General features: G+C 67.0%; 50 protein-coding genes, 3 tRNA genes and 1 pseudogene (1 of these 54 running past the window's edge). 23 read left to right on the forward strand and 31 right to left on the reverse strand.

Going from position 1 to position 57,479, the window contains the following annotated elements; genetic code table 11:
- Window positions 1-540: 540 nt before the first annotated feature.
- From G8760_RS20380 to tadA, 3 genes are all read right to left on the reverse strand, one after another.
- On the reverse strand, window positions 541-2,034 hold the full coding sequence (locus tag G8760_RS20380) for a potassium/proton antiporter (RefSeq protein WP_166354635.1): 1,494 nt from the start codon (window positions 2,032-2,034) through the stop codon (window positions 541-543).
- Between the two features lie 113 nt (window positions 2,035-2,147).
- Window positions 2,148-2,237: transfer RNA gene (locus tag G8760_RS20385), tRNA-Ser, on the reverse strand.
- Window positions 2,238-2,298: 61 nt separating this feature from the next.
- Window positions 2,299-2,739 (reverse strand): tRNA adenosine(34) deaminase TadA, encoded by a 441-nt coding sequence (tadA, locus tag G8760_RS20390; RefSeq protein WP_166354827.1) that lies wholly within the window; start codon window positions 2,737-2,739, stop codon window positions 2,299-2,301.
- A gap of 187 nt (window positions 2,740-2,926) precedes the next feature.
- Here tadA and upp point away from each other — a divergent pair, with 187 nt between their 5' ends.
- Window positions 2,927-3,568 carry a uracil phosphoribosyltransferase gene (gene upp / locus G8760_RS20395; RefSeq protein ID WP_166354637.1) on the forward strand — a complete coding sequence of 214 codons (642 nt, stop codon included), beginning with the start codon at window positions 2,927-2,929 and terminating at the stop codon, window positions 3,566-3,568.
- A gap of 135 nt (window positions 3,569-3,703) precedes the next feature.
- Here the strand turns inward: upp and G8760_RS20400 are convergent, their stop codons facing one another.
- From G8760_RS20400 to G8760_RS20410, 3 genes are read right to left on the reverse strand one after another with little or no spacing between them, the layout of a single operon-like run.
- A complete protein-coding gene (locus tag G8760_RS20400) occupies window positions 3,704-5,074 on the reverse strand; it encodes an NAD(P)(+) transhydrogenase (Re/Si-specific) subunit beta (RefSeq protein ID WP_166354639.1) in 1,371 nt (456 codons plus the stop codon).
- Entirely contained in the window at window positions 5,071-5,388 is a 318-nt protein-coding gene (locus G8760_RS20405; protein ID WP_166354641.1) for an NAD(P) transhydrogenase subunit alpha part 2, read from the reverse strand. Before G8760_RS20405 ends, G8760_RS20400 begins: the two co-directional genes overlap by 4 nt.
- Window positions 5,388-6,515 (reverse strand): Re/Si-specific NAD(P)(+) transhydrogenase subunit alpha, encoded by a 1,128-nt coding sequence (locus G8760_RS20410; protein ID WP_166354643.1) that lies wholly within the window; start codon window positions 6,513-6,515, stop codon window positions 5,388-5,390. Before G8760_RS20410 ends, G8760_RS20405 begins: the two co-directional genes overlap by 1 nt.
- A gap of 325 nt (window positions 6,516-6,840) precedes the next feature.
- Here G8760_RS20410 and G8760_RS20415 point away from each other — a divergent pair, with 325 nt between their 5' ends.
- On the forward strand, window positions 6,841-7,029 hold the full coding sequence (locus tag G8760_RS20415) for a hypothetical protein (protein ID WP_166354645.1): 189 nt from the start codon (window positions 6,841-6,843) through the stop codon (window positions 7,027-7,029).
- A 41-nt stretch (window positions 7,030-7,070) separates the two neighbouring features.
- Here G8760_RS20415 and G8760_RS20420 read toward each other — a convergent pair whose 3' ends face one another.
- Window positions 7,071-7,367: a hypothetical protein gene (locus tag G8760_RS20420; protein WP_166354647.1), complete on the reverse strand. Its 297-nt coding sequence runs from the start codon at window positions 7,365-7,367 to the stop codon at window positions 7,071-7,073.
- Between the two features lie 470 nt (window positions 7,368-7,837).
- On the opposite strand from G8760_RS20420, the gene G8760_RS20430 reads away from it, so the two are divergent.
- Complete coding sequence (locus G8760_RS20430) at window positions 7,838-8,317, forward strand: hypothetical protein (protein ID WP_166354651.1); 480 nt, start codon at window positions 7,838-7,840, stop codon at window positions 8,315-8,317.
- A gap of 45 nt (window positions 8,318-8,362) precedes the next feature.
- On the opposite strand, the gene G8760_RS20435 is transcribed toward G8760_RS20430, so the two are convergent.
- The 3 genes from G8760_RS20435 to G8760_RS20445 form a co-directional block, all read right to left on the reverse strand.
- Entirely contained in the window at window positions 8,363-9,985 is a 1,623-nt protein-coding gene (locus G8760_RS20435) for an LCP family protein (protein ID WP_166354653.1), read from the reverse strand.
- A 15-nt stretch (window positions 9,986-10,000) separates the two neighbouring features.
- Window positions 10,001-11,656: an LCP family protein gene (locus G8760_RS20440; protein ID WP_166354655.1), complete on the reverse strand. Its 1,656-nt coding sequence runs from the start codon at window positions 11,654-11,656 to the stop codon at window positions 10,001-10,003.
- Window positions 11,657-11,814: 158 nt separating this feature from the next.
- Window positions 11,815-12,501, reverse strand: coding sequence for a phosphoribosyltransferase (locus G8760_RS20445; protein ID WP_166354657.1), 687 nt, complete (start codon window positions 12,499-12,501; stop codon window positions 11,815-11,817).
- A gap of 66 nt (window positions 12,502-12,567) precedes the next feature.
- Between G8760_RS20445 and G8760_RS20450 the strand changes: the two genes are divergently transcribed.
- Window positions 12,568-12,659 (forward strand) — tRNA-Ser (locus G8760_RS20450).
- Window positions 12,660-12,781: 122 nt separating this feature from the next.
- Here G8760_RS20450 and G8760_RS20455 read toward each other — a convergent pair.
- Genes G8760_RS20455 through G8760_RS20465 form a run of 3 tightly spaced genes read right to left on the reverse strand, consistent with a single transcriptional unit; the run spans window position 12,782 to window position 16,388 of the window.
- Window positions 12,782-13,813, reverse strand: coding sequence for an N-acetylglucosamine kinase (locus tag G8760_RS20455; RefSeq protein WP_207782542.1), 1,032 nt, complete (start codon window positions 13,811-13,813; stop codon window positions 12,782-12,784).
- Window positions 13,810-15,069 carry a 6-phospho-beta-glucosidase gene (locus tag G8760_RS20460; RefSeq protein WP_166354659.1) on the reverse strand — a complete coding sequence of 420 codons (1,260 nt, stop codon included), beginning with the start codon at window positions 15,067-15,069 and terminating at the stop codon, window positions 13,810-13,812. The genes G8760_RS20455 and G8760_RS20460 overlap by 4 nt, the downstream gene beginning before the upstream one ends.
- Window positions 15,066-16,388 (reverse strand): ROK family transcriptional regulator, encoded by a 1,323-nt coding sequence (locus G8760_RS20465; RefSeq protein ID WP_166354661.1) that lies wholly within the window; start codon window positions 16,386-16,388, stop codon window positions 15,066-15,068. The genes G8760_RS20460 and G8760_RS20465 overlap by 4 nt, the downstream gene beginning before the upstream one ends.
- Before the next feature lie 198 nt (window positions 16,389-16,586).
- On the opposite strand from G8760_RS20465, the gene G8760_RS20470 reads away from it, so the two are divergent.
- The 5 genes from G8760_RS20470 (at window position 16,587) to G8760_RS20490 (ending at window position 22,220) form a co-directional block, all read left to right on the forward strand.
- Entirely contained in the window at window positions 16,587-18,371 is a 1,785-nt protein-coding gene (locus G8760_RS20470) for an ABC transporter substrate-binding protein (protein WP_166354663.1), read from the forward strand.
- A gap of 67 nt (window positions 18,372-18,438) precedes the next feature.
- Window positions 18,439-19,437, forward strand: a complete 999-nt coding sequence (locus G8760_RS20475; RefSeq protein ID WP_166354665.1) for an ABC transporter permease — start codon at window positions 18,439-18,441, stop codon at window positions 19,435-19,437.
- Entirely contained in the window at window positions 19,434-20,318 is an 885-nt protein-coding gene (locus G8760_RS20480) for an ABC transporter permease (RefSeq protein ID WP_166354667.1), read from the forward strand. The genes G8760_RS20475 and G8760_RS20480 overlap by 4 nt, the downstream gene beginning before the upstream one ends.
- On the forward strand, window positions 20,318-21,268 hold the full coding sequence (locus G8760_RS20485) for an ABC transporter ATP-binding protein (RefSeq protein WP_166354669.1): 951 nt from the start codon (window positions 20,318-20,320) through the stop codon (window positions 21,266-21,268). Before G8760_RS20480 ends, G8760_RS20485 begins: the two co-directional genes overlap by 1 nt.
- A 1-nt stretch (window position 21,269) precedes the next feature.
- Window positions 21,270-22,220, forward strand: a complete 951-nt coding sequence (locus G8760_RS20490; RefSeq protein ID WP_166354671.1) for an ABC transporter ATP-binding protein — start codon at window positions 21,270-21,272, stop codon at window positions 22,218-22,220.
- Between the two features lie 45 nt (window positions 22,221-22,265).
- On the opposite strand, the gene G8760_RS20495 is transcribed toward G8760_RS20490, so the two are convergent.
- Window positions 22,266-23,972: an FAD-dependent oxidoreductase gene (locus G8760_RS20495; protein WP_207782543.1), complete on the reverse strand. Its 1,707-nt coding sequence runs from the start codon at window positions 23,970-23,972 to the stop codon at window positions 22,266-22,268.
- A gap of 101 nt (window positions 23,973-24,073) precedes the next feature.
- On the opposite strand from G8760_RS20495, the gene G8760_RS20500 reads away from it, so the two are divergent.
- Complete coding sequence (locus tag G8760_RS20500) at window positions 24,074-24,673, forward strand: helix-turn-helix domain-containing protein (RefSeq protein WP_166354673.1); 600 nt, start codon at window positions 24,074-24,076, stop codon at window positions 24,671-24,673.
- 44 nt (window positions 24,674-24,717) lie between these two features.
- On the opposite strand, the gene G8760_RS20505 is transcribed toward G8760_RS20500, so the two are convergent.
- Window positions 24,718-25,443, reverse strand: coding sequence for an LmeA family phospholipid-binding protein (locus G8760_RS20505; RefSeq protein WP_166354675.1), 726 nt, complete (start codon window positions 25,441-25,443; stop codon window positions 24,718-24,720).
- Between the two features lie 83 nt (window positions 25,444-25,526).
- Entirely contained in the window at window positions 25,527-26,600 is a 1,074-nt protein-coding gene (locus G8760_RS20510) for an MDR family NADP-dependent oxidoreductase (protein WP_166354677.1), read from the reverse strand.
- 173 nt (window positions 26,601-26,773) lie between these two features.
- On the opposite strand from G8760_RS20510, the gene G8760_RS20515 reads away from it, so the two are divergent.
- Entirely contained in the window at window positions 26,774-29,542 is a 2,769-nt protein-coding gene (locus tag G8760_RS20515) for a winged helix-turn-helix domain-containing protein (RefSeq protein WP_166354679.1), read from the forward strand.
- Between the two features lie 128 nt (window positions 29,543-29,670).
- On the opposite strand, the gene G8760_RS20520 is transcribed toward G8760_RS20515, so the two are convergent.
- Complete coding sequence (locus G8760_RS20520; protein ID WP_166354681.1) at window positions 29,671-31,512, reverse strand: phosphoenolpyruvate carboxykinase (GTP); 1,842 nt, start codon at window positions 31,510-31,512, stop codon at window positions 29,671-29,673.
- 500 nt (window positions 31,513-32,012) lie between these two features.
- Here G8760_RS20520 and G8760_RS20525 point away from each other — a divergent pair.
- Together G8760_RS20525 and G8760_RS20530 are read left to right on the forward strand one after the other, a co-directional pair.
- Window positions 32,013-32,088, forward strand: a tRNA-Arg gene (locus G8760_RS20525).
- 349 nt (window positions 32,089-32,437) lie between these two features.
- Complete coding sequence (locus G8760_RS20530; protein WP_166354683.1) at window positions 32,438-33,043, forward strand: dihydrofolate reductase family protein; 606 nt, start codon at window positions 32,438-32,440, stop codon at window positions 33,041-33,043.
- A gap of 27 nt (window positions 33,044-33,070) precedes the next feature.
- On the opposite strand, the gene G8760_RS20535 is transcribed toward G8760_RS20530, so the two are convergent.
- Window positions 33,071-35,197, reverse strand: a complete 2,127-nt coding sequence (locus tag G8760_RS20535; protein ID WP_166354685.1) for a DEAD/DEAH box helicase — start codon at window positions 35,195-35,197, stop codon at window positions 33,071-33,073.
- A gap of 302 nt (window positions 35,198-35,499) precedes the next feature.
- Here G8760_RS20535 and G8760_RS20540 point away from each other — a divergent pair, with 302 nt between their 5' ends.
- Together G8760_RS20540 and G8760_RS20545 are read left to right on the forward strand one after the other, a co-directional pair.
- The gene (locus tag G8760_RS20540; RefSeq protein WP_211198987.1) at window positions 35,500-35,721 is read left to right on the forward strand and encodes a hypothetical protein; all 222 of its coding nucleotides are present in this window, start codon (window positions 35,500-35,502) and stop codon (window positions 35,719-35,721) included.
- A gap of 202 nt (window positions 35,722-35,923) precedes the next feature.
- Complete coding sequence (locus tag G8760_RS20545; RefSeq protein ID WP_166354689.1) at window positions 35,924-36,085, forward strand: hypothetical protein; 162 nt, start codon at window positions 35,924-35,926, stop codon at window positions 36,083-36,085.
- Between the two features lie 17 nt (window positions 36,086-36,102).
- On the opposite strand, the gene G8760_RS20550 is transcribed toward G8760_RS20545, so the two are convergent.
- The 5 genes and pseudogenes from G8760_RS20550 to G8760_RS30935 all read right to left on the reverse strand — a co-directional run.
- Window positions 36,103-36,519: a DUF6221 family protein gene (locus G8760_RS20550; RefSeq protein ID WP_166354691.1), complete on the reverse strand. Its 417-nt coding sequence runs from the start codon at window positions 36,517-36,519 to the stop codon at window positions 36,103-36,105.
- A 102-nt stretch (window positions 36,520-36,621) separates the two neighbouring features.
- Window positions 36,622-39,000, reverse strand: coding sequence for a glycoside hydrolase family 65 protein (locus tag G8760_RS20555; protein WP_166354693.1), 2,379 nt, complete (start codon window positions 38,998-39,000; stop codon window positions 36,622-36,624).
- Entirely contained in the window at window positions 38,997-39,746 is a 750-nt protein-coding gene (locus G8760_RS20560) for an HAD family hydrolase (protein WP_166354695.1), read from the reverse strand. Before G8760_RS20560 ends, G8760_RS20555 begins: the two co-directional genes overlap by 4 nt.
- Window positions 39,747-39,791: 45 nt before the next feature.
- Entirely contained in the window at window positions 39,792-39,911 is a 120-nt protein-coding gene (locus G8760_RS31275) for a WCX domain-containing protein (protein ID WP_484549612.1), read from the reverse strand.
- A 9-nt stretch (window positions 39,912-39,920) separates the two neighbouring features.
- Window positions 39,921-40,107: pseudogene (locus tag G8760_RS30935) on the reverse strand (helix-turn-helix domain-containing protein); the annotation flags it as partial.
- A gap of 62 nt (window positions 40,108-40,169) precedes the next feature.
- On the opposite strand from G8760_RS30935, the gene G8760_RS20570 reads away from it, so the two are divergent.
- Window positions 40,170-41,315 (forward strand): epoxide hydrolase family protein, encoded by a 1,146-nt coding sequence (locus G8760_RS20570; RefSeq protein ID WP_166354697.1) that lies wholly within the window; start codon window positions 40,170-40,172, stop codon window positions 41,313-41,315.
- A gap of 33 nt (window positions 41,316-41,348) precedes the next feature.
- On the opposite strand, the gene G8760_RS20575 is transcribed toward G8760_RS20570, so the two are convergent.
- Window positions 41,349-42,095, reverse strand: coding sequence for a TetR/AcrR family transcriptional regulator (locus G8760_RS20575; RefSeq protein ID WP_166354699.1), 747 nt, complete (start codon window positions 42,093-42,095; stop codon window positions 41,349-41,351).
- 160 nt (window positions 42,096-42,255) lie between these two features.
- Between G8760_RS20575 and G8760_RS20580 the strand changes: the two genes are divergently transcribed.
- A complete protein-coding gene (locus G8760_RS20580; protein WP_166354701.1) occupies window positions 42,256-44,517 on the forward strand; it encodes an MMPL family transporter in 2,262 nt (753 codons plus the stop codon).
- Between the two features lie 39 nt (window positions 44,518-44,556).
- On the opposite strand, the gene G8760_RS20585 is transcribed toward G8760_RS20580, so the two are convergent.
- Together G8760_RS20585 and G8760_RS20590 are read right to left on the reverse strand one after the other, a co-directional pair.
- Window positions 44,557-45,159 carry a response regulator transcription factor gene (locus G8760_RS20585; RefSeq protein ID WP_166354703.1) on the reverse strand — a complete coding sequence of 201 codons (603 nt, stop codon included), beginning with the start codon at window positions 45,157-45,159 and terminating at the stop codon, window positions 44,557-44,559.
- Window positions 45,156-46,373 carry a sensor histidine kinase gene (locus G8760_RS20590; protein WP_207782544.1) on the reverse strand — a complete coding sequence of 406 codons (1,218 nt, stop codon included), beginning with the start codon at window positions 46,371-46,373 and terminating at the stop codon, window positions 45,156-45,158. Before G8760_RS20590 ends, G8760_RS20585 begins: the two co-directional genes overlap by 4 nt.
- Before the next feature lie 170 nt (window positions 46,374-46,543).
- Here G8760_RS20590 and G8760_RS20595 point away from each other — a divergent pair, with 170 nt between their 5' ends.
- On the forward strand, window positions 46,544-47,137 hold the full coding sequence (locus tag G8760_RS20595; protein WP_166354705.1) for a hypothetical protein: 594 nt from the start codon (window positions 46,544-46,546) through the stop codon (window positions 47,135-47,137).
- Between the two features lie 78 nt (window positions 47,138-47,215).
- Here the strand turns inward: G8760_RS20595 and G8760_RS20600 are convergent, their stop codons facing one another.
- On the reverse strand, window positions 47,216-47,683 hold the full coding sequence (locus tag G8760_RS20600; protein ID WP_166354707.1) for a pyridoxamine 5'-phosphate oxidase family protein: 468 nt from the start codon (window positions 47,681-47,683) through the stop codon (window positions 47,216-47,218).
- A 61-nt stretch (window positions 47,684-47,744) separates the two neighbouring features.
- On the opposite strand from G8760_RS20600, the gene G8760_RS20605 reads away from it, so the two are divergent.
- Together G8760_RS20605 and G8760_RS20610 are read left to right on the forward strand one after the other, a co-directional pair.
- Window positions 47,745-48,737 carry a helix-turn-helix transcriptional regulator gene (locus G8760_RS20605; protein ID WP_166354709.1) on the forward strand — a complete coding sequence of 331 codons (993 nt, stop codon included), beginning with the start codon at window positions 47,745-47,747 and terminating at the stop codon, window positions 48,735-48,737.
- Between the two features lie 114 nt (window positions 48,738-48,851).
- Window positions 48,852-50,678: a transketolase gene (locus G8760_RS20610; protein ID WP_166354710.1), complete on the forward strand. Its 1,827-nt coding sequence runs from the start codon at window positions 48,852-48,854 to the stop codon at window positions 50,676-50,678.
- Window positions 50,679-50,694: 16 nt separating this feature from the next.
- Here the strand turns inward: G8760_RS20610 and G8760_RS20615 are convergent, their stop codons facing one another.
- Together G8760_RS20615 and G8760_RS20620 are read right to left on the reverse strand one after the other, a co-directional pair.
- A complete protein-coding gene (locus tag G8760_RS20615) occupies window positions 50,695-50,943 on the reverse strand; it encodes a hypothetical protein (RefSeq protein ID WP_166354831.1) in 249 nt (82 codons plus the stop codon).
- Between the two features lie 288 nt (window positions 50,944-51,231).
- Window positions 51,232-52,326, reverse strand: a complete 1,095-nt coding sequence (locus G8760_RS20620; RefSeq protein ID WP_166354711.1) for a baeRF2 domain-containing protein — start codon at window positions 52,324-52,326, stop codon at window positions 51,232-51,234.
- Between the two features lie 134 nt (window positions 52,327-52,460).
- Here G8760_RS20620 and G8760_RS20625 point away from each other — a divergent pair, with 134 nt between their 5' ends.
- Window positions 52,461-53,141 carry a GAF and ANTAR domain-containing protein gene (locus G8760_RS20625; protein WP_166354712.1) on the forward strand — a complete coding sequence of 227 codons (681 nt, stop codon included), beginning with the start codon at window positions 52,461-52,463 and terminating at the stop codon, window positions 53,139-53,141.
- On the opposite strand, the gene G8760_RS20630 is transcribed toward G8760_RS20625, so the two are convergent.
- Together G8760_RS20630 and G8760_RS20635 are read right to left on the reverse strand one after the other, a co-directional pair.
- Complete coding sequence (locus tag G8760_RS20630) at window positions 53,083-53,964, reverse strand: SigB/SigF/SigG family RNA polymerase sigma factor (RefSeq protein WP_166354713.1); 882 nt, start codon at window positions 53,962-53,964, stop codon at window positions 53,083-53,085. The genes G8760_RS20625 and G8760_RS20630 overlap by 59 nt on opposite strands.
- A 221-nt stretch (window positions 53,965-54,185) precedes the next feature.
- Window positions 54,186-56,537 (reverse strand): Tex family protein, encoded by a 2,352-nt coding sequence (locus G8760_RS20635; RefSeq protein WP_166354714.1) that lies wholly within the window; start codon window positions 56,535-56,537, stop codon window positions 54,186-54,188.
- Window positions 56,538-56,744: 207 nt separating this feature from the next.
- On the opposite strand from G8760_RS20635, the gene G8760_RS20640 reads away from it, so the two are divergent.
- Window positions 56,745-57,260 carry a gluconokinase gene (locus tag G8760_RS20640; protein WP_246222630.1) on the forward strand — a complete coding sequence of 172 codons (516 nt, stop codon included), beginning with the start codon at window positions 56,745-56,747 and terminating at the stop codon, window positions 57,258-57,260.
- A gap of 48 nt (window positions 57,261-57,308) precedes the next feature.
- Window positions 57,309-57,479, forward strand: partial view of an NADP-dependent phosphogluconate dehydrogenase gene (gene gndA, locus G8760_RS20645; RefSeq protein ID WP_166354715.1) — the beginning only. 1,275 nt of this gene lie beyond the right edge of the window; 171 of the gene's 1,446 nt are visible here — the first part of the coding sequence; its start codon is at window positions 57,309-57,311; the stop codon falls past the right edge of the window.

A 57,479-nucleotide genomic window follows, 5' to 3' on the forward strand; every position in this document is an offset into this window, starting at 1 on the left:
CCAACGCCGCGGCCATCCTGATATCCATCGCTGCCACTCTCCCCGTCATGAACACACAGTCCACAACAATTCAGGTGTCAGCGATGTCCCGAGACATCAACTGTCAGCGATGTCCCGAAACAGGACAACGGACGACGGCGCGGTGTGGTGCATCTGATCGCCTCCACCATGCGGACGCCCGGCGATCAGATGCACGGTCAGCGCTCTGAGGGCGGGTTGTGCATCTGATCGGCGACAGGGGCGGGCGAGCGGATCTGCGAGGGGTCTGACGAGCGGTGGGCGGCGGGGTTCTGGCAGGGTGTTCTGCTCGTGTTGGTGGTGGGTGCCTCGTCGTCGTGTGCGCTACGCGGGGTGAACGCGAGTTCTGATGATCAGATGCACCAACTAACCGACGAGCCGCGCTTGCGCATCTGATCGCCGGGCGTCCGCATGGTGGAGGCGATCAGATGCACCACACCGCGCCGTCGTCCGTCGTTGGTACACCTGATCGCTCCAGGGAAAAAGATCAGGTGACAAAACGGAGATCAGGTGCACTTGGGCTTACCGGCCGTCCTCGCCGAACCAGCCAGCCAACCGCCCTCGACGGCCCACCGCGCGCAGGCGTCGCTCGGTGATGGCGCGCAGTTCGCGTGGTGCCACGATCAGCACCTCGTCGCCGTGCCGCAGCGGCGTCTCGCTATCCGGCACGGCCGTTTCGCTTCCGCGCACCAGCAGGGGGACGGTGACGCCACGGGGCAGCCTAAGTTCGGCGATCGTGACGCCATGTAGCTTCGACCCCTCCGGTATTCGAACCTGGATGAGGTCTGCCTCCACCCGCTCGAGGGGCGCCGACTCGAGTTCGGCATCTCGTGCGTCCGCGCCCGACGCGACGTCCAGACGATTGGCCAGCCAGGGGAGGGCCGGTGCTTGGAGCAGCGTGAACAGGACCGCGACGATGAAGACAACCGCGAACAACCACTCCGCGTCGGCCACCCCCTCGGCGAGCGGGATCGTGGCCAACACCACTGGGACCGCACCCCGTAGACCGGCCCAAGACAAGAACAGCTGCTCGCGTAGGCGAAGCCGGAAGGCCACGGTGGCCACCCACACGGAGATGGGGCGAGCGACGAAGGTTAACACCGCGCCCGCGGCTACGGCCGCCACGAACGCTTCCGGCATCTGTGCCGGCGACGAGAGCAACCCGAGCATCACGAACAGCCCGATCTGCGCGAGCCAGGCCACACCCTCGGCGAACGACCGGGTTGCTGCCCGGTGCGGTAGCCGTGAGTTGCCCAAGACGAGTGCCGCCAGATAGACCGCAGCGAAGCCACTAGCTTGCGCGGCGGCACCAAGGGCGTAGGCGAGTACCGTGATCGTCATGATCATCAATGGGTAGAGCCCGGGTGCCGGCAGCGCGATACGGCGCAACAGGGTGCTTCCCAGCCAGCCGAGCACGATACCGATGGCGGCGCCGGCTACCAGCTGGTAGCCGACCAGCAGCCCAGCGAGTACTACGCCGTAGTCACCGGCCTGGCCGGTGCTGACGAGCACCACCAGCACGATAGTAGGGGCGTCGTTGAGCCCGGACTCTGCTTCGAGGGTGCTGGACATCCGCTTGGTGAGGGGGATCCGCCGCAACGTCGAGAAGACGGCTGCCGCATCGGTGGGTGCGAAGACGGCACCGAGCAAGATGGCCACGATCCAGTCCAAACCCAGCACGTAGTGGCCAACGACGGCGATGATGGCCGTGCTGACCCCGACGCCCACCGTAGCCAGCGAGACGCCTGCGGCCATGGCCGGGCGGACGTCGTCCCACCGAGTGGTGAGACCACCCTCGGCCAGGATGACGATCAAAGCGGCGTAGGCGAGCGCCTGCGCGAGGTTGGGGTCGTGAAACTGGATGCCGAGGCCGGACTCGCCGAGGGCCACCCCCAGGAGGAGGTAGAGCACCAGGGTAGGCAGTCCGAACCGGACGCTAGCGCGGACGGCAAGTACTGCCGCCACCAATACGAGCGCACCCACGAGGAGGAACACGTTGAGCGTTGGAACGTCCACGCGATCCCCCTTGTTTCCCGCGAATGGAACACCAGCGTCCCACGAGCTGCGAGGTTGGCGCCGGAAGACGCAAAACGCCCGCCCCGTGCGCGACGGGACGGGCGGCTTCGCCATGGCGGTAGCGGTGGGATTTGAACCCACGGAGGAGTTGCCCCCTCACACGCTTTCGAGGCGTGCTCCTTAGGCCGCTCGGACACGCTACCGCGGTCGAGGTTACCGGAGAGCGGGGCACGATACGAAATCGGGACGACGGAGAACGGCCTGCTACAGGTGGTCACGGTGCCCGGCGAAGAACTCCTGTAGCAACGAGCTGCATTGGTCGGCCAGTACCCCACCGACGACCTCGGGTCGGTGGTTCAGCCGGCGGTCGCGCAGGACGTCGTACAGAGATCCAGCGGCCCCGGCTTTAGGGTCGGTGGCTCCGTACACCACCGTCGAGATCCGGGAGAGCACCAGTGCCCCGGCACACATGGTGCACGGTTCGAGAGTCACCACCAAGGTGAGCCCGTCGAGCCGCCATGAGCCCACCGTGGCAGCGGCCGCCCGGATCGCCAGGACCTCGGCATGGGCCGTGGGGTCGCGGTCGGCTTCACGTCGATTGCGTGCGCTGGCCAGGACGTTGCCGTGAGCGTCGACGACAACCGCGCCGACGGGGACGTCACCGGTCTGCAGCGCGTGGCGTCCTTCGATCAACGCCGCACGCATGGCGGGCGCGTGTAGCTGGACTAGGGCCGCGCTGGGAGTGGGCGACGAGGACATGATCGAAGCCTAGTGGCCGTCGTGTGGTGGCGTTGGGAAGATCTGGGACACGGGGGTCTGCACGGCGGGTGCGCTGGTCGCTGTGCGGGTCACGTCTCGGCGTCGTGAGTCTGAGCATGGCATCCTGTCTGCCATGCGCCTGCTCGCCGTCGACCATCCGCTCGTCGCTCACAAGCTCGCCGTGCTGCGAGACAAGAACACCAACTCACCTACGTTCCGGTTGCTCACCGACGAGCTCGTGACGTTGCTCGCCTATGAGGCCACCCGCGATACCCGGGTAGAGGAGACTGAGTTCGAGACCCCGGTGGGGCTGGCCCGTGGAGTCAAACTTGCCGCACCTAAACCTATGGTCGTGCCGATCTTGCGGGCGGGGCTAGGGATGCTCGACGGCATGACCCGGCTCCTACCCACCGCGGAGGTCGGTTTCCTCGGCATGATCCGCAACGAGGAGACGCTGGAGGCCACCACCTACGCCAATCGCCTGCCTGACGACCTCACCGGCCGGCAGTGCTACGTGCTGGATCCGATGTTGGCCACCGGCGGCACGCTGGCCGCGGCTATCGGCTACCTGGTGGAATGTGGGGCTGATCAGATCACCGCGGTGTGTTTGCTCGTCGCGCCTGAGGGGTTGGCGCTGGTGGAGCGCGAGACCGCCCATCTGGGTGTGCCTATCACCGTGGTGACGGCGGCCGTCGACGAGCGGCTCAACGACAAGGGATACATCGTTCCCGGCCTGGGTGATGCCGGGGACCGGCTGTATGGCCTGGCTGACTGAGCTGGGTGATCGTTGCCGGATTCGCGCCCTACCCAGCGGTGATCAAAACCCTGATCTGGTCGCTATGGCGACACGAATCCGGCAACGATCACGGGTGGGTGCGGCGCGAAACCGGCAACGATCACCGGGGTGGGGCTACATCGACTTGACCCCGCCCACGAGGCCGGTCAGCGAAGCTTTGGCGTCGCCGAACAGCAGCGTGGTTTTCGGGTGGTAGAGCAGCTCGTTCTCGATCCCGGCGAAACCCGGCCGCATGGAGCGCTTGAGGAACACGACGGCGCCGGATTGGTCCACATCGAGGATGGGCATGCCGTAGATGGGGGAATCCGGTGCGGTGCGCGCCGCGGGGTTGACGACGTCGTTGGCCCCGACGACGAGCGTGACGTCGGCGGTGCGCATCTGGCCGTTGGCCGTGTCCATCTCCAGGAGCTGCTCATAAGGGACGTTGGCCTCGGCGAGCAGCACGTTCATGTGTCCTGGCATCCGCCCGGCCACCGGGTGGATGGCGTAGGCGACCTCGATGCCGCGGCTCTCGAGCAGCTCTACCAGCTCGTGGATGGTGTGCTGGGCCTGAGCGACGGCCAGCCCATAACCAGGGACGATCATCACCTTCTGCGCGTAGTTGAGCATGATGGAGACGTCGTCGACGCTGGCCGAGCGGACCGGACGCTGTGACTCGGTGGTGCTGCCCGCGGTGGAACCGCCGCGGAACGCGCCGAACAGGATGGAGCTGATCGATCGACCCATCGCCTGTGCCATCAGGCGGGTCAGGATGGTGCCGCTGGCGCCGACCAGGGTTCCACCGATGAGGAGCAGGGCGTTGCCGAGGATGTAACCGCCGGCTGCCACGGCCATACCGGTAGCGGCGTTGAGCAAGGAAATGGCGATAGGTACGTCGGCGCCGCCGACCGGTAGCACCAGCAGTACACCCACCACCAGGGCGAGGGCACCAAGGGTGGCGGCGACCCAGGTCTCGGTGCCACCTCCGCCGTAGAGGACGGCCACGAGGGCGAGTGTGGCGGCCAGGGTGATGCTGATCAGCGCCGGACCGCCGGGCGGGGTGACCGGGCGGGTGGTGATGATTTCTTGCAGCTTCAGGAAGGTAACCAGCGATCCGCTGAAGGCGATGGCGCCGACGGGAACGGTCAGGACGGCGGCCAGGAGCGGAAAGACGGTCTCGGCGTCGGTCAGCTCGAGATAAGCCACCAACCCGGCCGCTCCACCGCCGACCCCGTTGAACAGCGCGACCAGCTGCGGCATGGCGGTCATCGCGACTTTGCGTGCAGCCGGGATACCGATGGCGCATCCGACGGCGATGGCCCCGAGGATCCATGGCAGGTTGTCCAGCTCGTAGACGATGAACGTGATGATCATCGCTGCCAGCGCGGCTACCGCGCCGAGGAGGTTGCCAGCACGCGCGGTCTTGGGTGAGGACAACGCTTTCAGCGCGAGAACGAAACAGATCGCGGCGGCTAGGTAGGCCAGCTGAGCCCAGGTGTCGATCACTCCGCGCCTCCAGCCGACGAGCGTTCGGTGGGTGTCTTCTTGCCCCGGAACATTTCCAGCATCCGGTCGGTGACAACGAAGCCGCCGACGAGATTCAGGGTGGCCAGCACGGTGGCGACGACGCCGATGGTGAGCTGCGCGGGGTTGTCCGCGTGCCCGGTGACCAGCACGGCCCCGACGAGGATGATCCCGTGGATGGCGTTGGCTCCGGACATGAGGGGAGTGTGCAGAGTGGACGAGACTTTGGAGACGACTTCGTAGCCGGTGAAGGCGGCCAGGATGAAGATGGTCAGCAGGGCAACTTCGGAATCCATCAGCCCTCCTCTCCGAGCAGTTCACGGGTGGGCTCGTGGCGTATGCCGCCGTCATGGGCAACACAGACACCGGCGATGATCTCGTCGTCGAGATCGACGTTTACCTCACCGTCGGTGGTCATGAGCAGCAACAGGTTGACGAGATTGGCCGCGTACAGGCGGCTGGCGTGTACGGGAAGCTGGCTCGGGACGTTGCGGGCGCCCCACAACAGCGACCGTCCTACGGTGAGTTCCTCGCCGGGCTGGCTGCCCTCGACGTTCCCGCCGGACTCGGCGGCGAGGTCGACGACGACGCTGCCCGGCGGCATCGCCTCCACGGCGGCGCGTTCAACGAGCAACGGTGCCGACCGACCGGGCACGGCGGCCGTGGTGATCACGACATCGGCGCTCGACACGTGCGGGGCGAGCAGATCTCGCTGATGCTGCGCGCGTTCCTCGGTCATTTCGCGGGCGTAACCACCGGCACCTTCCAGCGACGGGAGGTCGAGTTCGACGAAACGGGCGCCCAGGCTGCGGATCTCCTCGGCGGACGCCGACCGGACGTCGTAGGCGTCGACCTTGGCTCCGAGCCGTTTGGCGGTGGCGATGGCCTGCAAGCCGGCAACCCCTGCGCCTAATACCAGCACCCGCGCCGGCGGGACGGTTCCGGCGGCGGTCATGGACAGCGGGAAGAACCGGGGTAGCCGTTCGGCCGCCACCAGCACGGAGCGGTACCCGGCCACCAGTGCTTGCGAGGTCAGCGCGTCCATGGACTGAGCTCGGGAGATCCGTGGCACCAACTCCATGGCGAACGCCGTGACCTGGGCGTCGCGTGCGGCCCGCACGATGTCCAGCTCGGCGGAGGTGGGGAGGAACGACATCACGACAGCGCCGGGTTTGAGTGTAGCGATGCGGGCGGGGTCGAGCGGCTGTACCGCGAGGACGACGTCGGCACCTTCCAGGGACTCGCCCTCGGCGATGGACGCTCCGGCGTCGACGTAGTCTTGGTTGGCATGGTGGGCCCAGCGCCCGGCATCAGGCTCGACGACGATCTCGAGCCCTACGCCGGTGAGCCGGCCGACCAGCTCTGGTACAAGGGCGACCCGGCGCTCGTGCTCACGGGTCTCTCGGACGACAGCGACTCTCATCGCCGCTCGACGCTAACAGACCGGCGTTCCGGCCGGTAGGGCTTGACAACTGTGGTCATGGTGGTGGACCTCCCATGCTCCGGACGGCCAGGGCGATCTGGTTAATCGGACCCTAGTCAACGGGTGTGAGCAGGCGCACACCGGGGCGGGCGATCTAGTGGGTGGTTCCCATGATCATGAACACTTTGCCGTGTGATCACACGGCAAAGTGTTCATGATCATGGGAACCACCCGGCGGGAGGGAGGTGCCGGGCCGGCGGTGATCGTCGCGGGCGCGCATACACTGATGGGAAGTGACCGCGGCCGGTGGATGAGAGGAACGGTTATGGCAAGAAACCCAGGGGTTGTCGTCGGCGGTATCGCCCTCGGCATACTCCTTTTGATAGTGCTGCCGATCCCGTTCTGGCTGGTTGCGCTGGTTCTGATCGGTGTTCCGGTGGCCGGCTACCTGATGCTCGACCCGTCGCAGCGTCGACGGCTGAAGGATCGCCGCCGGCGCCAGCTCGGCCCCTGACCGCACGGTTTGACGCCGGCCCGGGCTCGATGCCGGGCGGGTTAGTCGAGTCGCACCAGCGCGGGTGGTACTGAAGCCGTACGCGGCGGTACCGCCCTAGTGGTGAGGGTGCCATCGGGCTCCACGCGATGCAGTGTGCGGTGCCCGCTGGGGTAGCGCGTTGCGACGCTCAAGCCTCGGCCAGTGCGTGCCGCGCAGTCCATCAAGATCCGAATGACGGCGGTGTTGGTGGTGGCCGTGGCGCGCGGCTCCGGATCGGTACCGATGAACAGCGTGACGGCGCCGGCGTCGTCGACCAGGATCACGGCGTCGGCCGCCCCGCTCGGATCGGGGATCACCGCCGGGAACACCTCCTGCGTTAGGTGAGCGGGATGGGCAGCCCGCCCGGATACGTCACGTCTTCGGTGCTTTCTAGCAGATCGTGGAACACCGCGTGATCGCGGGATCATGATCTTCGACAACAGGTCGGTATCTAACCGTGTTACCCTCCTGACCAGGCACGTGAAACAGGGGGAAGCGTCGTGAGTGCGCAGATGTCCATCGTCTGTGACCGTTGTGGTGACATCGGTGCCGTTGGTGCCGCCCCGCAGGAACTGCGGGCGGGTCTGACCGGCTGGCTTTGGCGCAACGGCCTTGATATTTGCCCGCTGTGCAGGCTCGTTGTTCCCGATGGCATCCGTGAACGTGGCGCGAACCGCGAACGTAAGGGTGGCTACGGCGACGACCCTCCGGCTCCTTAGCCAACCACCGGCCTCGCTGACGCGGTGCCACCGTCGATGCCTGGCTTGGAATGCGGGACACTGGAGGGGTGAGTCGTATCGTTTATCGCTCTCCGCTAGCGCTGGGTATCCGCGGCGTCGGCGTCGGTGCCTCCACGCTCGGCGTCGTGCTGGTCGCTGCGATGCTGGTGGCCGCAGCCGGTCCCAGCGGGGCTTTGGGTGTGGTGGTGTGGAGCGTGCTCGGTCTGCTCGGCGCCGCCGCCCTCGTTGTTCTCGCCACCGGTGTGTTGCGGGCTTCGGGGTTACGCACCCGGCTGGTGCTCGACGACGATGGCTTCGTTAATGCCACCGGACCTCGGGCCGGGGTCCGCAAAGTGGCGTGGCGAGATGTGCGGAAGGTCCAATCCGATGGTGACGTGGTGTCGGTCGACATCGCCGGCAACCGACAGAGTGTGATCCGCACCGCCATGCTGGACGTCGAGCCCAAGGTTCTCGCCCGTGAGCTGCGTGGCCGGCTCAACCGGGACCGTGGCTACACACCGTTCGGGACGGGCGAACAGGTGGGCTGAGCGCGGCGCCTACGCGACGTCTGTTGTCGCGGTATCCCGCGTTCGTCAGCAGACCGCGTCGGTCTCCACCGGCTGGTCGGGACTCACCTCGATGGTGTCGCCGTCGCCAGTATCCTCGTCGGTCGCTCCGTCGTCGTCCGTTTCGTCGGTGGAGGGCTGTTCGTCGTCGGCCGGAGGCTCCGGCTCGTTGGCGGGCGGTTCCCGCTCGTCGGTTGCCCCATCGGCGTCGGCGGCTGGTGGCTCGGACTCGTCGTCGAGCGGATCGCCGTCCGGGCCCGCCGTCAGGATGGTGTTGATGTGGGCCTGGAGCTGGGCGTAGTCCGGGTTGCTCGGGTTGGTGCCCGTGGTGGTCTGGAAGAAGTCGCGGTCGAGCGTCAGACTCTCCAGCGATCCGTCCCTGACCACGAAGGCCAGCTCTATCAATGGCGGGAAGAGATCCTCCGGGATATCGGTCTTGATGATCTCCCGGGTGGCCGAGGCGATGCTCTGATATTGGGTGAACAGGGTCCGCGGATTGGCCTGGTTGGTGATCGCCCCCAGCAGGCATTGCTGCCTGGCCATCCGGTCGTAGTCGGTGGACATACAGCGTGAGCGGGCGAACCACAGCGCCTGGCCGCCGTTGAGTTGCTGGTTGTCGCCGGCCCGGATCCACCCGCGTGGTGTGGTGCAGCCGGGGCCGTCCTCCCGGTTCTTGTTGCCGATAGGAATGTCGCGCGGGACATTCAGCGTGACCCCGCCCAGCGCGTCTACCAGTACCTGGAAGCCTTCCATGTTGACGAAGATGAAGTAGTCGACGTCGATGTCGAGTGCACCTTCGACGGCCCATTTGGTGGCGTCCGCGCCGGGGTTGTCGGTGCCCTCGAAGACCTCGGGGTGGAGGATGGGCGCGTTGCTGTAGATGGACATCGCCATCCATTCGCGTTCGTCGCCGGCACCGTCGAAACCCTGCGGATAGAGCCCGGACAGTGGACTGGCGGCGGCGAACGGCATCCGTTGCAGATTACGGGGGATGCCGATCATGGTCGCGTCGCCGGTATGGGTATCGATGCTCACGACGATGAGGGTGTTGAGCCGTTCACCATCCCGGCCGGGCCCGGCGTCGCTGCCCATGAGTAGCAGGTTGAGCCTGGGCATGTCGGCCCACGGGTCGCTGGTGTCGATGTCCGGCGTCGTGAGGCTCTCTCCGCCGGAGATGGCTTGGATGAGATCGCGTTGGACGAACGCGTTGCGGGCCCCCAGCGACAGTGGAGCGACGACGAGCGACGTCACGACAACCACCACGAGGGCTCCGCCGAGCCGCTTGCCGGCCGGCAACCGGGCGGGTTCGAGCAGACGGTGCGATACCAGAGCGACGATGAGCCAGATGGCGGCGGCCGCAACCAGAGCGACCCCGATGACGAACATCATCTGGCGGTCACCGCCGTAGGAGGCTAGCCGTCGAGTGGGAACGACGGCGATCACGGCCAAGACACCCAGCCCGGCAGCGACGAACAAGGCGAGCACGGCTGCGCCGAGCCGACGACGGCCGGCGGCGATCAGCCCGGTCCCGGGGACCAGGGAACCGATCGCGGTCTGCGCGATGAACCGGCCGTATCTGGGCCGGCGACGCCGGCGACGGGCGGCGCGTCGGCCCGGATGACCGGACGGCTGGTCCTGGACCCTACCCATGGCTGGAGTGCGGCCTCAGCAGACGTCGTCGGTCTCCACCGGCTGGTCCGGTGCGACCTCGTCGTTGTCGGCGTCGTCGGACGGGGTGTCGGCTCCGGGGTCGTCGTCGGTGACGCCGTTGCCGGACGTTCCGGGTGCGGCCTCGTAGGTGTCGCCGGCTGGCTCGTCAGCGGTGTCGTCGGTGGGGTCGTCCGGGTTCTCACCAGGCTCGGAGTCGGCGGGAGGATCGTCGGCGGAGCCGGAATCGTCGGCCGGACCGGACTCGTCGTCGGGCTCCGATGGAGCGAGGATCTCGCCGATCCGCGTGTGCAGGATGTCGTAGTTTGGATCCGCCGACGTAGCTCCCATCGAATTGAAGAAATCGCGGTCGAGGGTGAGGCTCTCCAGCGTGCCGCGCTGAACCTGTATGGCTAGCTCGATCAGAGCGGGGAAGAGCTCCTCTGGAACGTCGGTCTGGATGATGTCGACGGTCGCCGAGGCCAGCTCCTGGTACTTCACCAGGACGGTTCGCGGGTCGATCTCGTCGACGATGGCGCCCAGCACACATTGTTGCCGGGCCATGCGGTCGTAGTCGTCGGAACCACACCTGGACCGGGCGAACCAGAGCGCCTGGGAGCCGTTCAGCCGTTGGGCGTCGCCGGCATGGATATAACCCCGAGCCTGCGTACACCCGCCCGTACCGGGGATCTCCTTGTTGCCGATGGGGATGTCGCGGGGGACGTCGAGGGTCACACCACCAAGTGCGTCGACAAGCGCCATGAAGCCGTCGAGGTTGACCATGACGAAGTAGTCGATGTCGATGCCGAGTGCACCTTCGACAGCCCATTTGGTGGCGTCGGCGCCCGGGTTCTCCACTCCCTCGAACACGTCGGGCTGGAGGGCGGGGATGTTGCGGTAGGTGGCGTTGATCATCCATTCGCCCGCGTCGCCCTCCCCGCGGAAGCCGTTGGGGTAACGCTCGGCCAACGGGCTGTCGTCCGGGAAGGGGAAGCTGCGCAGATTACGAGGGACCGAGATCATGGTGGTGTCGCCACTGTGGGTATCGATGCTGGCGACGATCAACGTGTCGGGGCGGATCCCGTCCCGGCCGTCGCCGGCGTCACTACCGAGCAGCAACAGGTTGAGCTGAGGGATATCGGCCCATGGGTCGCTCGAGTCTTTGATGTCAGGGGTGGTGTTGCTGTGACCACCGGAGATGGCTCCGATGACGTCGCGTTGAGTGAATACGTTGCGGGCGCCCAGCGACATCGGGGCCACCACGAGCGAGGCGATGACCACCACCACGAGTGCGCCGCCTAGCCGTTTGCCCGCGGGCAGCCCTATGGGCTCGAGCGCACGATGTGTTGCGAGGGCCACGATCAGCCAGATAATCGCGGCGGTGACCAGAGCCACCCCAATGACGAGGAGCATCTGGCGATCTCCGCTGTACGACAGCAGCCGACCAGACGGGGTGAGCGCGACGACCGCCCCCACGCCGAACATCGCCAGGATGAACATCACCAGGAGGAATGTGCCGATCCGCCGCTTGCCGGCGGCGATCAGACCAACCCCCGGAATGAGGGAGCCGACCGCGGTCCATCTGATGAACCGGCCGTAGCGCTGGGTACGTTCATGCCGACGTGACTCGAGCCGGGCGCGACGACTTCCGCGCGGACCTCCGGCTCTGCTCACGGCTGCTGCCTCCATACACGATCATCGGGCCGCGAGCTAGTCTAAAGGCTCCGCGGCGGCGGTTGTGTGGCGCCAGGCGCAGACACCGCTATATCCATGACGAACGAGCACCGGTAATGGTTGCGTCCCGGCACCGAAGCGTTCCCCGTCGTCGGAGATCAGCGGCCGCTTCGGGCCATGATGCGCTGGACCGTTGTGTCATCTACCTGCGTGAAGTCGGCGAACCATTCACCTACGGCCAGGAAATCCGCCGGTTGGGCGAGCACCACCACATCGTCCACATGGGCGGCCAGCCGGCGCACCGTGTCGGGTGGGGCGACCGGCGCGGCGAGCACCACCCGGCGCGGCGGTGGTGTCGCGTTCCGGACGAGCTGTGTGGCCGCGAGCGCCGTCGCACCGGTGGCGAGGCCGTCGTCCACCAGCACGACGATCCGTCCGCCCGGCTCCACCGCCGGCCGGTCGGCGCGGAACATCCGTTCGCGCTCCCGTGCCTCACGTTCGACGGTGGAGAAGGCCCGTTCTACGTCGCCAGCGTCGAGCCGGGCCCGGCGGATCACGTCGGAGTTGAGGACCCGAAGCCCCGACGCCGTGACCGCGCCGAGCGCCAGCTCGCGATGCCACGGCACCCCCACCTTGCGTACGACGAGCACGTCGAGCTCACCATCGACGATCGCGGCCACCGCCGCGGCCACCACGACGCCACCTCTCGGCAGGCCGAGTACCAGCGGCCGGTCGGTGCGGTCGCGGCCGAGTACGTCGTCGACGGCGTGGCCGAGGTCGTGGCCCGACGCCGCACGGTCGGCCCACGGTCCGTGCGCCGACGACTGCCGGGCGAGACCCTTCATACCTACGACTTTGCCCTCTTGTGGCCTGGACGGGTACCCTTTCCACGCCGCCGGTTTCGGGGGCATGGAGGCGTCGCCTAGTCCGGTTTATGGCGCCCGCCTGCTAAGCGGGTTGAGGTTCACCCCTCTCGCGGGTTCAAATCCCGCCGCCTCCGCCAACGTGACCAGGGTATTCGTAGCCCTGGTCACTGTGGACGCCGAACCATGACGCGGCAGCCCTGTGTTTACCGCGGGCAGCCCTGTGTGTACCGCGGGCGTGGGTGGAGCTGAGTGGGCGAGTTCAGCGTGACACTAGTGGGCCGCGCAGAGTGGACCGCAAGGTGGTGGCAGCGGTCGCCGACCCGGCCAGAGAGTCCAGGGCCAACAATGCCGCGCCGGCCACCGGCGGGAGGTCTACCAGAGTGACCTCGGCCCGCGGGGCGTGTAAGCGCACCCCCGTAACCACGGCGCTATGGAGTAATGGGTGACGGGCGGTGAGCACACCACCACCGAGCACGACGGCGAAGGCGGAATCGTGCAGTGCCAGCCGGCGAGCCGCCACGTCCACGAAGCGGATGATCTCGTCGGCCTGCCTTTCGACCAGTCGCCGCGCTACGAGGTCACCGTCGTTGGCGACGGCGAAGAGCACGGTGGTGAGGTCGTCGACCTGACTGCGCGGTAGTTCCCCCAGGTGTAGTCCGACGCTGACGTCTTCCACGGTCGGCGTCCCGAAGTGTGCGGCCACGGCGGCGGTCAGCGCGGTGGCGGGGCCACGACCGTCTTCGCCGCGGGCCGCTTGCCACAGGGTGATGGCGGCAAGGTGATGACCACCGCCCCAGTCGCCGGAGATCTGGCCCAGGGCGGGAAACCGTGCGGTGCGCCCATCCGCGGCCCGGCCGACACAGTTGATCCCTGCGCCGCACACCACGGCGAGGGCGTTCGCGGCGTCGGTGCCGGCCCGCATCAAGGCGAAGGCGTCGTTGTCCACCCGGTGTTCAGCGGCCCAGGCGCGCGACTGGGCGGCTTTGGTCAGTGCGTCCACCTCGGTTGGTAGGTCGGCGCCGGCGAGGTAGATCTCAGCTCGGTCGATCATCACGTGGGGGGCCAGTCCGGCTGCGGCCCGGGCCTGCGTGATCAGCGAGTCGAGCAGGTTCATGGTGCCGTCGAGCCCGATCACGTCGGGAGACGAAACCGGGCCGCGGGCCGAACCGAGGACATCCCCGGTGGTGGAGCCGATGAGTACGTCGGTCTTCGAGTTGCCGCCATCGACCGCGATGAACAGGCGATCACCGTGACCGATTCCGGGTGGCGACGGGTGGGGCGCGGCGCTCACCGGGCCCAACCCAGATAAGTGGTGTTGGCGGCGATCAGCTCGTCGGTTAGGGCCTCTGCCAGTTCGTGTTGGCCGACGAGCGGGTGAGCCAGTAACGCGGCGTAGACCCGAGATCGTCCACCACGCTGCGCCGCGTCGAGGGCGAGTTCTTCGTATGCGCTGACCGCTCCGATCAGGCCGGCCAGTTCGGGACCCACGGGGTCGACGGGGACCGGTTCCGGGCCAGATTTGCGCACGTGGCACGTGGTCTCGATCACCGCGTTGGCGGGTAGGAACGGCAGCACGCCAGCGTTGCGTAGGTTGACCGCATGTTCGCCGCCGTCGCCGGTCAGCAACGACGTGACCAGGCCGACCGCTGCCTCGGAGTAGTAGGCGCCGCCACGCTGCGACAGCTGGGGTGGCTTTGTCGTCAGCTCGGGGTCGGCATAGAGGCGTAAGAGTTCGGCTTCCAGCTGTGCGACCTGTTCGCCCCTGGTGGTTGCGCCGCGTTGGTCCCGTACCACTTCGTCATGGCAGTAGAAGTAACGCAGGTAGTACGACGGAACACGGCCCAGAGCGGTCACCAGGGAAGCGGGAAGTCCGACATGTGTGGCGAGTGTCTGCGCCTGGCCGGAGATCAACTCGGGTAGCCGATCGACACCGTCCACATAGGCGGCTTGTTCCCACGTGAGGTGGTTGAGCCCGATGTGCCGCAGGGAGACGTCGTCGGCGGCCACGTCCAGCAGTTCGGCGAACCGGCGTTGGAACCCGATGGCGACGTTGCACAGGCCCACAGCCCGGTGCCCGCGGTCGAGAAGTGCGCGGGTGACGATGCCCACGGGGTTGGTGAAGGTGACGATCCAGGCTCCGGGAGCGGCCCTTTGCCGTGCCCGCTCGGCGACTTGGGTCACGACCGGAACAGTACGGAGCGCTTTGGCGAGCCCACCCGCGCCCGTGGTCTCCTGGCCGAGGCAGCCGCACGATAGGGGGAAGGTCTCGTCGCTGATCCGGGCCGTTTGGCCGCCGACGCGCAGCTGAATGATGACGATGGTGGCACCGTCGAGCCCCGCGTCGACGTCCGTGGTCCACGTCAGACGGCCGCCGTGGCCGTGATGGCGGAAGATCCGCTCGGCCAATGGGCCGACGACCGACAGTCGGTCGTCGGCCGGATCGATCAGCGTCAGCTCGTCGACTCCGAGGTCTCCGCCGAGCCGGGCGAAGCCATCGGCCAGTTCGGGTGTGTAGGTGGAGCCGCCCCCTACCACGGCGATCTTCATAGCCCCTCCTCGTCGTCCGATCGTGCTGCTGCCCGCTTCGAGTTCGTCGCCGGGTCGTCTCGGGTGGCACCGGTGGCGTCCTGCAGCGACTCGACGAGTTCGGTGCGCACCGCACGCAGGCTGGATTGGAGTGCGCCGAGCAACACCGGATTCTCGGCGACGCCCGTGACCTCGACTGGGGTGGTCAGCGAGGTGGCGTCGTGTAGTGCGGCGGCGGCCGCGTCACGAAGTCTCTGCCCTCCTGCGCGGGCGACCTCGCCGGCCAGCACTACCAACAGGGGGTCGAGGACGACGGCGACAGCGGCGAGGCCGATCGCCATCCGGGCGGCCAGTGCTTCGATGAACGCGGTGGCCGCGGCGGGGTCGAGGGTGGCCGGCCGGGTGTCGTCCGCGTGGGAACCCCGCATGCCGTTGGTTGTTCCGCCCCGTTCGATGGCGGCTACGGCGGCGGCTACCACGGCGCCTGGCGTGGATTCGTCGATGCCGTAGGTGGCGCCGAGGGCCAGTACGGCGCGACCGCCGCTGAGGTCCTGAAGGTCGGGAACGCCGGGTCCGCGGCCCAGCCCGAGTGGTAGGTAGCCGATCTCGCCGGCACCGCCGCGGGCGCCTCGGAGCAGGCTGCCGTTCAGGTCGATGGCCAGGCCCAGGCCCTCGCCGAACCACAAGAGGGCGAAGGAGTCGACGTCGGCGGCCTTGCCGTGGCTCCGTTCGGCGATCGCCGCCAGGTTGACGTCGTTTTCTACCGCGACGTCGACGCGGAGCCGGCTGGCCAGCGTGCTGACCAGCCCGGGCTGATCGAAACCGGGTATGTCGATGTGTCGGATGGTGTCGGACTCACGGTCGTAGGAGCCGGGAACCCCCAACTGGATGTGGCGGAGCTGGTCGGTGTCGAGTCCCGCTTGCCGGCACAGGTGGTCGACGATGTCGGTGACCGCTACGACGGGGTCGGTGCGCTCGAGGTCGACCGTCGTATCGGTGCGAGACAGGTTCGTGCCGTCGAGAGCGCACAGGCCCGCGGTCAGCAGTGGTCGGGATGTCTGTGACGTCTCCTCGACCGAGATCGCCGCGGCGTGTCCGGCCGTTGGGTTGGCCGCGTAGACCTCCGCGTTGGGGCCGCGGCCGGCGCTTACGTGACCGACCACCACTGCGAGGCCGGCTTCGGTGAGCCGGCGCAGGACGTCCGAGACGGTCGGCATCGCCAGCCCCGTGAGTTCGCGCAGTTCGCTTCGCGTCAACGGACCACGGTCGAGGAGTAGTGCGAAGCTGGTGCTGGAGTTCATCGCCCGCAGCAGCTTCGAGGATCCGGCAAGACGAACCATGCGTCACATCCTGACATAGATTAGGCAGCGCATCTAACTATAACACCGGGGTCTCGGGTATCCGGTGCCACTGATTCGAGCTAGGGCCGCAGGATATTCACCATCTCGCCGCGGAATCCTTGCCAGGCCATGAATTAATAGTTAATCTGCCTTATAAATAAAGCCTTGTGATGCCTCGGCCAGCGAAGGGAACCCACCATGAGAACGCGCCCTCGAGCTCTCTCCGCCCTAGTGGCCATCCCGGTGGCGATGGGACTGCTGGCCGTGGCCGCCTGCACCAGCGGCGGTACCGACGGCGACGACGGCGCTGCCCAGGGCGCCGGCGATGGGACGCCGGCCAGTGATACCGGCGCCGCTCCCCTTGATCCCGAGCTGACGTCCTTCCCGCGGGACGAGACACTCTTCACCACCGGTGTCGGTTGGGGGCCGCCGGCCAACTGGAATCCCATCACCTCGGGTGTCGCCACCGGACTCAACGGACTCGTCTACGAAACGTTGTTCCTCTTCAATCCCGAGACCCTCGAGCTCGAGCCGTGGTTAGCCGAAAGCGGCGAGTGGACCAGCGACGACGTCTACGAGGTCACCCTCAGAGAAGGCATCGAATGGGGCGACGGCGAGCCGATGACCGCCGAAGACGTGGTCTTCACCGTCGAACTCGGCCATGTCGACGGGGTGCCGTACCAGAGCCTATGGACGTGGCTGGACTCCGCCGAAGTGGTGGACGAACGGACGGCTCGGTTCACCTTCTCCGATGCCCGCTACGGGCAATGGGACAACTGGATCTACAGCAACCAGATCGTGCCCGCGCACATCTGGTCCACCTTCTCGGACGAGGACAAGGCGTCCGGTGCCAACGAGAACCCGGTCGGCAGCGGGCCGTACGAGTACCACTCTCATGACAACGACCGGATGGTGTGGCAGAAGCGTGCCGGGTGGTGGGCCACCGAGGCGCTCGGCCTCGAGGTCAAACCGACCTACGTCGTCGACGTTCTGTCGAACAACGAGGTGGGTATGGGCCTGGTCCTGCAGGGGACGGTCGACATCAGCAACCACTTCTTGCCGGGCATCAACCAGATCGTCGACGGAGACTTCGGGATCAGCACCTACTACTCGGAACCGCCGTACATGTTGTCGGACAACACCACCATGTTGATCCCGAACAACACCCGTCCGCCGATGGACGACCCGGAGTTCCGCCGGGCTTTGGCCTTCGCGGTCGACACGGACGCGATCGTGTCCAACGTCTACGGGGACATCGTCCGAGCCGCCAACCCGACGGGTCTATTGCCGGTCTGGGAGCAGTTCTACGACGACGCGGTGGTCGACGAATTGGGTTTTAGCTACGATCCCGAGCGCGCGGAACAGACCCTCGCTGATGCAGGCTATGCGGACACCAGTGGCAACGGGTTCGTCGAGACCCCTGACGGTGATCCGATCGAGCTGGAGCTGATCGTTCCGGCCGGATGGACCGACTGGATGGAAGCGGCCCGGGTCATCGCCGAGAACGCCCGCGAGGCTGGTATCGACGTCACCGTCGACTTCCCGGACGCGGCGCTGCTCGACGACATGCGCACCTCGGGAAACTTCGACCTGGTGCTTAACGGCTGGGCCGGACTCAGCAACACGCCCTGGACGTACTACAACTACATCTATTCATTGCCGTTGCAGGACATGCAGTGGAGCACCAACTTCGCCCGTCATGAGAACGACGAGGCGTGGGAGCTGGTTCAGCAACTCGCCCGGATGTCGATCGACGACCCGCAGTTCGCCGATGTCGTCTCGCAGCTGCAGCGGATTCACCTCAGCGAGATGCCGGTCATCCCGGTCTGGCACAACGGGCTGTGGTCGCAGGTGAACAACGAGGTGTGGACGAACTGGCCGTCCGGCGACGCTGACACGCCCGGCCATCTCCCGAACCTGTGGGACGGGAAGCTGAACATGGGCGCGATCTACCTGCTGACCGAGATCGAACTCGCCCGGTAACCACCCGGGAACCCGGCAACCACCCGGGAACCCGGGAACCAGCTGACTCGGAAGGCGGGAGCGCACGTTGGGACGTTACTTTGGCCGCAAGTCGATCGTCTACGCCCTGACGTGCATCGTAGCGGTGACGATCAACTGGCTCGTGCCGCGTTTCATGCCCGGCGATCCGGTCCTCCAGATGCTCATCTCCCGAGGGCCGGACACGAACCCCGAACAGACCGCCGTGATCATGGACTACTACAACCGGCTGTTCGGTTTCGACGTGCCGTTGTGGCAGCAGTACCTCAACTACTGGGGTGCCTTGTTCAAAGGTGACCTGGGGGTGAGCGTATGGCTGTTTCCCACCCCGGTGGCCGACGTCGTCTTGCGCGCGCTGCCCTACACACTCGGCCTGCTCCTGCCCGCGATTCTGCTCAGCTGGTTCCTGGGCAACAAGGTCGGCGCGATGGCGGCGCGGCGCAAGTGGCTCGACAACTCCGTGCTCCCGGTCGGCTACGTGCTCACGGCCACGCCGTACATGTGGCTGGCCATCCTGCTGGCCTGGAGCCTCGGGATCGTCGCCGGGATCTTCCCCACCGCCGGAGGGTACGGATTCGACCTGCAGCCGGCGGTGTCGTGGGAGTTCGCGAGCAGCTTGGCGATGCACTGGTTCCTCCCGTTCCTGTCGTTGTTCCTCGTGGCGTTCGGCGGATGGGCCATCGGTATGCGCAACCTGGTCATCTACGAGCTGGAATCCGACTACGCCAACTACCTCGCGGCGTTGGGGGCGCCACCTCGGCTCATCCGTCGGTACGCGTTCCGCAACGCGATCCTTCCGCAGGTCACCGGGCTCGCACTGCAGCTTGGTGTGCTCGTCGGCGGATCCATCCTGACCGAGGTGGTGTTCGCCTATCCCGGTCTCGGGAACCTCGTCTTCCAGGCGCTGTTGCACCGCGACTTCTTTCTCCTCCAAGGCGTCGTCCTGTTCATCGTGATCGGCGTCCTCGTGGCCAACTTCGTCATCGATGTCGTGTACGTGCTCGTCGACCCGCGCACGAGGGCGGGAATGCAAGGAGTGTCCGCGTGACCGACACCAGACCGCTCAAACCGATCACGGCCGACGCTCGCCGCGCGGAGATATTCCGCCTCGCACTCGGCAACCCGAAGGTCATCGCGGGCCTCGTCATTCTGGCGACGCTGCTGGCCTTGGGGCTGGCCGCTCCACTGCTCAGTGGGCATGGCCCGAGTGACTACGTCGGCCCCCGCGCGGAACCGCCGTCGGCGGACTTCTGGTTCGGGACCACCCTGTTCGGCCAGGACGTCTTCGTCCAGTTCGCCAACGGGATCCGGTCGACCTACGTGGTGGGGCTGCTGGCGGGTGGGATCGGTGCCCTCGTCGGCATGACGGTTGGCTTCGTCGCCGGCTACCGGGGTGGTGTCGTCGACGAGATCCTCAGCATGATCACCAACGTCGTGCTCGTTCTCCCCGCGTTCGCCGTACTGATCATCTTGGCCGCGTACGTCGGCATCGACTCGGTGGTCCATCAGTCGGTGTTCATCGGCGCGTTCTCCTGGCCCTGGGTGGCCCGGGCGGTCCGGGCGCAGACGTTCTCCCTGCGGTCGCGCGAGTTCGTCGACCTGGCCAGGCTGACCGGGGTCCGGCCGCTGACGATCATCCGCACCGAGATCGGCCCGAACATGGGGTCTTACCTGCTGCTCGTCTTCATCGTGCTGTTCGGTGGTTCGATCCTCACGGCCGCGTCGCTGGACTTCCTGGGGCTCGGGCCACCAGGGCAGATGTCACTCGGTCTGATGATGAACCAAGCGCTTCAGTCCTCGGCCTTGGTGCTCGGTATCTGGTGGTGGTTCCTCCCGCCCGGCATCGGCATCGTGCTGATCGTTGGTGCCCTCTACGTCACCAATATCGGCCTTGACGACGTGTTCAATCCCAAGCTGAGGAAGATGTGATGAGTCTTCAGGTAGACGGGCTTCGGGTTCGTTATCGCACGCTGCGTGGCGACGTTCACGCCCTGGATGGTGTGACGTTCGAGGTGGCCGACGGTGAGATCATGGGCCTGGTCGGTGAATCCGGCTGTGGCAAAACCACCCTCGCGAAGAGTTTGATCCGGCTGGATGGCCGGATGCAGTACGTCGACGGGGTGGTCGAACTCGACGGCGTCAAACTTCCGATCGACGATCAGCACGCGATGAACCGCTTCCGGTTCACCCAGATTTCGTTCGTGCCCCAGTACGCGATGAGCGCGTTGAATCCGATCCGCAAGATCGGCAAGATGATCGCCGAATTGTTGGAGTCTCGAGGATTCGACTACAAGAGCATCCAACCGGAACTGGAGCGCAGGCTGGACCTCGTCGGGCTGCCACGCGACGTCCTGCGCCGGTATCCGATCGAGTTGTCCGGCGGGATGAAACAGCGCACCGTGGTGGTGGTCTCCACCTTGCTGGACCCGTCGCTGCTCGTGGCCGACGAGGCCACCTCGGCCCTGGACGTCTCCAACCAGAAGGCGGTAGCGGAGACGCTGGTGGAGTTCCGGGACCGCCGTTTCGTCCGCAGCGTCATCGTCGTCACCCACGACATCTCGTTGGGTTACCAGATCGCGGACACGATCATGGTGATGTACGCCGGGAAACAGGCGGAGAAGGCACCCGCCGAGGTGATCGTCAATTCGCCGCGTCATCCGTACACCCAGGCGCTGATGTCGTCGTTGCCCGAGGTCGGCGTGCGGTACGAGGACCGGCGACTGGCCGGTATACCCGGCAGTCCGCCGCCGTTGCTGAATCCACCGTCCGGGTGCCGATTCCGAGATCGGTGTCCACTCGCGTTCGACCAATGCGCGGAAGAGCCGCCGTTCGTGGAGATAGCGACCGGTCATTCGGTCGCCTGCTGGAAGGCGGCGTGACATGTTGAGGCTGAACCGGGTCTGGAAGACGTACCGGGTCGGTGCGTTCGGCACCCGCGAACTCACCGCCGTCCGCGACGTTAGCCTGGACGTGGCACCAGGTGAGGTGGTCTCGCTGATCGGGGAGAGTGGCAGCGGAAAGACAACCATCGGAAGAATGGTGTTGCGTCTCAACTCGGTCAGCCAAGGGCGGATCGAGTTCGACGGTACGGATGTATCCACGCTGCGGGGCCGCGCGCTCAAGAGCTACTACCGCAAGGTGCAAGGCATCTTTCAAGATCCGTACAGTTCCTTCAACCCGATCTTCAAAGCGGACCGGGTCTTCGACATGGTCAGGCGCCAGTTCTTTGCCGGTACCCCCAATGCGACATGGCACGGCAAGATCGAGGCGGCCCTCGCGGATGTGCGACTCGACCCCGCTCAGGTGCTGAACAAGTACCCCCACCAGCTGTCCGGTGGTCAGCTCCAGCGGATGTTGATCGCCCGAGCCTTGCTCTTGGACATCAAGTTGCTCATCGCCGACGAGATCATCAGCATGCTCGATGCCTCCACCCGCATCGATGTCATGAACCTGCTGGCCGACCTGACGAGTCGCGGCGTCGGCGTCCTATTCGTCACCCACGATCTGGCGTTGGGGAATTACCTGAGCACGACGACGGTGATCCTTCGGCGCGGCGTCATCGTCGAGATGGGCGCCACCGACAAGGTGTTCGCCAATCCTCAGCACCCCTATTCCACACACCTGCTCGGATCCGTGCCCCACCTGCATAAGAAGTGGAGTCAGGTCGAGGCGGAACTGGCGCGGCACGACGCCCGGCTCGGGCCGTGCGGATATCACGCACATATGCCGGGTCGATGCGGCATGCCACCGCACGACCCGGATCAGCCCATGCTCGCGGAGATCGAGCCGGGCCATGTGGTCGGCTGCTCTTATGACCAGCCGCTCGGCTGACCTCCCCGATCCCTCCACGCTGCGTTCACCCTCCCACGCAGGGCATTAGGTTCGGCGCAGCCGGACGATGTTGTCGGGCCTGGTGGCGGGTTCGCCGTCCGGTGCGGTCAGCTCGACGGTGACCGATTCGGCCCGCTCGACGGTCCAGCCGTCGCCGTCCAGCAGAGTGCGGATCTCGTCGACGGTCGGGAAGCTCACATGTGCGGGCGGTTCGGGCTGCCATGACGGTGGCCCCTGGTGGCCGATGACGAGCAGCGTGCCGCCTGGCGCCACGGCGGCTGCGGCGCGGCGCAGGATCTCGGAGCGGTGCAACTCCACGGGAGAATGCAGGTAGGTGGCGGTCACCAGCTCCCACGTACCGTCCAGGATGTCGGCGTTGAGATCATGCCGCAGCCAGTGGATCCGATCGGCGACCCCGGCGGCCGCGGCCTGCTCTGCCGCATGGTCCAGTGCAGCCTTGGAGATGTCCACCCCGGTCACCGTCCAGCCTTGCTGAGCCAACCAGATCGCGTCGGCACCGCTGCCGCAGCCCAGGTCCAGGGCGGTCTTCCGCGGGGTCCGGATGGGGCGGTCGGTGAGTTCGGTGACGATCAGCTGGTTGGGTCGGCCGCTCCACGGCTGATGGCCGGGGCGGTAGAAGTCTTCCCAGAACTCGGCCGGATCGGCCGGTAGATCGGCGGAGCCGGACCAGTGATCGTCGTGGCCGGAGCCGTGAGTGTGCCCGCGGTGGGCGGGCTCCGGCGCCATCGCGGCAACGGCGGCCTCGACGGCGCGGCGGGCGTCGTCGGCGACGAGGTCCGCGTTGAGGCTCGCGGCGGCACGGACCCCGCTGGCTGCCGCGGTGATCACTGGTGCTCCGGGGTCGACGAGGTTCCCGGCTGCCCACACCCCCGCGACGCTGGTGGCACCGTCCGGCGCGGCCGTAACCTGCGGCCCGAGGGTGGCCCCCTTGACGACCATCGCCGTGGTCTCTACGCCGAGTTGATCGAGCAGGTCGGTGCGTAGGTCCCACTGCGGCGCCACGACAACGGCAGCGCAGTTGATCCGGCTGCCGTCGGCGAGTAGCACCCCGGACAACGCCGCGTTGGTGATGTCGACGCCGGCGAGGCGCCCGGTGATCGTCGCGACCCCGCGTGCGCTCAGTTGTGCGGCCTCCGCGGTGTCCGGCGCGGGTGAGACGTCGTGCAGCAATGTCACGTGTGGTGACCATTGGCGCCACATCAACGCTTGGTGCACCGCCATCGGTCCGTCGCCGAGTACGACGATGTGTTGGTCGCGAACCTCGTGACCGTGGCAGTACGGGCAATGAAGGACGTCGACCCCCCACCGTTCGGCGAGGCCTGGGGCATCGGGAAGCTGGTCGACGATCCCCGAGCTCAGAAGCAGCCGTCGGGTGTGGATCGATGAACCGTCGGCGAGGTCGACCTCGAACCCGGCGCTGGTAGTCCGGGCGGTGATGACTTCACCGGCGATGACATGACCGCCGTAGCGGGTCACCTCCGCGGTGCCGAGGGTTACCAGATCACCGGGCGGTAGGCCGTCTCGTGTCAGGTATCCGTGCATGTGGCTGGCTGGTGCGTTCCGTTGACGTCCGGCGTCCACGACGGTGACGGAGCGGCCCGCGCGGGCGAGCGTGAGCCCGGCCGACAGGCCCGCGGCACCGCCGCCGACCACGACCACGTCGATGACGTCATGGTGGTCCGGGGGCGCGGGCATGGCAGGGGGTGCGGTGGCCGGCGATTGGTTCGTCATCGGTGCTCCTGGATGGTGAGGTGAAAACGTCGGTCTGTCCAGGATGACGAGTCCAGTCACGGAGTGGCAAATATGTTTGCCGGTATGGCAAACTGAATCGGGTGAGTGGCGATATCGACCGCACCCTGACCGACGTTGGTCCTCGGCTGCGAGCGCTCCGGCTCCAGAGCGAGTTGACGCTCGGTCAGCTGGCCGAGGTCACGGGTATCTCGTTGAGCACTCTCTCCCGCCTGGAGTCGGGCCAACGGCGGCCCACCCTCGAGTTGTTGTTGCCACTTGCCCGGGCGCACCAGGTGTCACTCGACGAGCTGGTCGACGCACCCGATACCGGCGATCCGCGGATCAACGCCAAGCCCATCACCCGTGGTGGCATGACGTTCGTGCCCCTCACCCGGCAGCTGGGCCACGGCTTGCAGGCGTTCAAGCAGATCATCCCCGGGGTGGACGCCCAACGTGCCGTGGCGCCGGAAACACGGGTGCATGAAGGTTACGAGTGGTTGTACGTTCTGTCCGGTCGGCTGCGGCTCGTCCTCGGCTCACACGATCTCGTTCTCGGCCCCGGCGAGGCAGCGGAGTTCGACACCCGCGTCCCGCACGGGATCGCGGCGGCCGGTCCCGAGCCGGTTGAGGTCCTCAATATCTACGGGCCCCAGGGGGAACGTATACACGTGCGAGCGCGCCCCAAGCCATCAACCCCATGATCATTGGCTTTTGACTACCGAATTCGGTAGTCAAAAGCCAATGATCATCGGGACAACATGACGTCGTCGGCGGCGACGAGTACCTCGAAACCAGCGTCGGATGGCCGGGCCGTGGTGACCCTGAGTCCGTAGGGCAGCACCGGTAGCGGCACGTCCACCGACAACGCCCGGGTGATCTGATCGACCTGCTCACGGGCCTGGGCCGGAAGCTCGGCCAAGCCCTCGGCGGCCAGCTCGCCGACCCGCATCTGCAGAGTGTTGCCGTCGACACTCACGGTGGCGGAGCCGGTCAACGTGACGGTTGTGCCGACGACCTCGACCGGTAGCCGCACCGCGACCGCGTCGCCACCTGCGGCCGCCAGCTCCAGCCCATCCAGACCGGTGGAGTTGGCGACACTCTGGTAGTCGATCAGGCCAGCACCTTCGACCCGGTCGGCATGGATAGCGCCCGATCTGTCGAGCAACGTCGACATCGATGCTGTCACACCCGTCGCGGTCAGTTCGACCTCGGGCAGGCGCGCCTCGCCAGTGCCCACGTCGCGCAGCTGGACCGTCACCTCGCGATACTCTCCGGCGGCCACCTGGGTCAGGAATGGGAACCCGCCGATGCTGACGTCCGGGTGGCCGGACCGCACCTCGTTCCTGGCCAGCTCTGCCGCTACCTGATCGGCGACCACCCGGCCACCGACCCAGGACGCCACTCGGTCGGCGACAGCCAGTAGTGCGCCAACTACCACCAGCACGATGAGTATCCGTCGAAAGGTCCGCACGAGCGACCACTCTCTCATTAGTCGCGATCAGGGCGAACCGTGGCGGGTCGGTCGGACGGGCATCCGTGGAAACGGGCGTGGCGTCAGGGGAGATGCACGACGATCTTCCCGGGCCGGGCCCCTCGAACCAGGCCCACCAGAGCGGCCACGCCGTGCTCGATCCCTTCCACCACGGGTTCGTTGCCGAGTGGGACATCGTCGGCGAACCACTTCACCGCACGACGGACGTACTCGGGGAACATGTCCAGGTAGCTGGCGACCCGCATGCCCCGCACCGTGAGCTGCTTGTCGATGACCTTGAGCAGGTTGCTTGGGCCGGGAACCGGGTGATGTGCGTTGCACATGCTGGCCGCACGCACCAACACCGCCCGGCCGCCGGGACGCAGCGCGTCGATGGCCGACTCCAAGAGCTGGCCACCAACGCTGTCCAGGTACACGTCGATGCCGTCCGGAGCGATCCGGTTGAGTTGTTGTCCTACCGCGCCGAGATCGTGATCGAGCACCATGTCGAAGCCGTAGTGGTCGAGCACGGTGAGGACATCCGTCGGCCCGCCCGCGGCGCCGATCACCGTCGACGCTCCGAGTTCGCGGGCGATCTGCCCGGCGACGCTGCCGATCGGCCCGGCCGCCGCCGAGATGAAGACGATCTCGCCCGCTTCTATCCGGGCGACCTCGGTCAGCGCGGCATACGCGGCCAGTCCGGGAATTCCCAGCACACCCAGATATGCCTGGGGTGGCGCCAGGTCGGTGTCCACCACCAGGGCCGCGTCGGCGTCTACCACTGCGTATTCGCGCCAGCCCAGGAAGTGCAGGACGGAGGCTCCGGCCGGCACCGCCGGCGACCTCGACTCGATCACCTCACCGATGGCGCCGCCGTCCAATGGCATTCCGAGTTGGAATGGTGTGTAGGCGGGTTCGGGGATGTCGTCCATACGTCCGCGCACGTAGTTGTCGACGGATAGCCATCGGTTGCGGACCAGTATTTGGCCGTCGCCCGGCTCCGGCATCGGCGAGTTGGCCAGCTCCAGATGTGCCATGGCCAGTTCGCCCGGCCGGGAGACCAGCCGCACTTCGGTGTTGCTGGTGGTTTCCTCCACGATGGTCACCACTGGGGCCGAACCTGCCAGTCGCGCACTCGCGGACGGTGCCTGTGCCATCGTTCCTCCAACCTGAACAGGGTTCATTCCGGACGTTACGAGCCGACCTTCTCGATCGTCGTCATCCGTAAGTCCACCTCCGGGTGGAATGCCTGGGCCGACCGGATGATCAGGGGCGCCGGTACCATAGGCCCACGTGTGGGGATGCCCATGTTTGGTGGTGAAAGTCCGGCATGACGACCGACGGAGCTGGCCTGAAAGCTCAGCGCCGTACCGTCAGCCTGCCGAGCGGGCTGATGTCCACCAAGCTGTTCGTTCCGCCGTCGCCGGCCGGCTTCATTCCGCGGTCCCGGTTGGTCAGTCAGCTCGACGACGGGGTCTCGCGCAAGTTGACCCTGGTGTGCGCGCCTGCCGGGGCTGGCAAGACGGCGCTGCTGGCTGATTGGAGCCGGCAGCATCCAGGAGCCGTGGCGTGGCTGTCACTCGACGCCGGCGATAACGACCCCGCCCGGTTCTGGCGACATGCCGTCGCCGCGATCGATCGGGTGCGCCCCGGTGTCGCGGAGCGATTTGCTCCCCTGTTCGGTCCGCCGCCACCATCGACGTTCGACGGCCTGGTCACAGCTGTGATCAATGAGTTGACCGCTGATCCAGCACCTGTGCTCCTGCTGCTCGACGACTATCACCTCATCGACTCGGAGCAGGTTCATGCCTCGGTGCGGTTTCTGCTGGAGAACAGCCCACCAGGGCTCCATGTCGCACTGGCCAGCCGGGGCGAACCACCGTTGTCGCTGGCCAGGCTGCGGGCCCGTGGACAGCTTGCCGAGGTCGGCAGCACCCAGCTGCGATTCACCGACGACGAGACCGCCGCGCTGTTGCAGGCCGCCGGCGGGGCCAACCTGACTGCTGACGTCGTGCGGGCACTGACCTCGCGTACCGAGGGTTGGGCCGCGGGACTGCAACTGGCTGGCCTGTCGCTGCGTAGCCACCCAGATCCGGCGGAGTTCGTGGCGACATTTACCGGTAGCCATCGGTACGTCTTCGACTATCTGACGGCCGAGGTGCTGGATCTCCAGACCGAGTCGTTGCGGGAATTCCTGCTGGAGACGTCGGTGCTGGACCGCCTGTCCGGACCGCTCTGTGCCGCCGTCACCGGCCGGCCCGATTGCCAGGCGACGTTGGAGGCTATCGACGCCGCGAACCTGTTCCTGGTGCCTCTCGACGAGCAGCGTGGGTGGTGGCGCTACCACCACTTGTTCGCCGAACTCCTGCGCGCTCGGCTCATGTCGAGCCAGCCTGAGCGGGCGCGAGATCTGCACCGCAACGCAGCGGTCTGGTACGAGGAACGCGGGTTGGTCGGCGACGCCGTAGGACACCGCATGGCGGCGGGCGACACGTTCAAGGCAGCCCGGTTGATCGAGCAATACTTCGACGAGCTGTACCTGAGCAGCGAGAAAGCTACGGTGCAGCGGTGGCTGGCGGCGCTGCCCGCCGATGTACGTGCCACCAGGTCGCGTCTGCACCTGACCAGTGCCGCGTTGAGCCTGATCGGCGGCCAGGTCGACGAGGTGGCGGACCTGCTCGATCTGGCCGAGCGGACATGCTCCTCGTCGTCCGTTGAGGTGTTCGAGCCGTCGGTGGGCCGGGCAGCCAGCCGGCTCGCCAACATCCCGGCGGGGATCGCCGTGGGACGCTCCTATATCGCGCACTTGGTCGGTCGAGCCGACGATGCCATTCGTTACGGCCAACAGGCTCGCGCGGCTCTCGATGACGAGTGGATGCTGGACGGGCTCGCGCAGGCCAGCATGGCCGCAGCCACCTGGGTGAGCGGGCAGGTCGCGGAAGCTGAGCAGGCTCTGGTGGCCAACATCGCTCTGTGGCAGGCGACGAGACAGAACGAACTGGTCGCGATCGAATCGTGGTTGCTGGGGCGGGTCCACACTGCTCAAGGGCGACTCGACGCGGCGTACAAGACCTATCAGCATGCGCTGACCAGGTGCATCGTCCCCGGCCAGCCGCCGCCCACCACCGCGGGTGTCGCGCATGTCGGGATGGCCGACGTGGCCTATCAGCGGGGCAACCTCGGCGTTGCCTTAGGCCATGCCATCGAGGGTGTAGAGCTGTGCCGTCATTTCGCGTTTCCCGAGTATCTGGCGAGAGGGCTGGTTACTCTCGCCTGGATCCGGCAGGCCGAAGGTGACCCCGGTGCAGCGACCGCGGCTATACATGAGGCACAGGGGTACGCTGACCCGGCCGTTGTGGACCTGTTCAATCCGGTCCCTGCTCAGGCCGCCCGGTTGCTGCTCGCCCAGGGCGACCTCGCCGGCGCCGCCGGGTGGGTGGCCGATCGCGGTCTTGGCGTCGACGACGAGGTGACTCATGCGTCGGAGCTGACATACCTGGTGCTGGCCCGGGTCCGGTTGGCGCAGGGGGAGGTGGACGATGCGGTGCGTTTGCTCGGTCGGCTGCACGCCGCGGCGGCTGCGCAGCGGCGGATGGGCAACGTCGGCGAGATTCAAGCGCTACGGGCGTTGGCGCTGGCAGCGGTAGGTGACGACGATGCCGGAATCACTGCACTGGCCGACGCCCTTAAACTGGCCCAGCCGGCTGGTTACCTGCGGGTTTTCGTCGACGAGGGCCGACCGATGGGGGAGTTGCTCGGCCGTCTCATCGCGGCCAGGCGCACCGGGCAAGCGGCTGCTCAGGAACTGCCCTTGACATATCTCGGCCAGCTAGCGAAAGCGTTCGACGCACAGGCTCCGGATCGGGCCCCACACCCGACGGCACCAACCACCTCAAACGTGATCACCGGTCTCAGCGATCGAGAGTTCGAAGTGCTCCAACTGCTGGCCACGGGGCGGCGTAACGACGAGATAGCAGCTGAACTCTTCGTGACGCTCAGCACCGTCAAGAAACACGTCACGCACATCTTGGAGAAGCTCGGAGCGGCCAACCGAACCGAAGCCACCGTTCGGGCCCGCGCCATCGGCCTGATCAGCTGAGCGGTCGGGCCAGCTGAACGGTCGGGCCAGCTGAACGGTCGGATCGTGGCGCATGTCGGTCTTGGGTCGGGGCCGCGCCGCACGGCGACGTGACCCCGACCCGTCGAGCACACTGCTTGGGTCGGCTGTTAGCCCAGCCGAGCCTTCAAGCCGTCGAGCTCGGCCCAGAGTGTCGCTGGAAGGTGGTCGCCGAACCGCTCGAACCATTCGGTGATACCGGGGATCTCGGCTCGCCACTCGTCGGCGTCCACCCGCAGGCAGGCCGCCAGATCCTCGTCGCTGAGGTCCAACCCGTCGGTATCCAGGGATTCGGGGGTCGGGATGTGCCCGATCGGCGTCTCGGTGGCCGCGGCGTTGCCTTCCAGCCGTTCGATGACCCACTTCAACACCCGGCCGTTCTCGCCGAAGCCGGGCCACACGAAGCCGCCGTCCTCGTCGCGCCGGAACCAGTTCACGTAGAAGACCTTGGGCAGCTTGGCCGCGTCGGCGTCCTTGCCCATGGAGATCCAGTGCGCGAAGTAGTCGCCGCCGTTGTAGCCGATGAACGGCAGCATCGCCATCGGATCGCGGCGGACCACGCCCACCTGTCCGGCGGCGGCGGCGGTGGTCTCCGACGAGAGCGTCGCGCCCATGAAGACACCGTGGTTCCAGTCGCGCGCCTCGGTCACCAAGGGGATCGTCGTGGCGCGCCGGCCGCCGAACAGGATGGCCGAGATCGGCACACCCTTGGGGTCGTCGTATTCGGGCGCGATGATCGGGCACTGCGTGATCGGTGTGCAGAAACGGGAGTTGGGGTGCGACGACGGCTCCGTGACTCCCTCGACGCCGGGGCGCCAGGTGCGGCCCTTCCAGTCGGTCAGCCGGGCTGGGGGCTCGTCGGTCATACCCTCCCACCAGATGTCGCCGTCGTCGGTGAGCGCGACGTTGGTGAAGACGCTGTTGCCCTTGTTGATGGTGCGCATCGCGTTCGGGTTGGTCTTCCAGCCGGTCCCGGGTGCCACACCGAACAGGCCGTATTCGGGGTTGAGTGCGTAGAGCCGGCCGTCGTCGCCGAACCGCATCCAGGCGATGTCGTCGCCGAGCGTCTCCACTTTCCAGCCCGGGATGGTTGGCTCCAGCATGGCGAGGTTGGTCTTGCCGCACGCCGACGGGAACGCCGCCGCGATGTAGTGCACCGCATTCTGCGGCGAGGTGAGCTTCAGGATCAGCATGTGTTCGGCCAGCCAACCCTCATCGCGGGCCATCACGCTGGCGATTCGCAGCGAGTAACACTTCTTGCCTAGCAGCGAGTTGCCGCCGTAGCCCGAGCCGTACGACCAGATCATCCGTTCCTCGGGGAACTGGGTGATGTATTTCGTCTGGTTGCACGGCCACGGTACGTCGTCCTGACCCGGCTCCAGCGGGGCACCGACGGAATGCAGGCAGGGAACGAAGTCAGCGGTGGTGCCCATCGCCTCGAGCACGTGTGCGCCCATGCGGGCCATGACCCGCATCGACGCCACCACGTACGCGGAGTCGGTGATCTCCACACCGAACATGGGATTGGCCGCGTTGACCGGGCCCATACAGAACGGGATGACGTACATCGTGCGGCCCTGCATGCAGCCGCGGTACAGCTCGGTCATCTCGGCTTTCATCTCGCGTGGGTCGCGCCAGTTGTTGGTCGGCCCCGCGTCGGCCTCGTCGATCGAGCAGATGAAGGTGCGCTCTTCCACCCGAGCGACGTCGGTGGGGTCGGTACGGGCCCAGAACGAGTTCGGCTTCTTCTCCGGGTCCAGCCGGACGAGGGTGCCCGCTTCCACCAACTCCTCGGTGATCGCGTTCCACTCTTCGTCGGACCCATCGCACCAGTGGATCCGGTCCGGCCGGGTGAGCTCCGCTACCTCGCGGACCCAGGCGAGCAGGTGAGGATGTGAGGTGGGTGCGTTGTCGAAGTCGTGGGCGAGGCTGTGGTCGGCGACAGCTGTCATGGCGGTTGTCCACCCTCCGCTAGCGTTCAGCCGTCGACGGCGCGGCCGACGGCGGGTAGGCGAAAGCGACCCGTTCCAGCCCGTTCTGGAGCGAGGCGCGTTCGTGGTGATACTTCGACCGTACGGACCAGATCTCAGCTCGTGGACCGGATGCCGGGGTGAAGAGGCTCACAAGGTAGGTCAAAAATGTGGACAAATCGGACTTTGGTCCGGACCTCACCGGACCACGAGACAGTCTGGTCCGTACCACTACCGTCCTCTTGGTGATGGCGGAACAGTGGACTGCCTCGCCTGCCCTGGGGCATGTCATGCTTGCGCGCCGAGCGGTCTTTCGTATGTACGGTTCGGCGTGACGGCCACAGGTGGAAGCCTGAGGTGGCAGCACGCCGCAGACTGGCGTCGGGCCAGGACGGCCGGGCGGCGTTGGCCGAACCCGATCCGATTTCTGTTCTGGCGGGGTGGGCCGGTACACTCTTGGACGGCTCGCAGATGTGGGCCGAGCGGCCGTAGCTCAACGGATAGAGCATCTGACTACGGATCAGAAGGTTGAGGGTTCGAATCCTTCCGGCCGCGCCATCGCACATGATCAAGGTCGCATCTTCATTGGTGCGCGGAACGCTCGCTGGAAACCGGTATCTAGGCCGATCGAGCGGGGACTCACCGCACCAGGCCGGACGATGATGGGCCGCTGACTGGACTGAACGGCCCTTCGCGTCGGCAGTCGCCGAGTTCCGTACGCACGATGCGGGATTCATGTCCGCCCGCGCTGAGTCGCTCGTCGCCGCCAATAGCCGCTCCCCTGAATACGTAGCGTCCTGCGATCTGAGCGTTGTAGGGCACGCTGTGCAGGACGCTATGGTCGCGGCCGATGAGTTTTGTTCACCCGGATGGTCGGACTGTGTGACCAACACCGATAGGAGACCGGATGTCCAAGATCACAGCAAGCCTGTTCATGGCGCTCGACGGCGTCGTCGAGAACCCGGAAGCTTGGCAGTTCCCATACTTCAACGAGGAGTTGGGCGCAGCGGTCAACGCGAACCACGGCGTGGCCGACATCATGGTCTTCGGCCGCAAGACTTATGAAAGCTTTGCCAGGGCTTGGCCCAGGCGGGAGTCGGCAGAGAAAGGGGACGCGGCGTTCGCGAAAGCGCTCGGCGACATGCGCAAGATCGTCGTATCGAATCAGCAACTGGAGTTCACATGGCGCAACTCTGAGCAACTGCGGGGCGATCTCGTCGAGGTCGTCCGGGCGCTCAAGGACGACCCGAGTTCAGGGCACATCGCACTGAGCGGTTCGGTGTCGGTCGTGCGCCAACTGCTCGCCGCACGGCTCGTCGACGAACTGCACCTGTTCGTCAACCCGATCTGTGTGGGCACCGGGATGCGGCTGTTCAGCGACGGCGGGCCCACCCTGCCTGTCCGGCTACTCTCGTCGCAGGCGTTCACGACCGGTGTGCTGCACGTCGTCTACGGACCGGACGACGCACCTCCGAAGGGGTCGTACGAAACTGCGCGGAAGAACCTCGCCTAGCCACGAGGTCCCTCCGCGTCAACAGAATCAGGCCTGCCGGTCGGTCAGCGCCTCGGTCAGTAGCCCCACCAGCGCTTCGAGTTGGATGTCGGCCGACGAAACGAGCTCGTCCTCGCCCGAGCCATCGAGTGCGCGTGCGGCAAGGCTCGCCTTGGCGTCGATGAGCTCGGCGATCTTGGCGTCGATCGTCTGGGCAGCGATGATCCGCCAGGCCGTGACGGGTTCGGTCTGCCCGATCCGGTGCACCCGGTCGATGGCCTGGGTCTGCTCGGCGTTGGTCCATGAGAGTTCGGCGAGGACGACGTTGCTGGCGACTTGGAGGTTGAGGCCGACGCCTGCCGCGGTGAGAGAGCAGATCACGATGGTGACGTCCGGGTCGTTGACGAACGCGTCGATGTTGCGCTGGCGGACGCCGGGAGTCTGGTCGCCGCGGACCGATGCGTAACGGATACCCCGCGACTCCAACAACTCCGCGGCGGCGTCCATCACATCGATGTGTTTGGCGAAGAACACCACCTTGCCCGCGTTGCGGGCCAGCTGGGCGGCGTAGTCAGCGGCCAAAGCCGCCTTGGCCTGGCCGATCCGCCGTACCACGGAGAACACGTTCTCGCCCGACGTCGAACGGTCCGCGTCCTTGAGCTCCGAGCGCACGACCCGCCGGACAAGCTCGTGGTCGATCCCCTCGACGGTTGTGTTCGACCGTTCCGCGCGGGCGGCGACGGCGGCGTCGTAGCGCTGGACGAGACGCAGCGTCAGCTCACGCTCGGCGTTGCGGATGGAGCGGGTGGTGGCGAGATCGAGCTCCACGGGCAGGTCGGCGATTCGCCGGGCCGGGATGTCGCTGGCGACGTCGACCTTGCGCCGCCGGACGATGCCGAGATCGATGACCGCTTGGCGCGCCGCGGGTTGGAAACCACGATCGACAGGAGTCAGGCCGGTCTCCTCCAGCGCCGTCATCAGCGGCGGACCGGGCTTCTTGTCGTCGATCCAGCCGAGGAGTTGCCAGATCGCCCGGAAGTCGTCGATGTCGTTGATGAGCGGGGTACCCGTGAGCGCCATCATCAGCGGCCGCGGGACCCGCTGCCGGATCCGATCGGCGATCTCGAGGACATGCTGGGACCGCTGGGATTTCTTGTTCTTGATGAAGTGCGCCTCGTCGACGACCATGCCGCGGAAGCCGTGGGTGGCGATCCAGCCGACATGACGGTCCAGCACCTCGTAGTTCACGACCACGATGTCGGCGAACCCATCGATCGTTTCGCCGCTGCCGTGAATCACCGTGACGCTGCGCGAGGGCGTCCAGAGGGCGACCTCACGAGCCCAGTTCGTTTTGACCACGCTCGGGACCACGCACAGCAACGGGTAGGCGTTCGCGGCGTCCGCGGCCAGTAGGGCCTGGGCGGTCTTGCCCAGTCCTGGTTCGTCGGCCAGCAGGAACGTCCGATGACCGCGGGCCGCGGCGGTGACCATTCGAGCCTGGTGCGGCATCAGCTCGAGCCCGGCAGGCAGGTGTGATGGGGCCGGTTCGGGTAGATCCATACACGACCCTGCTCCGGGTGCGGCGTTCTCGAACGAGTTCAGTAGCGGCGTGATCAGCTCCCAGCCGGCGAGGCGCCGCTGCATGGGGCGGCGCTGCGGGGCATCACCGAAATCCGGCGCGAGGAACGGGTTGGCCAGCTGCGCGGCAGCCACCGATTGCGGTACCACCTGCCGTTCATTGCGCGCGGTGGTCGCGGGCGTCCGTGGACGCTCGACCTCCGGGTCTGGCGCCAGGCCGCCGGCCACCTGCATCTCCCGCTTCAGCCTCAACGCCGCCTCAGTGGCTTCGGCGTCCTCGGCGAGGAGGGAGAACAGCGACGGCTCACGGGTCGCGGTCTGCGCGAGAATGGTCGCGATTCCGTCCAGCCGTCGCAACGCGATGTCTCGTTGTGCGTCGGTCACGGACGTATCGGCCTTGACCCGCGCACGCTCGTCCCGCACCTGCAACGCCACGGCCTGGAACTTCGCGGAATCTACCTTCCCGCGCTGAACGTTGGTCTCGATGTCTCGGACCGCTTTGGCGAGGACGGGCAGGATCCCGTCGTTGTCGCGCGGACGACGTCTGCCGCGCTGGGCTGTTCCGGTTCCCCCGGAACGACGTGCATTTTGTGCCACCAAGCCTCCTGCTGAGTGCTACCTGGACGAGAATCGAGATCCCGACCGGTTTAGAGCTACCGGCGCCCCGTCCCGCCGCCGAACTGGTGCGGCCCATACCCCTGCTGACAAGCGCCTCCCCGCATCTACGGGGGCGGCACGCGAATCTCAGCGCCGACGCACCGACGTCGAACGGCAATCTCACGAGAAGCGGACGCCGCTGGGATGAAATCCCCGGAAAGGGACACCCGACGAGCCGGTGTTATGTCCATGATACCCGGAGTATGGGGTCGTTGCCGCCGCGAGAGCGCATACTGGAACCAATGACGAAACGAATGCCGGCCAAGCGGCGACATCTTGCCAGTAGTCCCTTCCTTCCTCAGTCCGAGCCAGTCATCGAGCAGTTCGTGCTCGGAGACCGGGTGTCCCACGAGACGTATGGCGTCGGTCGCGTCATGGGTCAGGAGGCCGACGCGGTGACCGTCGACTTCGGGACCCGCACGGTCCGCGTCGCCAGCCCCTTCCGCAAGATGGAAAGGCTGTAGCTCTCGCTGGAGACGAGTCCGACGGCGCCACCACATATTCAGGCACGATGTGTTCCCGGTGCCACGCGGGGCGCGGCTCGGTGTGCGCATAGGCCGAATCGGTCTGAGTTCGGCGGGGTCGTTGACGGTCACCGTCGACGTGTCCTCCCGCTGTGTAGCTCGAAACATAGCAAGCGGTTCCATCGGGCAGTAGCCTCAGAGAATGTGGACATTGATTGGCCTGCTCCTGCTGGTATGGCTAGCGCTCTCGATCATCGGGTTCGTCATCAAGGGATTGGTGTGGCTGGCCATTATCGGCATCGTCTTCTTTGCGGCCACGGCCCTCTTCGGCTGGGGTAAAGGCAAGGACCAATCACGACGATGACGTGAGGTGGCGGCCGGTCAGAGCGGCGCCCAGTTCGGGTCGTAGTCTTCGTGGTCGTCCCATACGGTAGCGAGAATGCACATGATCATGGCTGCCGCACCGGCCAGATAGCGCGGTGCCGGACCATCCGTGTCCTGCCAGACCTCACACTGATCGACGAGTGTCCGTTTGGCGGCGATGTCCGAGAGCACCCGGGCCGGTGAGTGCATGGCGACGTGCCAGCCGGCGCCTTCCAGCTCGGCGACCACCGGCGCGGCCACGATCATCTCGTCGGGACTCACCGCTACTGGCGGCGGCAGCGGCTCCAACACGACGTCGCCACCTACTTCCACACCCCAGCTCGCCCCGCCGACGTATTCGGCGGCGGCACGCGCGGCCGTCTCAAGCTCATCAAGCCGGGCGCGCAGGAACGCGGCCAGGTCGGGTTCGTTCATCGAGCCACCTCCACCCACGACGAACCCCCACCTGTGAACATGATGCACGTAGACGGCCGTCCGGCCAAGGGCCACCGCCGATGTAGGTTTCGGTGATGGTGTTCAGGTAGGTGGCGCGATGGTGCGGCGGATAGGTGCCCGGCCGACCGGTTGCTCCGGTTCTGTCCCAGGATCGGGCATCTCGGGGATGGCCATCGTCACCGGTTTCCCGATGGCCACGGTGACCGGCTGCCCATGGTGGAACAGGTGGAGTCGAGCGTCGTCCTGATGGTCGCCATCACGCAGGTAGTAGGTGACCTCGCGGGCGGCGATGCTGACCCGCAGCCGGAGGTCCCGCCAGAGCAGCGAGAAGTCCAGCCGGCTGATGTGTTCGGGCAGCCTCGGTGCGAACGCGAGAACGCCGTCGTGATCTCTCATCCCGCCGAAGCCGGCCACCAGCGCGATCCACGACCCGGCCAGCGACGCCAGATGAACGCCGTCGCTGGTATTCGAGTGCGTGTCATGAAGATCGGTCAGCGCGGCCTCGCCGAGGTAGTCATAGGCGAGCTCGAGGTGGCCGGTCTCCGCGGCCAGCACTGCCTGGGTGCACGCGGACAGCGACGAGTCACGGGTGGTCCGCGCCTCGTAGTAGCGGAAGTTGCGGGCCTTTTCGTCCGGGCTGAACACGTCGCCGCGCCAGTGCATGGCCAGCACCAGGTCGGCCTGTTTGGATACCTGACGCCGATAGAGATCGAAGTACGGGTGGGTGAGCAGCAGCGGATATTCCTCGGGTTTCGTCGCGGTGAAGTCCCATTCCTGGAACCGGGTGAAACCTTCGGACTGCTGGTGGACGCCTAGTTCGGCGTCGTACGGGACAACCATGGCCGCGGCTGCCTCCAGCCACGCGCGTGGCTCCTCTGGTTGTACGCCGAGCCTCTCGGCGACCTCTGGATGGCGGTCGACCGCGTCGGCGGCGCCGGCAAGGTTCCGCTGCGCCATCAGGTTGGTGTAGACGTTGTCGTTGGCGATGGCCGAGTACTCGTCCGGTCCGGTGACACCGTCGATGTGGAAGTCGCCGTGGCGGTCGTGGTGGCCCAGCGAGTGCCACAGCCGGGCGGTCTCCACCAGCAGTTCGACACCCACCTCGCGCTCGAACGTGTCGTCGCCGGTGGCCTGGACGTAACGCATGGTGGCGTCGGCGATCGCCGCACCGATGTGGAACGCCGCGGTGCCGGCCGGCCAGTACCCGGATGTCTCGTGGCCACGGATGGTGCGCCAGGGGAAGGCTGCCCCCTTCAATCCGAGGGTCCGGGCGCGGTCGCGGGCGAGATCGAGGGTGGCATGCCGCCAGCGCAACACCTGCACCGCCGCCTGCGGCTTGGTGTAGATCAGCACCGGCAGGGCGAACATCTCGGTGTCCCAGAACACGTGCCCGTCGTAGCCAGGTCCAGTGAGCCCTTTGGCCGCGATGGGCCGCATCTCGTTGCGGGCTCCGGCCTGGAGCACGTGGAACATGCCGAACCGGACCGCCTGCTGCACTTCGGGATCACCCTCGACCCGGACGTCGCCGGCGTCCCAGAATTCGTCCAGGTACTCGCGTTGATCGTTGCGGAGTCCTTCCCAGCCCGCGAGTCGGGCCGATGCCAGCGCGGCGCCGACCTGATCGCGCAGGGCCGGCAGCGATCGTTGGCTGGACCATCCGTATGCGAGGAGTTTGACCACCCGGAGCCGCTGCCCGGGCCGGAGCACGCACGCGATGGTGGTGCGGACCCAGTCGGGGAACGCCTCGGTGCTGACCACCTCATCCTGCGGGCTGTCCACGAGGTGTGTCATGGCCGCGGCCATCCGCAGCCCGCTGGCCCTCGTGCGGTGGATGAGTAGCCCACCGGCGCCGTTGGCCAAGTGCTGTTCGGACTGGAGGGGTGCCTCGAGAACCGCGGCGACGCGGGGATCGGCCCGGGCTGCCGGGAGTTCTTCGTTCGCCACCAGCCCGGACTGCACGACCAGGCGGGTTTTGTCGTCCAGCGGTTCGACCTCGTAGCAGATGGCGGCCACCGCGCGATGGGTGAAGGACACCAGGCGGGTCGAATGGACGCGGACGGCGTTGCCCGTGGGGGAGACCCATTCGACGGCTCGTTCGAGGGTGCCGGCGCGCAGGTCGAGGGTGCGCTTGTGTGAGCGGACCTCGCCGTAGCGCAGGTCGAACGGCTCGTCGTCTACCAACAGCCGGATGAGCTTGCCGTTGGTGACGTTGAGGATGGTCTGCCCCTGCTCTGGGTAGCCGTAGCCGGCCTCGGCGTGGGGAAGCGGACGGAGCTCGTAGAACGAGTTGAGGTAGGTGCCGGGGAGCCCGTGCGGCTCGCCTTCGTCGAGGTTGCCCCGTAGCCCGATATGCCCGTTGGATAGGGCGAAGACCGATTCGGACTGGGCTAGCACGTCGAGGTCGAGGCTGGTTTCGGTGATGTGCCACGGGTCGCACGGAAAGCTCGACTCACGGATCATCGGGTGGCTCCATCCATCAGTTCGGCGAGCGTGCTCACGACGACGTCGGCGCCGGCCGCCCGGAGCGCATCTGCCTGGCCCACCCGGTCGATACCAACAACGTAGCCGAACTCGCCGGCCCGGCCCGCCTCGACGCCGGCGATGGCGTCCTCGAAGACGGCCGCCTGGGCGGGCTCGACCCCTAACCGTTCGGCGGCGGCCAGGAAGGTGTCCGGATGTGGTTTGCCGCGTAGGCCCTCTTGGCGGGCGACGACCCCGTCGACCCTGACTTCCAGCATGGATGCCAGGCCGGCGGCCTCGATCACCTCGCGGCAGTTGGCGCTGGCCGACACGACGGCCCGGCGGAGTCCGGCCCGCTGGGTGGCGTGAAGATACCGCTCGGCGTCGGGATAGGCGCTGACGCCGTGTTCGCGCAGCTGCTCGAGGAGCGCGGTGTTCTTGCGGTTCCCGATGCCGGTGACGGTACTCAGATCGCCGAGATCGTCAGGGTGGCCCTCCGGGAGGGTGATGCCACGAGATTCCAGAAAGGTGCGCACGCCGTCGGCCCGTGAGCGGCCGTCGACGTACTTGTAGTAGTCATCTTCAGGGTCGAACGGCACGTAGGGTGCGCCGTCGTCCTGGGAACGCTGGAGGAGGAACGTGTTGAAGGTTTCTTCCCAGGCCGCTTTGTGGACGACGGCGGTGGGGGTCAAGACGCCGTCGAGGTCGAACAAGCAGGCGCTGACCTGGTCCGGCAAGCTCAGCATGCGTTGATGGTATCCACCGAGGTGTTCTCCGGCGTGCTCGCGGGGTCATGTGTCGCGAGGTAGTCGGGAATCGGCGGCCCGGGCGAGCCGACCGGCGAGCTCGGCCAGCATCTCCCGTAGTTCAGGTGGCTCGTGTACCTCGAACTCGAAGCCGAACAGGCCGATCCAGAGTGCGAGTTCGTATCCGGCGACACCACGCGCGGCGTTGACGGGGTAGCCCAGGGCGCGCAGCCGGCTCGACGTCGCGGCGGACGGTCCGGGTGGAGACGTTGAGCCTGGCCGCGAGCTCGGTGCCGGACCATTCTCGGCGCACCTGGAGCAAGGACAGCAACCTGAGCAGCCGTCCCGACGTCTCCCACATACATGACATCGTGCCAGAACGTAGGACAAGTCCTGTCCTAATGGGTCCCTAGCATTGAATGTATGACGTCGAACAGCATCGAACCGTTTCGTATCGACATTTCCCAGGAAGATCTCGACGATCTCCGCGATCGGCTGACTCGGACCCGCTGGCCTGCCGACATAGCTGACGCGGGTTGGAGCCGGGGGGTCCCGGTCGGCTATCTCCAACGGCTCGCCGAGTATTGGGGGACGACGTTCGACTGGCGGGCGCAAGAGGCCCGCCTGAACGCTTTCCCGCAGTTCACCACCGATATCGATGGTCAGAACATCCACTTCGTCCACGTGCGCTCTCCGGAGCCCGGCGCGCTTCCCCTGCTGCTCACGCACGGCTGGCCCGGCTCATTCGTCGAGTTCGCCGAGATCATCGAACCGCTGACCGACCCGGCGCGGCACGGCGGTGATCCGGCCGATGCGGTCCATGTGATCGCACCATCCATTCCGGGTTTCGCGTTCTCCGGGCCGACACAAGAAGAGGGATGGAACGTCGAGCGTATCGCCGCGGCCTGGGCGGAATTGATGAGCCGGCTCGGCTACGAGCGGTATGCCGTGCAGGGGGGCGACTTCGGGGTCTCGATCAGCCGCGCGTTGTGCCTCGCCGACCGGGACCGGATCGTGGCGATCCACGTGAACGGCGGTTTCACGTTGCCATTCGACGTTCCCGCCGAGGAGGTCGCCAGCCTGCCCGAGCGAGACCAGGAACGTTTCGCCTACTTATACGGATACGACACCGGATATGTGGCCATCCAGGCGGCCAAGCCACAGACGGTCGCCTATGGCCTGACCGACTCTCCGGTCGGGCAGCTGGCGTGGATCGTGGAGAAGTTCCGGGAGTGGACCGACCCGGCCAAACTATTACCCGAGGACGCGGTCGAGATCGATCAATTGCTCGCCAACGTCAGCGTGTACTGGTTCACCGGGACCGCCGGATCGGCGGCGCAACTGTACCGCGAGGCGAGCGCCGACTGGGGCGGCGAGCCCGAGGTGTTGGAAGTTCCGGCCGGCGTGGCGCTGTTCGGTAGCCGCGACGTCGCGCTGAGACAGGTCGACGAGAAGGCTAACAACATCGTCCACTGGAGCGATTACGACCGTGGTGGACACTTCGCGGCGATGGAAGCACCCGATCTGCTCGTGAGTGACATCCGGACGTTCTTGCGACAGTACCGCTAGTTCCCTAGGTCTGAGCCGCTGTCTTGTCCATGATCATGTGTTCGTGACCATGGACAAGGTGGGGGCCGGGTCCGACCAGGGGAAGCCGGAGGACAATGCGGCCAGCCGGACGGTCGAGACGAACAGGGCGTCACGTGCCTCCGGGGTGAGGAAGCCGAAGTGCCCGTACGTTTCGAGGGACACGAAACCGTGCAGTGCCGACCAGCAATGCAAGCAGGCCTGAAAAGTCTCGGCCGGCACCGTGGCTTCGGCCGGTTCGCTGGCGGCTTGCTTGGCGATGATGCAGCCCAGCAGGGCGTCGTCTACCTCGTGGATGGTGGGTCTGCCGAGCATGCCCCGGGCGGCCGCTTCGGCGAACAGTGATTCGAGTTGGGCCATCGCCCGGCGCGCCGCCTCAGTGGTGGGCCCTTCGTCTGGCGCCACGTAACCCGGGACGGGCATGCCGAAGATGAGGGCGAACCGTTGTGGCTCCTGGTTGACCCACCGCCGATAGGCGCTGGCGACGGCGAGGAAGCTGCCGGAGAGATCGTCGGCGGACGCCCGCGCCCGGCTTTCGGCGACAGTGGTTCCAAGATCGTCGAACGCGTCGACGATCAGCGCGGTCAGCAACTCGTCCCGGTCGGCGAAGTAACGGTAGAGGGCCGGCGCGGTCATACCCATCGAGCGAGCGATGTCCGAGAAGCGGATGTCGGTGCTGCCGTGTTCGCGCATGAGCGACAGGGCGGTTTCCTTGATTTCGTCGATGGTGGCCGCCCTGGCCCGTTCCCGTCGTGTCGTCACGCGTTGGTCATCTCCCTGAGTGAATTCTCAGTTACACACTGTCACAGATGTGAAGAGACTTGACAAGCGGAACGGGATCGGCGAATAGTAATGACGCATAACACTTGTGACGTATCTTAATTTGCGTCACGCTCCGTTTCGCTATCGACGAGGGCCGCTCATGACCACGCACGCGCCAGATATCGACCACACCAAACTGACCGCCCCGTCGTCGGCGCCACCGCCGGGCACCGGGCTACTCGGCGTGCTCGCCGGGCACGCGTACCGACACCGCGGCCGGGTGATCGTCGCCTGGATCGTGGCCATCGCGGCGGCGGCCGGCCTGTCCGTCACCTTCGCCGGCGACTTCTCGGCCGACTACTCCGCTCCGGGCTCCGACTCGGGCCAAGCCCAGGACCTGCTCAACGAGCGGTTCGCGGTCTTCTCCGGCGCGACCGTCGATGTTGTCGTCCACGCCGACGACGTGACGGCACCGGACGTCCGCACCGCCGTCGACGGGTTGCTCGCCGACTTGGCGGCGGCGCCGCCGGTGGCCGCCGCCGACGACCCGTATACCCAGCCGGGACAGCTATCGGCGGATGGGCGCACGCTGTCCACCCAGCTCTGGCTCACCCACGACAACGGCGCCGACGTGCCGGAAGAGGAGAGCGAACGTCTCCTGGCGATAGCCGAACGGGCCGAACGCCCCGGATTGGAGATCGCCCTCGGGGGCGAAGCGATCATGTGGGCCGAGCAGGGTGAGATCGGCTCGGAGGGAATCGCGCTCGTCGCTGCCGCGATCATCTTGCTATTCACGTTCGGCTCGGTGGTAGCCGCCGGCCTTCCACTGCTCGTCGCGCTGTTCGGACTCGGTGTCAGCGCGATGCTGACCGGATTGATCGCCGCGGTGATCGCCGTGCCGGACTGGTCCACGGCGCTGGCGACGATGCTCGGCATCGCGCTGGGTATCGACTACACCCTCCTGATGGTGACCCGGTTCCGGGAATGGCGTGCCGTCGGTTTGAACCCCGAACGGGCGACGGTGGCGACACTGGACACCGCCGGCCGAGCGGTTCTCGTCGCTGGAACGACCGTCGTGGTCAGCATGCTCGGCCTGTTCGCGATGGGGTTGTCGTTCATGCGCGGCGCCGCCGTCGTGACCATCGCCGCCGTGCTGATCGTGATGGCCGCCGCGACGACGTTGTTCCCCGCCCTGCTCGGATACCTGGGGCACCACGTCGATCGGTTGCGGCTGCCTCTCGGGCGCCGGCGGCCGGTCCAGGTCGCCGACGGCGGGCATGTCGAACCGTCGCGGCGGTGGCTGGCATGGAGCCGGCTGGTCGAGCGGCACCGGGTGATCGCCGCCGTGGCCGGGGTCGGTGTCCTGCTCGTGTTGGCAGCGCCATTCCTCGGGGCGCGGTTCGGCTTCCCCGATGCTGGCAACGAGGTGGAAGAGAAGTCGGTCCGCCAGGCCTACGACATGCTGGCCGACGGCTTCGGCCCAGGTGCCAACGGTCCGCTGCTCCTGGCCACTGACCTTTCCGGTGCCACTGATCCGGCGGTACTGGACGGGGTGGCCAGCCAGATCGCGACCGCACCCGGGGTGGCGGCGGTGACACCACCGGTGATCAACGACGCCGGTGATACCGCGGTGTTCACCGTGGTGCCCACCACTGGACCACAGGACGACGCCACCGAGGAACTCATCCACTCGCTCCGGGACGAGGTGATCCCGGCCGCCAGCGACGGCACGGGGCTCGACGTCTATGTCGGCGGGGTCACCGCCACGGCGATCGACAGCTCCGCCAACGTCGTGAGCCGGCTGCCGGTGTTGATCGGTGGGGTGGTGCTGTTGTCGATGGCGTTGCTGCTCGTGGCTTTCCGCAGCATTGTCATCCCGATCACTGCCGCGCTGATGAACCTGCTCTCGGTGGCCGCCGCGTACGGGGTGGTCGCGCTTGCCCTGGAGGGCGGGTGGTTCGGTCAGCTGATCGGCATCAACACCCCCACACCCATGCCGGCCTTCATCCCGGTGCTGATCTTCGCTGTTCTGTTCGGGCTGTCCATGGATTATGAAGTGTTCCTGATCAGCCGGATGCGAGAGTCATGGGTGCGGGCCGGGAACAACGCACGTGCCATCGTCGATGGGTTGGCCAACACCGGCCGGGTCATCACCGCGGCGGCAGCGATCATGGTCGCGGTGTTCGCCGCGTTCGTCCCCAGCGACGAAGTCTTTCTCAAGGTGATCGGGGTCGGGATGGCGGCGGCCATCTTCATCGATGCCACCGTCGTGCGGATGCTGCTGGTGCCGGCCGTGATGCACCTGTTCGGGCGGCACAACTGGTGGCTGCCCATCAGTTGGGAGCGGCGGCTGCCGCAGCTACACGTCGAGGGTCGCCCCGAGGTTCACTTGACGGCGGTCGCAGGTAGCCGTCACGAGTGAACGATGGCAGGGCATCCGGCGCCGTCCCGGCGCGACGGGTCAGATCCAGCCCTCCTCCCAGGCCCGGTGGGCTGCGGCGTGGCGAGAACCAACGCCGAGTTTGGTCATCGCCGACGATAGGTAGTTGCGGACGGTGCCGGAGGCGAGATGGACGCGCGCGGCGATCTCGTTGATCGACGCGCCGTCCCGCGCTTCTCGCAGGACGTCGAGCTCCCGGTCGGTGAGTGGGCAGTTGTGTTCGGTCAGGGCGGAGGCGGCGATGTCCGGATCGACGTACCGCTGACCGCGGGCGACGGCACGGATGATCTCGGCGAGCCGGGCCGCCGGGGTGGTCTTCGGGACGAACCCGCTGATTCCGGCGGCGAGCGCGCGGCGCAGCACTCCTGGCCGGGCGTGCCGGGTGACCAAGACCACCTTGGCGGGCAGCTCGGCCAGGATCTCCTGAGCCGCACGCACGCCGTCTCCAGGTGGCATCTCCAGGTCGAGGACGGCGATGTCCACCTTGTGGATGGCAGCCAGGCGCACCGCTTCGGTGGTGGTCGCCGCCTCCGCTACGACGTCGAGATCGTCCTCCAGTCGAAGGAGCGCGGTCAGAGCACCCCGGATGAGGTCCTCGTCGTCGGCGATCAGCAACCGGATCATCGTTCTGCCTCCGAGTCGACGTGGAGCGGCAGCGTTGCCGTCAGGGTGAAGCGCTCACTCTCGTTCGTCCAGGTCAACCTGCCGCCCCGGGCGCCCACCCGGGCGGCGAGGCTGCTCAGGCCGGATCCGTCGACCGCCGGCGCGGCCGAGCTGGCGCCGTCGTTGCGGATACGTAGACACAAGACACCGTCGCTGAGCTCGGAACCGATCTCGGCGGACCGAGCTGCGCTGTGTCGCAAGATGTTCGTCGTGGCCTCACGGACCACCAGCCCGAGGAGTTGCCGGTCAGGTGTGTCCAGATGGTCGGCGCCATCTGGAAGACCGGACGGTGGATTCGTCCGGGTCTCGACGCCGGCGGCGGCCAGCACCCGGGTCGCGTTGGTGATCTCCGCGCCGAGGGTGGTGTCCCGATAGCCGTACGCGACCGCCCGAGTGTCATGTAGCGCGTCGACGGAGAGACGTCGTACCTCGCGCATCTCCGCCGCGGCGCGCTGTGGATCAGCCTCGACGAGCCGTGCGGCCAGCTCACTCTTCAGCGCGATCACCTGTAGATGGTGCCCTTGGACATCGTGTAACTCGGCGGCGAAGCGCAGCCGCTCGTCCTTGACCGCGGCGTCGGCGGAGAGGCGGCCGGCGGTGTCGAGGCGTTCAGCGACGTCCCACGACCACAAGATGCCCAGCGTGATCCAAATGACGGATCCGACGATGACCGGCGGGAGCGCGACCGCCCATAGTGTGTGGTCACCGGACGCGGTGGCGTCCACAGCACCGATCGCCGCGGCGCCACCCATGGCGAGCGTGATGAACTGCCACCTGCGTCCCGGTGACAGGTACGTCACGATGATCGACGCCATGATCGCCGGCGCCAGCGGCCACGCCCGTGACCCGTCGGCGGTGAGCATCACACTGCTCAGCGCGGTCGCCGCGACGACTCCCATCGCCACCGCTGCCACTGGCATATCGGCGGGCGCGACCTCAGCGCCGGTGAGGGAGCCGAGTGAGAGCCGGTGGGTGAACAGGAGAGTGATGGCCGCGGCTATCACCCCGGATGTCACCGTACCGGCGACCCACACCCAGGGCGCGGCAGCGGTGGTGATTAGCCAGCCGCCGACTACGCCGACGAGGGAGAGCACGTTGGTGCCGGTCAGCGTCCACCAGGTGAAGCGGCGGAACCTCCCGAGATCGTCGGCGGGCTCCATCTGCGCGTGGGGCACCCCGCCATTGTGGCAGCACACGCCATGCCCGCGGCAGCAACGACCAGCGTCGATGACAGATGTCATCCATTCTGGTGACGAATCCACGCCACGGCGTCGGGATTCGCCACTACGCGCCGGTGGTCCGCTCCTCCAGGCTGGCAGCAATCCGGTCAAGAGGAGTAGACGACATGACAACAACGAACGGTCCGACAGCCCCGGCCGGCACCACGGGATGGTGGAATCCGGGCAGGTTCCTGCTGCGGCGCTGGCCGACCGCACTAGGCCTGGGTGGAGCGCTTCTGGCGGCCGGCCGAGGGTACTCGCCGGAACTGCTGGCGAGCCTCACTGAGATTCTCGTGCTCCTTCCCCTGGTGTACTTGCTGGCCGTCGCGCTGCGGCGACGATCGGCGACGTGGCCGGTCCTCGGTGGGCTGGTCGTCGTCTTCGTCGTCCTGCGTGTGGTGGGTGTGGTCTCGCCGGCGGCGGCATTCGCCGGGCTGGCGTTGATCGTGCTGGTCTGGGGGGTCGTCGACCAACAGCTACGCCGCGCCGGAGAGTTCCGGGTTCAGTCTCTGGGGATGGTCGGGTTCGGGCTGATCGCACTGATCGGGTTGGTCGTCGAACCGGATCTCGGCCGGTACGTCGTGGCCGCGGGGTGGTTCCTGCACGGCCTGTGGGACTTCGTGCATCTGCGGCGCGACAAGGTGGTGGTGCGCTCGTACGCCGAGACGTGTGGTGTGCTCGACCTACTTGTCGCCGTCTTGCTGGTTCTGCCGCGGTGATCACGGGTGAGCCCCGTCGCTGGGCTGCGATGCGGGCTCAGGCCGTGTCGGGAGCCGGTCCAAGGCTGAGCGGCAGGATTATCGGTTGAACGTCGTCACGGCTTGTCCGGGGCGCCACAGCTGGATGAGCATGCCGGTCCGCGATTCGTTGAGCCCGGCCAGCACGACGTCGTCGATGCCCATCAGGAACAGGTGGAACGGTCCAGGCGCCTCGATCGGCCGGTCGAGGTAGTCGTCGAGCTGATCGGTGGGCACCTCGAGGGCCCGGCCGGAGATCCTCGCGTCGCCGTGTTCCATCGATCCGTCGCCCGGGTTCGAGTGCAGCGCGTACCGGCCGTCACGTCGTAGATCACGCGCCTTCATCGCGTCGAGCATGGAACCGATGACGAGATGATCACCGTGGAAGTCGACCTCGGTTCCGCTGACCCGGGGTGCCCCCTTGGCACGTAGCGTGGCAAGGACATGGTGTTTGGTGAAGGTGAAGCGCTGCCGGACCGCCGCGGCTAGCTCTGGTGCTTCGGTGGAGAACTGTTTCCAAGAGGCCATGAGTTAAGTATTGAGCGAATTCCTGACATCCAGTGTCAGCGTTAAGGCATAGATTCGGACTATGCGAGCCAGCCGGTTGATGAGCCTGATGTTCCTGCTGCAACAGCGCCGCGGAGCCACGGCCGCCTGGCTCGCGGGAGAGCTCGACGTGTCGGTACGCACCGTCTACCGCGACGTCACTGCCTTGCAGGCGGCCGGCGTGCCGTTGTGGACCGAATCCGGGCCGGGCGGAGGCATCCACCTGGTAGAAGGCTGGCGGACCCGCCTGGACGGTCTCACCGGAGACGAGGCCGCGGCGCTGTTCCTGGCCGGTGCACCAGCAGCGGTGGCCGATCTCGGACTAGGGGCCGTGCTGACAGCGGCCGAGAGCAAGGTCATCGCCACGTTGCCTCCGGAACTTCGGGGCCGGGCCAGCCGACTGCGGGAGCGTTTCCACCTCGACGCCCCCGGATGGTTCGATGCCGAAGACACACCTGCGGCGCTGCCCACGGTGGCCGAAGCGGTGTGGGCGGGCCGGCAGATCGACGTCAGCTATGAGCGTCCGGACGGTCCGGTCTCGCGCCGGCTCGGCCCACTTGGCCTCGTGCTCAAGGCCGGGACGTGGTACTTGGTGGCCACACCGGACGGCGCACCCGGGCAGATCCGGACCTACCGCGTAGGGCGGATCGGTGCGGTCGAGCCACGCGACGAACGCGTCGACCGGCCGGACGGTTTCGAGCTGGCTGAGTGGTGGGCGGCGTCGGCCGCGGCGTTCGACCTGTCGCTGCTGCGATACCGGTGCCGGGTGCGGCTGGCACCGTGGGCGCTACGCAACCTCCACCACTACGTCGGTCCGGCGTCCGCGACATCCGCGCGGGCGACGGCCACACCACCCGACGCCGATGGCTGGTGTGTGCTCACCCTGCCAACCGAACGAGAAGACGTGGCGTTGCGGCAGCTGGCGGCCTTGGCGCCCGGTGTGGAGGTCCTGGAACCGGAGTCGCTGCGTCAGTCGCTGCACTCCATCGGGCAAGCCCTCGCCGATCAGAACGCTGGGCGCCCCGAGTGCCGGTGATCGTCGCCGGATTTCTGCCTTCACCCGGGTGCTTCCGGGTCTGAGGGAATACCCCATCAGGATGTTGGAATCGGCTCGATTCGGGTAACAGGGTGGATTGTGGCTGATGGAAACATGTCCGAACTGGCGGCGCTGGCCCAACAGCTACGGGTAGATGCGGTCCGCTGCGCGGAGGTGGCCGGCTCCGGCCACCCGACGTCGTCCCTGTCCGCGGCGGACCTCGTGGCCGTACTGGCAGCCCGGCACCTGCGTTACGACATCAACAATCGTGCCAACCCGCAGAACGATCACCTGATCTTCTCCAAGGGACACGCCTCGCCTTTGTTATACGCACTTGGCAAGGCGGCCGGCCTGATCACCGACGACGAACTGGTCACCTACCGTGCCCTCGGTAGCCGGCTCGAAGGCCATCCCACCCCTCGCGCGCCGATGGTGGACGTGGCAACCGGCTCCCTGGGGCTCGGTCTACCCACCGGCGTCGGCCTCGCTCTGTGCGGGCAGCGGTTGGACCGGCTGCCCTACCGAGTGTGGGTGCTCTGCGGAGATGGCGAACTGGCCGAGGGATCGGTCTGGGAGGCGGTCGAGCACGCTTCATACGAAGGGCTCAACCACCTGGTGGCGATCATCGACGTCAACCGGCTCGGCCAGCGCGGACCAACCCGATTCGGCTGGGATATCGGCGCCTACGCCCGGCGCTTCGAGGCGCACGGCTGGCGCGTGCTCCGGATCGACGGTCATCACCTCGATCAGATCGACGCCGCCTACCGCGAGGCGCTGACCTCCACTCGACCCACCGCTGTTCTGGCCCGCACGGTCAAGGGAGCCGGCATCGCCGAGGTGGCCGATCAGGAGGGGCACCACGGCAAGCCGGTCGGCAACGGCCGGCGGGCCATCGCCGAACTCGGCGGAGTCCGCCACCATCGGGTAAACGTATCCAAACCGCCCTACCTCGCCCCTCCCCACCGGTTCGGGGAACGCGGACGGTACCAGCCACCCGTCTACGAACTCGGCGACACCGAGTCCACGCGCGATGCGTTCGGAGCCGCATTTGCCGCGCTGGCTCGAGCCCGTCCCGATGTCGTGGGGCTGGATGCCGAGGTGTCCGACTCCACCCGGATGGAGCGGTTCGCCGCCGAGCACCCCGACCGGTTCTTCCAGTTCTACATCGCCGAGCAGCAGATGGTCGCCGCCGCCATCGGCATTCAGGCACGGGGCTGGAATCCGTTCGTGGCCACCTTCGCCGCCTTCCTGGCCAGGGCCTACGACGTGATTCGGATGGCGGCCGTCAGCCGGGCAAACCTGTGCCTCGTCGGGTCCCACGCCGGAGTGGCCATCGGGGCCGACGGGCCGTCGCAGATGGGCCTCGAGGACATCGCGGTGATGCGTGCGGTGTATTCGAGTACGGTCATCCATCCCTGTGACGCCAACCAGACCGGGATGCTGATGGAGCAGCTGGCCGACCGTGCCGGTATCCGCTACTTGCGTACCTGCCGGGGCGAGACACCAGTGATCTACCCGCCCGGAGAGGTCTTCGAGGTGGGCGGTAGCCGCGTACTGCGTTCCAGCTCCGCCGACGCGGTCACGCTGGTGGCGGCCGGAGTCACCGTCCACGAGGCGCTCGCCGCGGCCGACGACCTAGCCCGGCATGGTGTTGCGACACGTGTCATCGACCTCTACTCGATCAAACCGGTCGACGCGGTCACCCTGCACCAGGCCGCTGGCGACACCGGGTTCCTGGTGACCGTCGAGGATCATCGCCCGGAAGGTGGCCTCGGGGACGCGGTCTGCCAGGCGTTCTCCGGCGCGGTGGCGCCACGGATCACCCGGCTCGGGGTCGACACCATGCCCGGCTCCGCCACACCGGCCGAGCAGCTCGTAGCCGCGGGAATCGACCATTCGTCGATCGCCGCCGCGGTGCTTTCCCAGCTCGCGGCCCGGTGACCGGGGCGGTACCGGGTCAGACGGATCGTTCGGCATTGTCGGCGACTCCGTCGACGCCCGAAATCCGCGCGCAGTGGGCGCAGCAGTAGACCAATCCCCGGGCCTCCACGCCGTGCCCGATCACCCGGCAGGCGCAGTGCGCACACCGTGGGGCGCACCGGTGGATGGCGCACTCGAAGCTGTCGAAGGTGTGTTCGTGGCCGTCCGGCGTGCGCAAGCTGAAGCTGCGGTCGTAGTCGTTGCCGCATACGTCGCACACACTCATAACTGTCCTCCAGGTCTCGTTTCCGGCATCGACGATGTCGTCGTCCCCCGTGGTTACCCACCACCCGGCCGCGTACTCCCCGTGGCCGTTTCGACGACGGGAGCCCGGGTAAGCGCGGGACATGAGCGATCACAACGGCCGGCGTGGGCGACGCACCGGCTCTACCACCTGGCGCGGATGCCAACGACGCACCGGAAGGCGCGGGTGCTCGCCGACTGGGTGATGGATGTGGCGTTCCCCCGTCAGGTGGTGGTGTTGGTGGACTGCACGACCCGCGCCACGAGTTCGTCACCAGCGCAGCACGGCAGCCACCCCGTCAGCACTGATCGGCCGCCCGGTCACGACGGTCTCGGCGTCCGTCGCGGCGGACGCGCACAACACCGCCAGATCAGCGCGCACCGGCCCGGCCTCCCGCGCCGCGGCCGGCAATGGCAGACCGGGGTGAGCGGCGGGTTCGACCACGGTGCCCGAGGCCACCTCAGGAGCAAGCACGGCGGTGCGGACCCGGCCTTGGACCAGGGCGGGCAGAACTCCGTCGACGCCCAGCACGGCCGCGCCGTCGCGGCCAGCCTCCTCTTCCAGTTCGTTCAAGACCCGCCGTCGGTCACTGTCGACGGCCTCCCGGACCACCTCGTCGATGGCGTCGTCCAGGACAGTCCGTGAACTTCCGGCCGCGCGTCCACCGGTCTCGAGCTCCACGAGGGCGGCCCTGGCCGGCTCGCTCACCGCCTGCCGGATCTCACCCTGGGCGCGTAGATCTCCAGCCGTCACGACGGCCCGCACGCCGGTGGTGATCAGCTCGTCGATCTCCGCGGCGACCTGCTCGGCGTTGCGGCGCCAGGTCTCCTCGGCGCGCCGCTGGTACCGCTTGTGCGACCACCCGCCGACGGCGACCTTCGTGAGGTGTTTCGTGTCGCCGTCGGCGCTGTCATGGGTCACCAACCGTTCTGGCCAAGGAGCGTAGAGCTCGAAGTCGGCACCCTCTCGGTCGGCGAGTACGACGAGGATCGGCACCGCGGTGCTGCGATCGGCGAGCCAACCGGTGAGGTCTGGCAGTGGCCCCCACGTGACGGTCTCGTTGGAACGTGGCCGGGGCACGACGTCGTCGAGGACGATGTCGTTGTCGGCGGCCACGACCATCCGGGCGGTTGAGCCCGGCATGTCGACTGGTTCGGTGATCCGTTCTTCGGCGAGGTCGATCAGCTCGCTGGGCGCGGCCATCCGCTGCAGTTGCTCGCGTGCCGACCGCCAGCGTACGGCCAACCGGTGGGGTGCCTCGTCGACGTTGCGGCTCACGTCGAGGTACGCCGTGAGGAACGGCCCGGGATGCTGGCACACCTGGGAGATCACGTCGGTAGTGGCATGGGGCTGGGTGGGGCGCATAAGATCACTCCAAAGATAAAGAAAGAATCACGATATCGATGCGATCTCGTCTCGCTGGCGGTATGAGTAGTGGTGGAGTAGCCGTCAGGCGGGGGGTTCGGCGCACCGTTGGTGGGCCGATTGTGGAGGTTGTCATGAATGTGCAGGATTCGGCGGAGTTCGCCGACGCGGCTCGTCAACTCGCTACGGAGCCGGATTTCGATCACGCCGCGCAGCGCATCGCGGAATACGCCACCGAGATGACCAGCGCCGAACAAGGCGGCGTCGCCCTGCTGCGGTCCAGTCACCGGTGGGAGGTCGCGGCCGCTACCGGCGCCGAAGCGGAGCAGGCGGGGCGGATCCGGTCCGCGATGCACGAGGCTCCCGGGTTCGACCCCGCGGATGACCACGACACCTGCCTCGTCAGTAACACCAGCCAGGATCACCGCTGGCCACAGTGGGGTTCGCAGATGGCGGAGCTCGGATTCCGCAGCGCGGTGAGCGCCTGCTTGTACACCAGTCGCCGTACCATCGGCACTCTCGATCTCTATGCCAGCTCGGTTGGCCAGCTCGACGAGGCCGATGCCGAACGTGCCCGGGTGCTGGCCAGCCACGCCTCGGTGGCGTTGGACTTCCTGCAGGAAGAGATCGGGCTGCGGCGCGCGGTCGAGACCAGAAACATCATCGGGCAGGCACAGGGGTTGCTGATGGAACGGTACGGGCTCGACGCTCATCGTGCGTTCGACGTCCTCCGGCGACATTCTCAAGACAGCAACATCAAGCTGCGCGAGGTAGCGGAACAGCTGATCTCGACCCGGAGCCTGCCTGTCGACTGACCGGCCGCGTGTTCAGCCGCCGCCTGAGGTGACCGAGGATCCGAGCCAGCAGCCGCGACACCTGCATCTGGGTGATGCCCATGTCGTCGGCGATCTCCTGTTGGGTCCACCCCCGGACGAATCGCAAGTACAGAACGCGCTGGTCCCGCGGTGACAACGCGCGGCACAACGGACGCAGGACCGTCCTCGCCTCCGCTCGCCCGAAACCGGCGTCGTCGGCACCGATCACATCCGATAACGAGCCACCGTCCTCGGTGTGGACGGGTGCGTCGAGCGACATGGGTGTGTAGCAGCTATGGCACGCCTGCGCTTCCTCCACGTCGCGTACGTCCAGGTCCAGCTCGGCGGCGATCTCACCGGGTGTGGGGAGGCGGCCCAGCCGTTGCGCCAGCCCCGCCGCGGTGGTCGTGATCTGGCGATGCAGCTCCTGGATCCGCCGCGGTGGGCGGATGGTCCAGCCGTGGTCGCGGAAGTATCGCTTGACCTCGCCGGCAATGGTAGGCATGGCGAACGAGACGAAGTCCACCCCACGTTCGGGTGTGTACCGGCGTACCGCGTTCACCAATCCCAGGTAGGCCACCTGGGTCAGATCGGCGACATCTTCGGAGCGTCCCGCGTACTTGCGGGCGATCGACTCGGCCAACCCCGTGTTGAGCATGATGGCTTCATCCTGCAACCGCCGCTGCTCGGCTGGTCCGGCATTGGCGGCTCGGCGCAATAGCCGATGTGTGTTCTCCGCCCGGCCGGTGCCGTCACCGGCGGGGGCAGCATGATTGTTTGCGGAATGAGCTAAGGAAGTGGATCTGGCGGTCGCGAGAGGCACGGCCAACACCTACCGAACAGGTCGGAATGTGATGTGGCTGCTGCTTAACCACCTACTTGTCAGCCAAACATGGCTCCGGCGGCATGTCAACCGGCCCCTGCTCATCAACCGGTGGGTAGGGCAGAAATCCGGCCACGATCACCGAGGACGGGTGACGCCGTTGCGGTTGGGTGGGCCCAGGGGGGCCAATGGGCCCAGGCCTCGGGCGAGGATCGGGCGCGTCACCCCTTTGACGTGTAGCCGGCGCGGCGCAGGGCCTCGGCGATCGCACCTTGTGGTTCGTTCTTGCCACCCTGACCACGGTCGCGTCGTGGTCCGTCACCCCGTCGAGGCCCGGCCGGACCTCGGGTGCCGTCGCCACCAGGCGAGCGCCGCTGCGCCGGCTTGCCGGCGCTGACCTCGTCGTCGAGACGCAGCGTCAGCGAGATCCGGTTGCGGGGCACGTCGACGTCGAGCACCTTGACGTGTACGACGTCGCCGGGTTTGACGACATCGCGCGGGTCTTTGACGTATTCGTGGGACATCGCCGAGATGTGCACCAGGCCGTCCTGGTGGACGCCGACGTCGACGAACGCCCCGAACGCCGCCACGTTGGTGACCACTCCCTCGAGCCGCATCCCGGGCTTCAGGTCGGCCACGGTCTCGACGCCTTCGCTGAACGTTGCCGTCTTGAACGTCGGGCGGGGGTCGCGGCCGGGTTTCTCCAGCTCAGCCAGGACATCGGTGATAGTAGGCAGCCCGTAGGTGGTGTCGACGAAGTCGGTCGGACGTAGCCCGCGCAGCGCCCGGCCATTACCCAGCAGGGTGCGGAGGTCACCGCCGGCAGCCTGGGCGATCCGGCGAGCCAGGGGATAGGACTCCGGGTGCACGCTGGAGGCGTCCAGCGGCTCGTCGCCGCCGCGGATGCGCAGAAACCCGGCGCATTGTTCGAAGGCCTTCGGGCCGAGGCGGGGGACCCGCTGCAACGCGGTGCGGGAGGAGAACGGACCGTGGTCTTCCCGGTGCACGACGATGTTCTCCGCCAGCCCGGTACTGATGCCGGATACCCGGGACAGCAGGGGCACCGATGCGGTGTTGAGGTCGACCCCGACCGCGTTCACGCAGTCTTCGACTACCGCGTCGAGGGAGCGGGAGAGTGCGCCTTCGGTGATGTCGTGCTGGTATTGCCCGACACCGATCGACCTCGGTTCGATCTTCACCAGTTCGGCCAAAGGATCTTGCAGGCGGCGGGCGATCGACACCGCGCCACGGATGGACACATCGAGATCCGGGAGTTCACGTGAGGCGAACGACGACGCCGAGTACACCGACGCCCCGGCCTCGGAGACCATGACCTTGGTCAGCTTCAGCTCCGGATGTGCCGCGACGAGTTGGCCGGCGAGGTGGTCGGTCTCCCGCGACGCGGTGCCGTTGCCGATGGCGATCAGTTCGACGTTGTGGTCGCGGGCCAACTGCTCGAGGACGGCTAGTGCCTCGTCCCAGCGGGCCTGTGGCTTGTGCGGGTAGACGGTAGTGGTAGCGACCACCTTGCCGGTGGCGTCGACCACGGCGACTTTGACACCGGTGCGGTAAGCCGGGTCCAGGCCCATCGTGGGCCGGGTGCCGGCTGGCGCGGCGAGGAGGAGATCACGGAGGTTGCTGGCGAACACCCGGATGGCTTCCTCTTCAGCAGCCTGGCGCACACGCATGCGGAGGTCGAGCCCGAGGGTGACCATGATGCGGGTCCGCCAGGCCCAGCGGACCGCGTCGGCCAGCCAGCGGTCGGCCGCCCGGTCCCGGTTCTCGATGCCGAACCGGTGGGCGATGGCACGCTCGTAGTCGGTCGGGCCGGTTTGGTCGTCGTCCTCGGCGGTGGGCTCCACCGTCAGATCGAGGATCTCCTCCTTCTCCGCCCGGAACAGCGCCAGGGCGCGGTGTGATGGTAGCCGCGACAGCGGCTCGGCGAAGTCGAAGTAGTCGGAATATTTGGCACCGGCCGCTTCGGCGCCGGCCCGCACCTTGGATACGAGGCGCCCCCGCGACCACACCCGTTCGCGCAGGTCACCGATGAGGTCGGCGTCCTCGGCGAAACGTTCGACGAGGATCGCCCTGGCTCCGGTCAGCGCGGCCGCGGCGTCCGGCACACCGTCGGTGATGAAGGTGGCGGCCGTCGTCTGGGGGTCCTGCGTGGGGTCGCTCAGCAGCGTGTCGGCGAGTGGCTCCAGCCCGGCCTCCCGGGCGATCTGGGCTTTGGTCCGCCGCTTGGGTTTGTACGGCAGGTAGATGTCTTCCAGGCGGGCTTTCGTCTCCGCCGCATGAATCTTCGCTTCCAGCTCCGGGGTCAGCTTGTCTTGGTCGCGGATCGAGTCCAGGACGGCCGCCCGGCGCTCTTCGAGCTCGCGAAGGTAACGCAGGCGCTCCTCCAGCACCCGAAGCTGTGCGTCGTCGAGTGTTCCCGTCGCTTCCTTGCGATACCGGGCGATGAACGGCACGGTGGCGCCGTCGTCGAGCAGCGCGACGGCTGCGGCCACCTGGGTCTCGCGGACTCCGAGCTCTTCAGCGATCTTGTGGTGCACCCGGTCCTGCGTGGTCACTGTCACGGCTCCCCGATCGATCCTCTCGGTGCGGTTGGCTCCGGGCCAGGCGCACGACGCCACTCCCGGAAGGGATATTCTGCCTGTTGTCGTTCTGGGGTGGGCGGCCAGGACGGCGAGCGGCCCGCCGTGGTCATGGTGCTACCTTTGACGTCGTTTGCGGAGGTCGCCCCGAGCCGTCCCACGGTTCTGACAGGAGGTCGCCCGGTGAAGGCAGGACCCCAGCACGTCATCGTCATGGGAGTGTCCGGTTCGGGCAAAACCACAGTGGCGAAGAGGCTGGCCCAGCAGTTGGCATGGCCCTACGCGGAGGGTGACGACTTCCACCCACCAGCCAACGTCGACAAGATGGCCGCGGGTGAACCGCTCACCGACGACGATCGCTGGCCATGGTTGCGGGCCATCGTCGACTGGATGTGTGCGCAAGCCGGTGACGGTCGGAGCACGGTCGTGACCTGCTCGGCGTTGCGGCGTGTCTACCGGGATGTGCTGGGTGAAGCCGACGGGTTGGTGCGGTTCGCGTATCTGGCCGGAGACATCGACGTCATCGGCGAGCGGGTCGGTTACCGGCGGGGACACTTCATGCCGGTCTCGCTTCTCGAATCACAGTTCGACACCCTGGAGCCGCTCGAGCCGGACGAGGCTGGAATCGCGGTGGACGTGTCCGGTACACCCGAGCAGATGGTGCAGGACGTCATCGACGGACTGGAATTGGGTCACTGAGCCGGACGTAGCCGTCGGCGCTGAGCCGCACACCGGAACGGAGAGAACATGGCCGAGCAGCAGCAATCAGCGGACGTCGCCGTCACCGGACTAGCCACGATGGGCCGCAATCTGGCGCGTAACCTGGCCCGGAACGGTTACCGGGTCGCGGTTCACAACCGCAGCCGGGAGCGTACCGACGCACTGGTCGCCGAGTTCGGACACGAGGGGACCTTCGTG

Origin of the sequence: Phytoactinopolyspora limicola, from assembly GCF_011320225.1 — a bacterium.
GTDB classification, from domain to species: domain Bacteria; phylum Actinomycetota; class Actinomycetes; order Jiangellales; family Jiangellaceae; genus Phytoactinopolyspora; species Phytoactinopolyspora limicola.

Coding starts and splice junctions, on each gene's coding strand:
- G8760_RS20555 (WP_166354693.1), bottom strand. CDS start 39,000: ATGATCCGTGAGTCGAGCTTTCCGTGCGACCCGTGGCACATCACCGAA.
- G8760_RS20605 (WP_166354709.1), top strand. CDS start 47,745: ATGCGAGCCAGCCGGTTGATGAGCCTGATGTTCCTGCTGCAACAGCGC.
- G8760_RS20465 (WP_166354661.1), bottom strand. CDS start 16,388: ATGGTTCGTCTTGCCGGATCCTCGAAGCTGCTGCGGGCGATGAACTCC.
- G8760_RS20490 (WP_166354671.1), top strand. CDS start 21,270: ATGTTGAGGCTGAACCGGGTCTGGAAGACGTACCGGGTCGGTGCGTTC.
- G8760_RS20520 (WP_166354681.1), bottom strand. CDS start 31,512: ATGACAGCTGTCGCCGACCACAGCCTCGCCCACGACTTCGACAACGCA.
- G8760_RS20510 (WP_166354677.1), bottom strand. CDS start 26,600: ATGGCACAGGCACCGTCCGCGAGTGCGCGACTGGCAGGTTCGGCCCCA.
- G8760_RS20435 (WP_166354653.1), bottom strand. CDS start 9,985: ATGGGTAGGGTCCAGGACCAGCCGTCCGGTCATCCGGGCCGACGCGCC.
- G8760_RS20625 (WP_166354712.1), top strand. CDS start 52,461: ATGAATGTGCAGGATTCGGCGGAGTTCGCCGACGCGGCTCGTCAACTC.
- G8760_RS20540 (WP_211198987.1), top strand. CDS start 35,500: ATGACGAAACGAATGCCGGCCAAGCGGCGACATCTTGCCAGTAGTCCC.
- G8760_RS20530 (WP_166354683.1), top strand. CDS start 32,438: ATGTCCAAGATCACAGCAAGCCTGTTCATGGCGCTCGACGGCGTCGTC.
- G8760_RS20560 (WP_166354695.1), bottom strand. CDS start 39,746: ATGCTGAGCTTGCCGGACCAGGTCAGCGCCTGCTTGTTCGACCTCGAC.
- G8760_RS20585 (WP_166354703.1), bottom strand. CDS start 45,159: ATGATCCGGTTGCTGATCGCCGACGACGAGGACCTCATCCGGGGTGCT.
- G8760_RS20445 (WP_166354657.1), bottom strand. CDS start 12,501: ATGAAGGGTCTCGCCCGGCAGTCGTCGGCGCACGGACCGTGGGCCGAC.
- G8760_RS20405 (WP_166354641.1), bottom strand. CDS start 5,388: ATGGATTCCGAAGTTGCCCTGCTGACCATCTTCATCCTGGCCGCCTTC.
- G8760_RS20460 (WP_166354659.1), bottom strand. CDS start 15,069: ATGAAGATCGCCGTGGTAGGGGGCGGCTCCACCTACACACCCGAACTG.
- G8760_RS20550 (WP_166354691.1), bottom strand. CDS start 36,519: ATGAACGAACCCGACCTGGCCGCGTTCCTGCGCGCCCGGCTTGATGAG.
- G8760_RS20470 (WP_166354663.1), top strand. CDS start 16,587: ATGAGAACGCGCCCTCGAGCTCTCTCCGCCCTAGTGGCCATCCCGGTG.
- G8760_RS20545 (WP_166354689.1), top strand. CDS start 35,924: ATGTGGACATTGATTGGCCTGCTCCTGCTGGTATGGCTAGCGCTCTCG.
- G8760_RS20415 (WP_166354645.1), top strand. CDS start 6,841: ATGGCAAGAAACCCAGGGGTTGTCGTCGGCGGTATCGCCCTCGGCATA.
- upp (WP_166354637.1), top strand. CDS start 2,927: ATGCGCCTGCTCGCCGTCGACCATCCGCTCGTCGCTCACAAGCTCGCC.
- G8760_RS20595 (WP_166354705.1), top strand. CDS start 46,544: ATGACAACAACGAACGGTCCGACAGCCCCGGCCGGCACCACGGGATGG.
- G8760_RS20515 (WP_166354679.1), top strand. CDS start 26,774: ATGACGACCGACGGAGCTGGCCTGAAAGCTCAGCGCCGTACCGTCAGC.
- G8760_RS20570 (WP_166354697.1), top strand. CDS start 40,170: ATGACGTCGAACAGCATCGAACCGTTTCGTATCGACATTTCCCAGGAA.
- G8760_RS20615 (WP_166354831.1), bottom strand. CDS start 50,943: ATGAGTGTGTGCGACGTATGCGGCAACGACTACGACCGCAGCTTCAGC.
- G8760_RS20495 (WP_207782543.1), bottom strand. CDS start 23,972: ATGACGAACCAATCGCCGGCCACCGCACCCCCTGCCATGCCCGCGCCC.
- G8760_RS20410 (WP_166354643.1), bottom strand. CDS start 6,515: ATGAGAGTCGCTGTCGTCCGAGAGACCCGTGAGCACGAGCGCCGGGTC.
- G8760_RS20600 (WP_166354707.1), bottom strand. CDS start 47,683: ATGGCCTCTTGGAAACAGTTCTCCACCGAAGCACCAGAGCTAGCCGCG.
- G8760_RS20610 (WP_166354710.1), top strand. CDS start 48,852: ATGTCCGAACTGGCGGCGCTGGCCCAACAGCTACGGGTAGATGCGGTC.
- G8760_RS20620 (WP_166354711.1), bottom strand. CDS start 52,326: ATGCGCCCCACCCAGCCCCATGCCACTACCGACGTGATCTCCCAGGTG.
- tadA (WP_166354827.1), bottom strand. CDS start 2,739: ATGCGTGCGGCGTTGATCGAAGGACGCCACGCGCTGCAGACCGGTGAC.
- G8760_RS20580 (WP_166354701.1), top strand. CDS start 42,256: ATGACCACGCACGCGCCAGATATCGACCACACCAAACTGACCGCCCCG.
- G8760_RS20485 (WP_166354669.1), top strand. CDS start 20,318: ATGAGTCTTCAGGTAGACGGGCTTCGGGTTCGTTATCGCACGCTGCGT.